This is a genomic window from Vibrio sp. G-C-1 (genome assembly GCF_021728015.1).
In the GTDB taxonomy this organism is placed as follows: Bacteria; Pseudomonadota; Gammaproteobacteria; order Enterobacterales; family Vibrionaceae; genus Vibrio; species Vibrio splendidus.
This window is the reverse complement of sequence record NZ_JAKKCR010000012.1, coordinates 1-57,671: the sequence shown is the minus strand read 5'-3', so window position 1 is coordinate 57,671 and position 57,671 is coordinate 1. Positions and strand designations below refer to the sequence as shown.

General features: G+C 43.2%; 49 protein-coding genes and 1 pseudogene (1 of these 50 running past the window's edge). 29 read left to right on the top strand and 21 right to left on the bottom strand.

All coding sequences use genetic code 11. From position 1 onward, the window contains the following. Positions 1-494 carry the 3' end of a VCBS domain-containing protein gene (locus L3V36_RS17360; protein ID WP_346656345.1) on the top strand. The gene continues 4,579 nt to the left of window position 1, outside the view, so 494 of the gene's 5,073 nt are visible here — the last part of the coding sequence; its start codon lies beyond the left edge, outside the window; its stop codon occupies positions 492-494. Between the two features lie 72 nt (positions 495-566). Here the strand turns inward: L3V36_RS17360 and L3V36_RS17350 are convergent, their stop codons facing one another. Beyond that, positions 567-1,760 carry a class I SAM-dependent methyltransferase gene (locus L3V36_RS17350; protein ID WP_017077195.1) on the bottom strand — a complete coding sequence of 398 codons (1,194 nt, stop codon included), beginning with the start codon at positions 1,758-1,760 and terminating at the stop codon, positions 567-569. Between the two features lie 129 nt (positions 1,761-1,889). Further along, positions 1,890-3,293, bottom strand: coding sequence for a methyl-accepting chemotaxis protein (locus L3V36_RS17345; RefSeq protein WP_054547704.1), 1,404 nt, complete (start codon positions 3,291-3,293; stop codon positions 1,890-1,892). 88 nt (positions 3,294-3,381) lie between these two features. Between L3V36_RS17345 and yccX the strand changes: the two genes are divergently transcribed. Next, on the top strand, positions 3,382-3,669 hold the full coding sequence (gene yccX, locus L3V36_RS17340; protein ID WP_102448283.1) for an acylphosphatase: 288 nt from the start codon (positions 3,382-3,384) through the stop codon (positions 3,667-3,669). 58 nt (positions 3,670-3,727) lie between these two features. Here yccX and L3V36_RS17335 read toward each other — a convergent pair whose 3' ends face one another. The 6 genes from L3V36_RS17335 to L3V36_RS17310 all read right to left on the bottom strand — a co-directional run bounded on the left by L3V36_RS17335 (position 3,728) and on the right by L3V36_RS17310 (position 9,366). Beyond that, positions 3,728-4,057 (bottom strand): TusE/DsrC/DsvC family sulfur relay protein, encoded by a 330-nt coding sequence (locus L3V36_RS17335; RefSeq protein WP_004733621.1) that lies wholly within the window; start codon positions 4,055-4,057, stop codon positions 3,728-3,730. Between the two features lie 156 nt (positions 4,058-4,213). Further along, positions 4,214-4,879 carry a Bax inhibitor-1/YccA family protein gene (locus L3V36_RS17330; RefSeq protein WP_017077199.1) on the bottom strand — a complete coding sequence of 222 codons (666 nt, stop codon included), beginning with the start codon at positions 4,877-4,879 and terminating at the stop codon, positions 4,214-4,216. A 295-nt stretch (positions 4,880-5,174) separates the two neighbouring features. Then, a complete protein-coding gene (locus L3V36_RS17325; protein ID WP_004733637.1) occupies positions 5,175-5,939 on the bottom strand; it encodes an amino acid ABC transporter ATP-binding protein in 765 nt (254 codons plus the stop codon). Between the two features lie 22 nt (positions 5,940-5,961). Beyond that, the gene (locus tag L3V36_RS17320; protein WP_017077200.1) at positions 5,962-7,059 is read right to left on the bottom strand and encodes an amino acid ABC transporter permease; all 1,098 of its coding nucleotides are present in this window, start codon (positions 7,057-7,059) and stop codon (positions 5,962-5,964) included. Position 7,060: 1 nt separating this feature from the next. Then, positions 7,061-8,266: an amino acid ABC transporter permease gene (locus L3V36_RS17315; RefSeq protein WP_004733635.1), complete on the bottom strand. Its 1,206-nt coding sequence runs from the start codon at positions 8,264-8,266 to the stop codon at positions 7,061-7,063. A 71-nt stretch (positions 8,267-8,337) separates the two neighbouring features. Continuing rightward, positions 8,338-9,366 (bottom strand): amino acid ABC transporter substrate-binding protein, encoded by a 1,029-nt coding sequence (locus L3V36_RS17310; protein ID WP_004733634.1) that lies wholly within the window; start codon positions 9,364-9,366, stop codon positions 8,338-8,340. A gap of 481 nt (positions 9,367-9,847) precedes the next feature. Between L3V36_RS17310 and L3V36_RS17305 the strand changes: the two genes are divergently transcribed. Continuing rightward, positions 9,848-10,789: a bifunctional precorrin-2 dehydrogenase/sirohydrochlorin ferrochelatase gene (locus L3V36_RS17305; RefSeq protein WP_017082223.1), complete on the top strand. Its 942-nt coding sequence runs from the start codon at positions 9,848-9,850 to the stop codon at positions 10,787-10,789. A gap of 186 nt (positions 10,790-10,975) precedes the next feature. Here L3V36_RS17305 and L3V36_RS17300 read toward each other — a convergent pair whose 3' ends face one another. Continuing rightward, positions 10,976-11,458 (bottom strand): YajQ family cyclic di-GMP-binding protein, encoded by a 483-nt coding sequence (locus L3V36_RS17300; protein WP_004733632.1) that lies wholly within the window; start codon positions 11,456-11,458, stop codon positions 10,976-10,978. Positions 11,459-11,470: 12 nt separating this feature from the next. After that, a complete protein-coding gene (locus tag L3V36_RS17295) occupies positions 11,471-12,529 on the bottom strand; it encodes a 3-deoxy-7-phosphoheptulonate synthase (RefSeq protein WP_017077204.1) in 1,059 nt (352 codons plus the stop codon). A 207-nt stretch (positions 12,530-12,736) separates the two neighbouring features. Between L3V36_RS17295 and L3V36_RS17290 the strand changes: the two genes are divergently transcribed. Both L3V36_RS17290 and L3V36_RS17285 read left to right on the top strand, forming a co-directional pair. Next, complete coding sequence (locus L3V36_RS17290) at positions 12,737-13,624, top strand: putative PEP-binding protein (RefSeq protein WP_004733630.1); 888 nt, start codon at positions 12,737-12,739, stop codon at positions 13,622-13,624. A 176-nt stretch (positions 13,625-13,800) separates the two neighbouring features. After that, positions 13,801-14,286: a DUF4442 domain-containing protein gene (locus tag L3V36_RS17285; RefSeq protein ID WP_017082222.1), complete on the top strand. Its 486-nt coding sequence runs from the start codon at positions 13,801-13,803 to the stop codon at positions 14,284-14,286. A gap of 117 nt (positions 14,287-14,403) precedes the next feature. Here L3V36_RS17285 and L3V36_RS17280 read toward each other — a convergent pair whose 3' ends face one another. Further along, positions 14,404-15,759: a hypothetical protein gene (locus L3V36_RS17280; protein ID WP_004733628.1), complete on the bottom strand. Its 1,356-nt coding sequence runs from the start codon at positions 15,757-15,759 to the stop codon at positions 14,404-14,406. A gap of 28 nt (positions 15,760-15,787) precedes the next feature. Between L3V36_RS17280 and L3V36_RS17275 the strand changes: the two genes are divergently transcribed. Continuing rightward, positions 15,788-16,696, top strand: a complete 909-nt coding sequence (locus L3V36_RS17275; RefSeq protein ID WP_004733627.1) for a S1-like domain-containing RNA-binding protein — start codon at positions 15,788-15,790, stop codon at positions 16,694-16,696. Positions 16,697-17,000: 304 nt separating this feature from the next. Here the strand turns inward: L3V36_RS17275 and rsmF are convergent, their stop codons facing one another. From rsmF to L3V36_RS17255, 4 genes are all read right to left on the bottom strand, one after another. Further along, complete coding sequence (gene rsmF, locus L3V36_RS17270; protein WP_102448281.1) at positions 17,001-18,422, bottom strand: 16S rRNA (cytosine(1407)-C(5))-methyltransferase RsmF; 1,422 nt, start codon at positions 18,420-18,422, stop codon at positions 17,001-17,003. A gap of 169 nt (positions 18,423-18,591) precedes the next feature. Beyond that, the gene (locus tag L3V36_RS17265; protein WP_004733625.1) at positions 18,592-21,249 is read right to left on the bottom strand and encodes an MlaD family protein; all 2,658 of its coding nucleotides are present in this window, start codon (positions 21,247-21,249) and stop codon (positions 18,592-18,594) included. Continuing rightward, on the bottom strand, positions 21,236-22,609 hold the full coding sequence (locus L3V36_RS17260; RefSeq protein WP_102448280.1) for a paraquat-inducible protein A: 1,374 nt from the start codon (positions 22,607-22,609) through the stop codon (positions 21,236-21,238). The genes L3V36_RS17265 and L3V36_RS17260 overlap by 14 nt, the downstream gene beginning before the upstream one ends. A 78-nt stretch (positions 22,610-22,687) precedes the next feature. Then, on the bottom strand, positions 22,688-24,484 hold the full coding sequence (locus L3V36_RS17255; RefSeq protein ID WP_208775669.1) for an ABC transporter ATP-binding protein: 1,797 nt from the start codon (positions 24,482-24,484) through the stop codon (positions 22,688-22,690). Between the two features lie 89 nt (positions 24,485-24,573). Here L3V36_RS17255 and L3V36_RS17250 point away from each other — a divergent pair, with 89 nt between their 5' ends. The 14 genes from L3V36_RS17250 to rmf all read left to right on the top strand — a co-directional run bounded on the left by L3V36_RS17250 (position 24,574) and on the right by rmf (position 46,164). Further along, positions 24,574-25,065 carry a GAF domain-containing protein gene (locus L3V36_RS17250; protein ID WP_017077212.1) on the top strand — a complete coding sequence of 164 codons (492 nt, stop codon included), beginning with the start codon at positions 24,574-24,576 and terminating at the stop codon, positions 25,063-25,065. A 97-nt stretch (positions 25,066-25,162) separates the two neighbouring features. After that, on the top strand, positions 25,163-25,786 hold the full coding sequence (gene proQ / locus L3V36_RS17245) for an RNA chaperone ProQ (RefSeq protein ID WP_004733641.1): 624 nt from the start codon (positions 25,163-25,165) through the stop codon (positions 25,784-25,786). A gap of 17 nt (positions 25,787-25,803) precedes the next feature. Further along, positions 25,804-27,798 (top strand): carboxy terminal-processing peptidase, encoded by a 1,995-nt coding sequence (prc, locus tag L3V36_RS17240; protein ID WP_004733642.1) that lies wholly within the window; start codon positions 25,804-25,806, stop codon positions 27,796-27,798. A 275-nt stretch (positions 27,799-28,073) separates the two neighbouring features. Beyond that, complete coding sequence (locus L3V36_RS17235) at positions 28,074-28,757, top strand: hypothetical protein (RefSeq protein WP_004733643.1); 684 nt, start codon at positions 28,074-28,076, stop codon at positions 28,755-28,757. Positions 28,758-28,975: 218 nt separating this feature from the next. After that, on the top strand, positions 28,976-31,582 hold the full coding sequence (gene pepN / locus L3V36_RS17230; protein WP_102448278.1) for an aminopeptidase N: 2,607 nt from the start codon (positions 28,976-28,978) through the stop codon (positions 31,580-31,582). A 219-nt stretch (positions 31,583-31,801) separates the two neighbouring features. After that, complete coding sequence (locus L3V36_RS17225; protein WP_004733645.1) at positions 31,802-32,020, top strand: DUF2835 domain-containing protein; 219 nt, start codon at positions 31,802-31,804, stop codon at positions 32,018-32,020. Positions 32,021-32,248: 228 nt separating this feature from the next. Next, positions 32,249-37,090 carry an NAD-glutamate dehydrogenase gene (locus L3V36_RS17220; protein WP_102448277.1) on the top strand — a complete coding sequence of 1,614 codons (4,842 nt, stop codon included), beginning with the start codon at positions 32,249-32,251 and terminating at the stop codon, positions 37,088-37,090. A gap of 394 nt (positions 37,091-37,484) precedes the next feature. Continuing rightward, entirely contained in the window at positions 37,485-38,495 is a 1,011-nt protein-coding gene (gene pyrD / locus L3V36_RS17215) for a quinone-dependent dihydroorotate dehydrogenase (RefSeq protein WP_017077215.1), read from the top strand. A 205-nt stretch (positions 38,496-38,700) separates the two neighbouring features. Continuing rightward, positions 38,701-39,249, top strand: a complete 549-nt coding sequence (locus L3V36_RS17210) for a cell division protein ZapC (RefSeq protein WP_102448276.1) — start codon at positions 38,701-38,703, stop codon at positions 39,247-39,249. Positions 39,250-39,789: 540 nt separating this feature from the next. Further along, the gene (gene rlmKL / locus L3V36_RS17205) at positions 39,790-41,910 is read left to right on the top strand and encodes a bifunctional 23S rRNA (guanine(2069)-N(7))-methyltransferase RlmK/23S rRNA (guanine(2445)-N(2))-methyltransferase RlmL (protein WP_102448275.1); all 2,121 of its coding nucleotides are present in this window, start codon (positions 39,790-39,792) and stop codon (positions 41,908-41,910) included. A gap of 25 nt (positions 41,911-41,935) precedes the next feature. Next, positions 41,936-42,196 (top strand): glutaredoxin family protein, encoded by a 261-nt coding sequence (locus tag L3V36_RS17200; RefSeq protein WP_017077217.1) that lies wholly within the window; start codon positions 41,936-41,938, stop codon positions 42,194-42,196. Then, positions 42,174-44,090 (top strand): ABC transporter ATP-binding protein, encoded by a 1,917-nt coding sequence (locus L3V36_RS17195; protein ID WP_017088511.1) that lies wholly within the window; start codon positions 42,174-42,176, stop codon positions 44,088-44,090. Before L3V36_RS17200 ends, L3V36_RS17195 begins: the two co-directional genes overlap by 23 nt. A 9-nt stretch (positions 44,091-44,099) precedes the next feature. Beyond that, on the top strand, positions 44,100-45,830 hold the full coding sequence (locus L3V36_RS17190; protein ID WP_102448274.1) for a DUF3466 family protein: 1,731 nt from the start codon (positions 44,100-44,102) through the stop codon (positions 45,828-45,830). A 160-nt stretch (positions 45,831-45,990) separates the two neighbouring features. Next, positions 45,991-46,164, top strand: coding sequence for a ribosome modulation factor (rmf, locus tag L3V36_RS17185; RefSeq protein ID WP_017074275.1), 174 nt, complete (start codon positions 45,991-45,993; stop codon positions 46,162-46,164). Positions 46,165-46,413: 249 nt separating this feature from the next. Here rmf and fabA read toward each other — a convergent pair whose 3' ends face one another. Both fabA and L3V36_RS17175 read right to left on the bottom strand, forming a co-directional pair. Then, the gene (gene fabA, locus L3V36_RS17180) at positions 46,414-46,929 is read right to left on the bottom strand and encodes a bifunctional 3-hydroxydecanoyl-ACP dehydratase/trans-2-decenoyl-ACP isomerase (RefSeq protein WP_010440782.1); all 516 of its coding nucleotides are present in this window, start codon (positions 46,927-46,929) and stop codon (positions 46,414-46,416) included. A gap of 70 nt (positions 46,930-46,999) precedes the next feature. Beyond that, positions 47,000-48,652 carry a Lon protease family protein gene (locus tag L3V36_RS17175; RefSeq protein WP_102448273.1) on the bottom strand — a complete coding sequence of 551 codons (1,653 nt, stop codon included), beginning with the start codon at positions 48,650-48,652 and terminating at the stop codon, positions 47,000-47,002. 188 nt (positions 48,653-48,840) lie between these two features. Here L3V36_RS17175 and matP point away from each other — a divergent pair, with 188 nt between their 5' ends. From matP to L3V36_RS17155, 4 genes are all read left to right on the top strand, one after another. Continuing rightward, a complete protein-coding gene (matP, locus tag L3V36_RS17170; protein WP_004733655.1) occupies positions 48,841-49,296 on the top strand; it encodes a macrodomain Ter protein MatP in 456 nt (151 codons plus the stop codon). Positions 49,297-49,319: 23 nt separating this feature from the next. Then, positions 49,320-49,628: a DUF3634 family protein gene (locus L3V36_RS17165; protein WP_017082208.1), complete on the top strand. Its 309-nt coding sequence runs from the start codon at positions 49,320-49,322 to the stop codon at positions 49,626-49,628. A 105-nt stretch (positions 49,629-49,733) separates the two neighbouring features. Then, positions 49,734-50,045 carry a hypothetical protein gene (locus tag L3V36_RS17160; RefSeq protein ID WP_017094068.1) on the top strand — a complete coding sequence of 104 codons (312 nt, stop codon included), beginning with the start codon at positions 49,734-49,736 and terminating at the stop codon, positions 50,043-50,045. A gap of 144 nt (positions 50,046-50,189) precedes the next feature. Then, positions 50,190-51,410 carry a hypothetical protein gene (locus L3V36_RS17155; protein ID WP_017094067.1) on the top strand — a complete coding sequence of 407 codons (1,221 nt, stop codon included), beginning with the start codon at positions 50,190-50,192 and terminating at the stop codon, positions 51,408-51,410. Between the two features lie 100 nt (positions 51,411-51,510). On the opposite strand, the gene L3V36_RS17150 is transcribed toward L3V36_RS17155, so the two are convergent. The 4 genes and pseudogenes from L3V36_RS17150 to L3V36_RS17135 all read right to left on the bottom strand — a co-directional run bounded on the left by L3V36_RS17150 (position 51,511) and on the right by L3V36_RS17135 (position 54,342). Then, positions 51,511-52,113: a DUF2971 domain-containing protein gene (locus L3V36_RS17150; protein WP_029406169.1), complete on the bottom strand. Its 603-nt coding sequence runs from the start codon at positions 52,111-52,113 to the stop codon at positions 51,511-51,513. 344 nt (positions 52,114-52,457) lie between these two features. Next, entirely contained in the window at positions 52,458-53,057 is a 600-nt protein-coding gene (locus L3V36_RS17145; RefSeq protein WP_102448272.1) for a porin family protein, read from the bottom strand. Positions 53,058-53,402: 345 nt separating this feature from the next. Continuing rightward, positions 53,403-53,921: pseudogene (locus L3V36_RS17140) on the bottom strand (helix-turn-helix domain-containing protein); the annotation flags it as partial. A 151-nt stretch (positions 53,922-54,072) separates the two neighbouring features. After that, positions 54,073-54,342: a helix-turn-helix transcriptional regulator gene (locus L3V36_RS17135; RefSeq protein ID WP_016787092.1), complete on the bottom strand. Its 270-nt coding sequence runs from the start codon at positions 54,340-54,342 to the stop codon at positions 54,073-54,075. 151 nt (positions 54,343-54,493) lie between these two features. Between L3V36_RS17135 and L3V36_RS17130 the strand changes: the two genes are divergently transcribed. The 5 genes from L3V36_RS17130 (at position 54,494) to L3V36_RS17110 (ending at position 57,483) form a co-directional block, all read left to right on the top strand. Beyond that, complete coding sequence (locus tag L3V36_RS17130) at positions 54,494-55,090, top strand: hypothetical protein (protein WP_208775668.1); 597 nt, start codon at positions 54,494-54,496, stop codon at positions 55,088-55,090. A gap of 530 nt (positions 55,091-55,620) precedes the next feature. Next, entirely contained in the window at positions 55,621-55,860 is a 240-nt protein-coding gene (locus tag L3V36_RS17125; RefSeq protein ID WP_017100571.1) for a hypothetical protein, read from the top strand. Continuing rightward, complete coding sequence (locus L3V36_RS17120) at positions 55,850-56,317, top strand: hypothetical protein (protein WP_237296698.1); 468 nt, start codon at positions 55,850-55,852, stop codon at positions 56,315-56,317. The genes L3V36_RS17125 and L3V36_RS17120 overlap by 11 nt, the downstream gene beginning before the upstream one ends. Continuing rightward, positions 56,307-56,795, top strand: coding sequence for a hypothetical protein (locus L3V36_RS17115; protein ID WP_237296697.1), 489 nt, complete (start codon positions 56,307-56,309; stop codon positions 56,793-56,795). The genes L3V36_RS17120 and L3V36_RS17115 overlap by 11 nt, the downstream gene beginning before the upstream one ends. Beyond that, a complete protein-coding gene (locus L3V36_RS17110; RefSeq protein WP_237296695.1) occupies positions 56,764-57,483 on the top strand; it encodes a type IV secretory system conjugative DNA transfer family protein in 720 nt (239 codons plus the stop codon). The genes L3V36_RS17115 and L3V36_RS17110 overlap by 32 nt, the downstream gene beginning before the upstream one ends. Positions 57,484-57,671: the final 188 nt, after the last annotated feature.

Below are 57,671 nucleotides of genomic sequence, written 5' to 3'. Positions count from 1 at the left end.
TGTTTAACGCAGACAGTGATACGCGTGGTGGCGATGATACCATTACCGGTGGATTAGGTGATGACATTCTCTATGGTCAAGGTGGTGAAGATACGCTTATCGGTGGATTAGGTGACGATATCTTAGTTGGAGGTGACGGCGATGACCTGTTCCTGTGGGTTGACCAGCCATTCCAAGGTGATGTTGATACTATTAGCGACTTCGCTCTAGGTGAAGATCACTTAGATATCTCTCAATTGTTACCAACTGAGAATAATATGTCGGATCTTCTAGAACACATTGCGATTGAAAAAGTTGATAACGGCGGTGGTGATAAAGATTTGGTTATCACTATCTCGGAAGACGCAAGTAATAGCGGTCAGACACAAACGATTGTACTCGACAATACGGGGAATCAGTTTGACTCTGTGAACGCTCAAGGTGATGGCAGTGTGATAAGCAGTGATTTGAGTAACTTGGTTAATCAACTCTTTGTGAACTTACCAGACCAATAACAAAAAAGGGCCGAAAGGCCCTTTTTTAATACATCTGTTTTGCTATAGAAGCTAGCTTCTAAAGCACTAGAATTAAAGCACCTTACAAGCGAAGCCTTTTAGGTAGAAACCTTCTGGGTAAGCTGTATCGATCAAGTGATCGGCAGCTTGCTCGAAGCGTTCAACAAATTTCACTGTTCTGCCCGCATCTAGAGCGGCGTCAGCGATGATTTTTTGGAATAGGTCAGCACCCATCAAACCTGAGCAAGAGTAGGTGAGTAGTGTTCCACCTGGCTTCAGGATTTGCATCGCTAGCATGTTAACGTCTTTGTAGCCGTTAGCGCCTGAAGTTAGGTTGTTTTTGCTTGAAACGAACTTTGGTGGATCCATGATCACTACGTCAAACTTAGTGCCCTGGTCACGGTATTCGCGAAGCAGTTTGAATACGTCAGCGTTTAGGAATACAGCACGCTTTTTCGAGATGTCGAACTCATTCAGTTCAGCGTTGAACTTAGCCGTATCAAGAGCAAGTTGAGATACATCTGCGTTGATCACACGCTTCGCGTCGCCTTTAAGTGCGTAAAGGCCAAAGCCACCGGTGTATGAGAAACAGTTAAGGACATCTTTGCCTTTAACGTATTTCATAGATTCTTTACGGCTATCACGTTGATCCATGTAGAAGCCCGTTTTGTGGCCTTCCATAATGTTCACGCTGATTTTCACGCCGTTTTCTTCAATGACTACTGACTTAGGTGGCTCTTCGCCATGCAGTACGCCGACGGTTTGCTCTAAACCTTCTTTTTTACGAACCGCTACGTCAGAGCGTTCGTAAATATTACATTCAGGGAAGCATTCAACTAAAGCTTCAACGATAACGCTTTTGTTGAATTCCGCGCCAGCACTCAGTAGTTGGCAAACTAAGAAGTCTTGGTACTTGTCGATAGTAATACCTGGCAGGCCGTCAGATTCAGCCGCCGTTAATCGGTATCCCGTTAGGCCGTCACGTTCGATGATATCTTCACGTAGTGATTGTGCGTCTTTAAATCTTTTGATGAAAAACGCTTTATTGATTTCTTCCTTTTCAAATGTCCAAACACGAGCGCGAATTTGAGATTCTGGTGAGTAAGCTGCTTTTGCGAGCCACTGACCATTTTGAGCATATACGTCTACAGTTTCACCTTGTTGTGGTTCGCCTTCGACCTTATCGATACCGCGTGAAAATACCCAAGGGTGTTTACGGCGTAGTGATTTATCTCGGCCTTTAGCTAGATGAATTGAAGGAGTCATAATTTACTCTGTTTGTTGAATTTGAAGGAGGGGTATTGTCGGGGAAGTACAAGGGAAAAGCAAATAAGAAAGGGCTGCAGAAGCAGCCCTAGTAATGATTAATTAACACATAGTGGTTAGATATCAGTATTAAGCTTTGAGACCTGTCAGCAAACCTTCCATTGTATCGCTTTGCTTACGAAGTTGGTCAACATTTACATTACTCTTACTGATCATTTCACAGATGCTGTCTGATTGATGACGAATCTCTTCAACACTTTGTGCAATGTTGTCAGCAACAACACCTTGCTCTTCAGCAGCAGTAGCAATTTGAGTGCTGCTATCAGAAATAGATTGGTTCTTTTCAGCTAACGATCCAATCTCAACGTTTACTTCCGACATCAGTGTTTGACCTTCGTTAGCATTGCTAACAGTCACTTCCATCAATTTTGTCAGTGATTGGCTGTTACGTTGTAATGATTCAATCATACTTTGGATTTCAACCGTTGCTTGCTGTGTTCTTCCGGCAAGGGCACGGACTTCATCGGCAACAACAGCGAATCCACGACCTTGCTCGCCAGCACGTGCAGCCTCAATGGCAGCATTCAGGGCTAATAGGTTAGTTTGTTCGGAGATGCCATTGATGGTTGCGACCACTTCATCAATTTGCGCTGCATTAGCATCAAGCTCTTCTACCGCTTGCGAAGCTGATTGAATTTCTTGAGATAGGCTTGAGATAGATTTTAATGTATTCGAAACTTTTACTTGGCCACTCTGTGCAACACCGCGAGCGTCCATAGTCTGAGAGCTAGACTCATGAGCAAGTGTTGCGACTTCACGAATCGTAGCTGCCATTTGTTCCGTTGCACTTGCTAAACTATTCAGATGTTCTTGTTGGTTACCCGAGATGTCTGAGCTCTGTTGTGTCGACTGGTTTAAGTCAGAACTGATCTGTTGCATGAGTGCGACAGACTCTTGGATTGATAGAACCATGTTTTGTTCGCGCTCTGCTACTTTATCAATAGTAATTGCGATTTCACTAAACTCATCACGAACGAGGAAGTAGTTCATACGACAGGTGAGATCACCACTCGCTAGCGTGCTTAACGCTTTGTTCATAGAGAACATTGCGCCGCCGATGAAAGTCATGATGTAGTAAACACCTAGCGCGATCAGCGTTAGGGTTACTGCGATAATTGAAACCTGAGTCGTAGATAGAGCTGACCATAAGTTTTGGTCATGGTTCGCAACCAAGCTGAATGCACCGTTCATAACTGAGACGGAACCAACACCATAGCCTAAAGAGATGGTTTCAGAATTACTGACAAGTTGAGCAACTTGATCTTTCGTCAGTTGACCCGCTTCGATAAGTCCTTTCATCAAGAGCATTTCTTCTTGATAAAGATGAGCAAGTAAAGAGTCTGCGGCGCTATCTAAAACAAGAGTTAATATAACCAAGGCGAGAAGAGGTAATAAGAAGAGTAGATAGAACTTTTCTTGGATTTTTAGGTGAATGAGATATTTGTCAATCCAACGAAATGGGATTTCTTTCATAATCGTTATACTCGAAGTAAGTCCACCAATAAGCGGTGAATGAATAGAGTCGCAACTATATCATTCATACAATTTATGAGGCAACGTTATGGAAAGTTCACAATATATTTTTGTCGTATCAGGCGTAGTTCAGTGTGTTGGTTTTCGCTATCATACCAGTAGGCAGGCACAAGTTCTGGGCATTTCAGGCTATGCAAAGAACCTAAATGATGGCCGGGTTGAAGTGTTAGCTGTCGGAAAGGGTAAGGAAATAGAGAAGTTCCACGCTTGGCTCAATATTGGCCCTTCGAGTGCGACGGTAGACCAAGTAGTGATGCATCGAGTTAAAGAAAGTGAGCGGCAGGATGTGCGTATAGGGGAATTTAAAATACTGTAGCTAGCGCACTACAGTATTTACCTTTTTACCTTGAGAGCAACCTAAAGCTGTTTAAGCTTTACAAGCATTTTGCTGGTTTAGGTAAACCCGCGAGCTTGGTTGCTTGTTTAGCAGGGCCTTTCTTGAACAATTTGAATAGGTACTTGCTGTTACCTTTCTCTGGGCCGTGCGCTTTTTCCATCGCTTTAACGAGCATACGAACAGCCGGAGAGGTTTTGAATTCTTCGTAAAAGCTTCTTACAAAATGTACCACTTCTAAGTGCGCATCAGTCAGTTCAATCGCCTCGTCTTGAGCAAGAATCTCAATCATACCTTCTTCCCATTGTGTGTAGTCCAATAGGTAGCCTTGAGCGTCGGTTTCGATTTGCTTGCCATTATATTCAAACATGTTTAATCCAGAATCCAATTAACTATGCAGATAGGGTACATGACCAAGTTTGCATTTCTCAATAGATATTGTAGCTATCTAAAGAATTATTACATTGATAGATACAAAAAAGCCCAAGAGACAGGCTCTTGGGCTATATTTTCAGCGACAGGTAGATTAGTCGTTGCTGTTCATAATACCTAAGATGCTTAGTAGGCTGATGAAGATGTTGTAGATCGAAACATACAAGCTGATAGTTGCTGAGATGTAGTTTGTTTCACCGCCGCGGATGATGCTTTGCGTTGTTAGCAAAATAACACCAGTCGAGAATAGGATGAACATACCGCTCATTGCTAAAGACAGTAGAGGCATTTGTAGGAAGATGTTTGCAACCATCCCTACTAGCAGAACAACAAAACCAGCCATTAGCATACCGTTAAGGAATGAAAGGTCACGTTTAGTCGTCAGTGCGTAAGCTGATGCACCCATAAATGCTAATGCTGTACCACCAAGTGCAGTAAGGATGACATCACCCATGCCTGCGCCAACGTACATGTTTAAGATTGGACCAATGGTGTAGCCTAAGAAACCTGTAAATAGGAATGTGAAGACTAGACCCATGCTGTTGTCACGGTTCTTTTCTGTTAGGAACAGTAGGCCGTAGAAACCAACTAGCATAATGATAAGACCAGGGCGAGGAAGGTTCATCGCCATAGATACGCCTGCTACTACAGCAGACCAAAGTAGTGTCATAGACAGTAGTGCGTACGTGTTACGCAACACTTTATTGGTTTGCAGAGCATTCTCTTGAGTTGCTGTGCGTGAAAACATAGGGCTGTTCATAATCTTCCTCGTAAGGTGACTTCAATAGTTATTAGTACATTTATGGGGCTGAAAGTTCGAAAAATCAAGTCTTTCATTCCTTTTGTATACCTAAAATAATAATCAAAATAGTCGGTTAAGTGTTTCTTAAGGTGTAACAAAGTGTTTCTAATGACGTATAACGTGTCGCTAATACTCGATGTTCAGACTTTTATAGTTACTGGCTAATGATTTATAACCTTTGAAAAACTATCTATAACCTTGAAAAATAAAGAGGCGACCTAAGCCGCCTCTATAGTTTATGCATCATAACACATTAATGGTGCAAGATTTGGCTCAAGAAGTTCTGCGTTCTGTCCGATTGTGGGTTTTCAAAGAAGTCGACAGGGTTGTTCTCTTCTATGATTTCACCTGCATCCATAAAGATAACGCGGTCGGCAACTTCTTTAGCAAAACCCATCTCGTGCGTTACGCACAACATCGTCATGCCTTCTTCTGCAAGCTCGACCATTACATCGAGCACCTCACGTACCATCTCTGGGTCGAGTGCCGATGTTGGTTCATCAAACAACATGACTTGAGGGTTCATACATAAAGAACGAGCGATTGCCACACGTTGTTGTTGACCACCAGACAGTTGGCCTGGGAATTTATCCGCTTGCTCAGGGATTTTTACACGCTCGAGGAATTTCATCGCGATGGCTTCAGCTTCCTCTTTCGGCATTTTCTTCACCCAAATAGGGGCCAGAGTACAGTTTTCTAAAACCGTTAGGTGAGGGAATAGGTTGAAGTGTTGAAAACACATACCTACATCTCTGCGCACTGCTTCAATGTTCTTCAGGTCTTCTGTAAGTTCATTACCTGAAACGAAGATATGACCTTTTTGGTGCTCTTCTAATCGGTTGATACAGCGAATCATCGTGGATTTACCTGAACCAGAAGGGCCACAAATTACAATTTTTTCGCCTTTTCTAACTTCTAAATTGATGTTTTTAAGAACGTGGAACTCACCGTACCACTTGTTCATGTCTTTTAACTCGATCATAAGACCTTGAGAGTTGTTTTCTGTTTGCTGCGTCATAATACGTCCTTGATCTTGTTAATTATCGTTTGTGACCGGTGTGAAGTTTGTTTTCTAGCCAAATCGAGTATCTCGACATGCCAAAACAAAACACCCAGAACACTAACGCGACAAATACATAACTTTCTGTTGAAAACCCAAGCCATTCAGGATCGGTATTCGCGGCTTGGCCAATTCCCAATACATCAAACATACCGATAATTAAAACCAGACTGGTATCTTTGAACAAACCAATAAAGGTATTCACAATTGAAGGAATCGTGATTTTAAGAGCTTGAGGTAGAATGATAAGCCCTGTTTTTTTCCAGTAGCTCAACCCTAAAGCATCAGCGGCTTCGTATTGACCTTTTGGTATTGCTTGTAAACCACCGCGGATTACCTCTGCCATATAAGCAGCACTAAATAGTACTACCCCAACCAACGCTCTGATCAGTTTATCGGTTTCCATCCCTTCAGATAAAAAGAGTGGAAGCATTACCGAGGCCATAAACAGAACCGTAATCAGCGGTACACCACGCCAAATTTCGATGTAAACGGTACACATACTGCGGATGATCGGCATCTCTGAACGACGCCCAAGTGCCAATGCAACGCCAATAGGAAGTGACACTACAATACCAACAAGTGCTATGATCAGCGTAACCAGTAGACCGCCCCATTTATGGGTATCAACAACCTCTAGTCCAAATACACCACCGTATAGTAAGCCAGCAATGATAAACGGGTAGATGTTTACGAAGAACAACCAAATCCACGTGCGCTTAGGTGTTTTTTCGTAAGCTAACAAAACGACAAAAATAGCTAACGTTGCGTAGAAAAGGCGAGGGCGCCACAGTTCAGCTTCTGGATAAAAGCCGTACATGAATTGGTCCCAACGAACACTAATGAAAACCCAACAAGCACCGTCACTAGTACAGGCATCGCGTGTTGTTCCAATCCAATCAGCATTAATGAATGCCCAATCTGCTATTGCCCACAATAAAGTGAAAGCAAAATAACCAAGGACCACAGTGACGACACTGTTAATTGGTCCATTAAATAGATTTTTTCTTAACCAACCGACAGGTCCAACAGTATTCGCTGGAGGCGGAAGATCAGGTTGAAATTGATGTGTACTCATCTTATCTCTCCACCAACGCTACTTTGCGGTTGTATATGTTCATTAGAGCGGACGTTAATAGGCTTAGAGTCAGGTAGACGCCCATTGTCATCGCGATTACTTCGATAGCTTGTCCAGTTTGGTTCAATGTTGTCCCTGCAAATACAGACACAAGATCAGGATAACCAATGGCCATCGCAAGTGATGAGTTTTTGGTCAGATTCAAATACTGACTGGTTAATGGTGGAATGATAATTCTTAATGCTTGTGGAATAATCACCAACTTGAGGGTTCGTGTTCTAGGGAGACCTAGAGACATCGCAGCCTCTGTTTGCCCATGGTTTACCGCGTTAATACCTGAACGCACAATCTCGGCGATGAACGCTGCTGTGTAGATACTTAAAGCAAGCATCAACGCTGCTAGTTCAGGGATGATGCTTATACCGCCTTTGAAGTTAAACCCTTTCAAAACTGGGTACTCCGCAGAGATAGGCATGCCCATAACAAAGTAAGTTACCAACGGTAAGCCCACAATCAGTGCCGCAGCAATTCGCAACATTGGTGTTTGTTGGCCGGTTAGCTTTTGCTTGTTATTAGCCCAGATGTTGATAACAAAAGTAGCGATGACACCAGTAATCAATGATGCGATCACAATGCTACTGCCTTGCTCTAACACTGGTGCAGGGAAGTACAAACCACGTACGTTCAAGAAAATGGCTTCACCAAGGCTCATACTTTGACGAGCAGAAGGTAAGGCTTGTAGAACGGCGAAATACCAGAAAAAGATTTGCAACAGAAGAGGGATGTTTCGGAATATCTCAATATAGATAGCTGCAAATCGGCTAACTAACCAATTTGAAGAGAGCCTTGCAATACCCATACTAAAGCCCAGTACCGTGGCTAACATGATGCCGAGTACAGAAACCAAAGCGGTATTGAGAAGACCGATAAAGAAGGTACGACCGTATGAGAATGTTTCGTCGTATTCAATCAGTGTTAAGCCGATACCAAAACCAGCTTCTTGGGATAAAAAATCAAAACCAGTGGCGATACCACGGGAATCTAAGTTAGTGAGTGCATTATTTACAATCGTGTAAAAAAAAGCACAAAGCGCCCCGACGGCGAGAATTTGGAAAACAATTGAGCGAAAAGTGGGGTTGTAAAAAAGGTTGGCACTTTTGGGCTGTGGCTTTGCCTGAGCTGGAGAAATAGTTTCATTAGGTTTCATACTGCTATAACCTCAAATCCATTTAATAAATAGGGCGGAAAAGTCCGCCCTAATTGATGCTTGTAAATTTATTAACGGATTGGTGGAGCGTACATAAAGCCGCCCGCATTCCATAGTGCGTTTACGCCACGAGAGATCTGTAGTGGTGAACCTGTACCAACAGTACGTTCGAAGCTCTCACCGTAGTTACCAACTTGTTTAATGACTTGGTAACCCCAATCGTCACGAATACCAAGGCCTTTACCTTTAGGACCGTCTACACCAAGAATACGTTTGATGTTTGGATCTTTTGACTTAAGCATTTCGTCAGCATTCTTAGAAGAGATACCGTACTCTTCCGCGTTAATCATTGCTGAAAGTGTCCACTTAGCAACGTTGAACCACTTGTCATCATCTTGACGAACAACAGGGCCTAGTGGCTCTTTAGAGATGATTTCAGGAAGTACTTGTGCAGATTTAGGATCAGCTAAGTTTAGGCGAAGTGCGTATAGACCAGATTGGTCAGTCGTTAGCACATCACAACGACCCGCGTCGAAGCCTTTAGATGTTTGTGCTGCCGTATCGAATACCACTGGCTTGTAAGACATGCCACTGTTACGGAAGTAATCGGCTAGGTTAAGTTCAGTTGTTGTACCTGATTGAACACATACAGAAGCGCCATCAAGCTCTTGAGCACTTGTTAGACCGAGTTCTTTCTTAACCATGAAGCCTTGACCATCGTAGTAGTTAACGCCTACGAAGTTCAGACCTAGAGCAGTGTCACGATGTAGTGTCCATGTTGTGTTACGAGATAGTACGTCGATTTCGCCTGATTGAAGCGCGGTAAAACGTTCTTTAGCAGTAAGAGGTACATACTTAACTTTAGTTTTGTCACCGAGTACAGCCGCTGCAAGAGCTTGACAATACTCAACATCAATTCCTTCCCATTCACCTTTTGAGTTAGGGTTAGAGAACCCTGGAAGACCGGTACTTACACCACAAGTTAGAAAACCTTGAGATGTGACTTTGTCCAGAGTGCTTTCTGCCGCTGATGCTGATGTTGCCATCATCGCAGTTGATGCAGCTACTACTGAAGCAAGAAGTGTTAGTTTATTTGTCATTTGTATCCTTCCTTGTTAACCAGGTGACACCTGATACTCGTGCTCATTTGAGTTTTTCTATATGTGTTGCGTTTTCTATGACCTTGTTACTCAAATCAAACTGGTTGCATTTTGCAAATGAAACTGTGTGCGATTTAAACAACTATTTATAAGGTTAGGAAAGGATCCGTACTTTCACAAATGTATAATTTAAAAAGAATTTTGAATGAAATCACAAATCCGAACACAATTAGAATGACCAAATGTTAACTTAATGTAAATAGTGCAGCGCTTCACACTGTTGGTGCAACGAGATTTAGATTTTTATATTGACAATTGACTAGGTTAATATTCTGAATCAATGTCACAATGATGAAACATTAAACTTCAGAAAGATTGAAATTTGGTGAATAAATATTTTTATTGCACTTGGATAGTTATTAATATGCTCCAAATTTGGTAGCATGGCTGAATAGTTATTGAAGTCACCTCAAGGAAGAACATGCGTTATTTCCCAATGTTTTTAGATGTAGAAAATAAGCCAATCTTAGTGGTGGGTGGGGGTGAGGTTGCTTGCCGAAAAGTCGATAGCTTGTTAAGAGCTGGGGCGGATGTCACGTTAGTGTCCCCAAAGGTAGAGCCTTACTTAAAGCAGCTTGTCGATGATAATAAATTACATTGGATTCAAAATTTTTACTCTTCACAACTTATCTCGAAAAACTACTTACAAGTGTGGGCAACAACAGACAACCCAAACCTAAATCATCAAGTACATAATGATGCAAAAAAAATGGGTATTCTTGTCAATGTGGTCGATGACTTACCCTATTGTGACTTCATCACTCCCTCAATGATAAATCGCGGAAGAATCCAAATTGCGATCTCAAGTGGGGGCGCATCACCTGTTTTGGTGAGAAATATTAGAGAAAAACTCGAAACGGTATTGCCACAAAACATAGGTTTGATTGCGGACTTTGGTGCATCAAAACGCAATTCGATTAAGGAGTCTTTTCCTACTGTTGATGAACGCCGCAAATTCTGGGAACGCTTTTTGTCATCCAGTTTTATCAATCAAGTGACGGATAGGGAGCAACTTGAATCGTATTATCAACAGTCGCTGACTGAGCAAGTTGATAGTGAAGGTCAGGTAACTTGGATCGAATTTGAGCAAGACGTTGAGTTATTGCCTATGAAGGCCCTACGTTTGATGCAAGAAGCAGAGTTAGTGCTTTCACCGAGCGATTGTCCATTTGAATTTGTTGACCTGTGCCGCCGAGACGCAGAAAGAGAAGGTTATGCTGACAGTGGAGAGCTGTCGACCAAGCTTGAGCAAGCGAGGGCCGAGAAATTGCGAGTGTGTGTCTTTATTCCACCAGCGAGTGTTGAGTTCAATTTACTGGCCGGCAAAGACCTTAAACTGTCTGTTGCCAAAGTGCTCAGTTGAGTTGAGTTGATAGATTTTAGTTGAAGTGAGCGCTTTCTAGTTGTTTGAAATCGACTAGAGACGCTGAATAACATTGACCCGATAAATAAAAAGCCACTTCCCAAAGAAGTGGCTTTTTGCTATTTCGAACACGACATTGTGCTGATGAATGAGCAACCCAAATAAGCGGTCGCTCAAACTCAAAAATTAGTCGCGGAAGTTGTCAAACTGGAAAGGTTGACCAAGTTCACCGCTGCGAACTAGAGCCATAACAGCTTGTAGATCATCACGCTTCTTACCGGTTACACGAACTTTGTCGCCTTGGATAGAAGCTTGAACCTTAACTTTGTTGTCTTTGATTAGCTTAACGATTTTCTTAGCGACATCCGTTTCGATGCCTTGCTTAAAGATAACCGTTTGGTGCCAAGTGCGACCTGTTTGGTCTGCCGCTTTCGCTTCCATCGCGTTAGGATCAACATTACGCTTTGTTAGGTTGCTACGAAGGATATCGCGCATTTGCTTCAGTTGAAAATCGTCTTGAGCAGTCAATTTTACTGATTCATCTTTGTAATCAAAGCTTGCTTCAACGCCGCGAAAATCGAAACGAGTCGATAGTTCACGGTTTGCGTTGTCTACCGCGTTACGCAGTTCTACTGCTTCTACTTCAGAGATAATGTCAAATGATGGCATTGTGTTGTTTCCTTAAGCTAAGTTTCTATCTTTAATTGCTGTTGCAAGCATATCTAGCATTGTTGCAGTATCTTCCCAGCTTAGGCATGGGTCAGTAATCGACTTGCCGTATTCTAGGTTGTTGATATCTGTCATTGGCTGGTTACCTTCTACAATGAAGCTTTCCGCCATGATGCCTGCAATTTGATTCTTGTTAGATTTGATTTGCTCACAAATGTCTTGTGCCACTTCTAACTGTTTACGGTGCTGTTTCTGACAGTTAGCGTGGCTAAAGTCTACAACCAAACGTTGAGGTAGATCGAATTCAGCCAGTTGCTTACATGCGTTATCTACAGATTCAGCATCGAAATTCGGGCCTTTATCACCACCACGTAGAATTACGTGACCGTATGGGTTGCCAGAAGTACGGTAAACCGTCATACGGCCGTTCTTATCTGGCGAGTAGAAGTAATGTGAAGCATGCGCAGCACGAATCGCATCAATAGCAATTTTGATGTTGCCGTTAGTTGCGTTCTTGAAACCAACTGGGCAAGACAGTGCAGAAGCCATTTCACGGTGAATCTGAGATTCAGTCGTACGAGCGCCAATTGCGCCCCAAGTGATAAGGTCTGCAATGTACTGACCGGTGATCATATCAAGGAATTCAGTCGCGGTAGCTAGGCCAAGCTTGTTGATATCTAGTAGAAGCTTACGAGCTTTGTTCAAGCCTGTTTCAAGTGCGTATGACCCATCAAGGTTAGGATCGGTAATCAAACCCTTCCAACCTACAACAGTACGAGGTTTCTCGAAGTAGGTTCTCATTACAACGAACAGTTCATCTTTGTACTGGTCTTGAATCTGACTTAGACGCTCGGCGTAATCAAGTGCCGCTTCTGTATCGTGAACAGAGCAAGGGCCTACGATAACTAATAGGCGGTTATCACGACCCGTTAGAATATCTTCGATTTGGCGGCGAGAATTTTTAATGCGCTCAGCAACGTCGTCAGTAATAGGATGTGCATTGCCTAGTTCGGCAGGAGTTGGCATAGGACCCAGAGCTTGGGTTCTCAACTCATCAGTTTTTAATGGCATGTGATGGCTTTTTTATTCTATTGCGAAGTGGTTAAGATAACGGAATTGAACAGAGGAATAAACTCTCTTAAGTCAAAGTTATCTCTGTTATTGCTAATATTCTTATTTTTATCAGCAGGCCAGCGCCAAATAAGGGATTTTCACTTGTATTAACAGGCAGCTATCGGTATTTTCGTTTGAACACAACATAAAAATGCTGGAGCAGCAATGACTCAAGAAAATCAAAGCACTTTGCACCCAGAACTGGTCTTAGGTGATGTGCTGCCTTCTTACAACGATAATAATAATTCTAACCATTTATACGTTTCATTATCTGAATTGGTTATGGATCGTATCTTCTATCACCCAAGTATTGAAAGTCACTTAGATACACTGACTGATATCGAAAAAACCTCTTTAGATGCGATCCTTGGCGATAAAACAGTCGATGAGCATTTTGTTTCGACCTTAGTGATTGCCATCCAAGCTGCCGTTCAGCCAAATCATACTTCTGTTCGTATCGCGTTAAGTAGTGCTGACAGCTATGGCTTCCGTTCGCTACTTGGTGGTAGCTGTGAAGCCGAAGAGATAAACCCGGCACTAGGTGTTCGTGGGGTTGCTCGTTATGCAACATCAGAGTACAGCAAAGCATTCGCTTTAGAGTGTCAGGTAATTAAAGCGTTGCGAGAGCAGGGTATTAACGTTGAAGTGGTTGTACCGTATGTACGAGCATTAAGCGATGCCGCTAAGATTATTGATTTGCTTGCAGAGCAAGGCTTACCGCGAGGCCTTAATGGTTTGAAAGTACTGTTCTCGTGCGATGTGCCGTCTGCAGTGCTACTGAGCGAAAGATTGCTGCATTACTTTGATGGTGTTGTAGTGAACGTTGATAGCTTAGCGTCTTTCACTTTAGGCGTAGACAAGCACAATGAAGCTCAGCAACATGCTTTTGATCCACAAAACGAGGCGGTTATTACCTTGTTGAGTATGATTGTTAAAGCAACGCTGAACGCGAAGAAACCCGTCCTGCTTGTGACTCAAGGCTTGGTGGACTACCCGCGTCTACAAGGCTTTATCGCTGATCTTGACGGTGTTGAGACAGTCGTTACTGCATAGACCAGCTTATTGTCTAAATAAATCAACTTGCTGTATGAGTTTATTTAAAGCAATAAAGCTTTGAGAATGAAAGAGATATCATTATGCGATGATATCTCTTTTTTGTAACATTTTTTTGACATCTCGAGCGCTAGTCGATTAACTGGTCTGATGACTTATTTGACTAGGTAACTCGAATGTTGACCCCTCTACAAAAAGCAAATTTCTACTTGAGCATGTTTGGCTTTTTCAAAGTGCCTCTGATCTGGCTATGCCGACCAAAACTGCTCGCGCTGGATAATCAACATGTTGAAGTGAAAATTCCTCTCAAAAGACGAACTAAGAACCACCTCAATAGCATGTACTTTGGTGTGTTAGCAGTAGGTGCTGATGTGGCGGGGGGCTTTCTTGCAATGAGTAAATCCCAGCAGCAAGGCGAAAAGATCTCGCTGGCATTTAAAGAGGTGACAGGTAACTTCTTGAAGCGCCCGGAAGGTGACGTACACTTCACTTGTAACGATGGTGAGCTGATCAACACTATGCTGGCTGAAACTATGTCTACTGGCGAGCGTGTGAATCAACCCGTGACCATAATCGCGACTTGTCCGTCTTTGCATGGCGATGAACCAATGGCGGAGTTCACGCTAACGCTTTCGATTAAGAAAGTTCCTTCTAGAAAATAGCTCGGAAGTATAAGGTTGGTCGGAATCTAAATCTGAAGATCATAGTTCAACTGAAGGCATTCGTAGAACAAGTGGAAGAGCGGTATGTGAATCTAGTATCCACATACCGTAACAACGCTATGACTCTTGAGTGATTTGCTCGATATCAACGATCTTTGAACGGTTCATTACGATTTTCCAACGGTAATAGGTCGGTTCAGTATCGTGATTGTTCTCTTTAATAATCAGGTTGAGTAGGTGACGCTTTTCGACAGACTCACGGCTTACTTGCCCTTCATTCAGGCGATATACGTTATTTGACCCCTTGTCCATCAAACGCGTCAGCGCTCTCAGGCTGATCGATAACGTTTCACGAGTCTCTTCGTAACCACTCATGAATGTTGACGTCGACATCTCGGTATGTGAACGATAGTGCAAGACTTGCTCTTCACGCTGAACGACACGTTTCTTGCGTATTGATTGAATACGATCAGCTAACTTGGAAAAGTTCGCATAGTCCAACCATTCAAGCTTGTGGCCGACAGATTTATTGGTTGTTGGGTCAAAGTAGCGACGCTTCCACTTGGGTTTGCCTTTACGAAGCCAACGCCAAAGGATGTCTCTCAAGTCATCTTTAAATATTTCACGCAGTGCGTAGATAAATGACATCGACACGATGAAAGAAGCGGTAATCTCTCCTAGAAAATCACGAGCTAATATGACGGTTGTCGTCACGACCACCATGACTAAGCCTGTCGCAATACCTTTAACGGCACGCTTAACGTTTTTACCCATGGAGGTGGTCTTCTCCTTGAGTACGATAGGGTGCTCTATCAAACGTCGCAGTAATCGCATCTTGTTACTCAGGCGCGTTACGTCCTCACGAACTTTGGCTGAGTTATAGCGATTAAGTTTACGATGGGCAGTCTCTTTGTCACACAGCGTCAAGAGTCGCTCTTTTATCGTCGAGTACTCACTGCCACGCGGCATATGAGAGACCAGAGATAAGAATTTTTGCTCTGTGTACCAAGAAAGGTAGTTATCAATATTTGCGTAGTAGCGTTTGAGGTTTTCTTCATAAGGAATGCTTCGGCGAAGCTTCTTCAAGATGTCTAACGCGAGCTCAATGACTTCATCAACCTCATCCGCTGTTACGTCGTCACTATCAGTCTTATTTAAACTGCTCACGGCTTTATCTAAAGCAATAACATATTGATATGCGAACAAACTCAAACTCACACGATACTGTGTCGTTGATAAGCGTCCACGTTTTGCCAAGCGACTGTGTACTAAAGGTAACAGTGTCTTGTCACTGTAGTAGGCGCGCTTTTGAGTAATTGAGCTGTAGAAAAAGGCACTTTCAGAAAGTACTTCGGGAGTGAGTCCGAGTTCACCGGGAATGAATAGATAAACGTCCATGTCGAGCTTTTTGGTCTTCGCCATTGCATGGTTAATTTTGAGTGTTATCGCATCTTGTTTATCAACGGTGATCAACGATGTCTCCTAGAATGTAAAAATATGAATGAAACTAGCGAAAGCATATCAGAGATCACGTATAATCACCGCCAAATTTAAAGTAGAGAAAATCTTGATGATTAATATTGGTCAAATAAACAACTTAGAAGTAGTAAAGCAAGCCGACTTCGGTGTATTCCTTGACGCTAGCGACTATGGAACCGTGTTGCTGCCAAAACGATTTACTCCTGAAGGTGTTGAAATTGGTCAAAAACTGGATGTTTTCTTATACATTGATTCTGACAACCAGATCGCTGCAACGACTGAAAAACCAATTGCTCAAGTGGGGCAGTTTGGCTTGATGACGGTTGAAGGCGTAAACAGCACCGGTGCATTCATGAGCTGGGGCGTGAAAGGTAAAGACCTTCTTGTTCCTTTCAGCGAGCAACGTGGTCGTTTAAACGAAGGCCAGTCAATCTTAGTATATGTGTATATTGATAAAGCATCTAGCCGCATTGTAGGTACAACAAAGTTCAACAAGTGGTTAGACAACACGCCTGCGACTTATAAGCAAAACGAGCAAGTGGATCTCATTATCGCTGAGCGCAGCCAGTTAGGTTACAAAGCGATCGTGAACGGTGAGCATTGGGGCATGATTTTCCCATCAGACATCATCGGTAAGCTGTTCATAGGTAAAGCGCTAAAAGGCTACATTAAAAACGTTCGTGAAGAAGACGGTAAAATTGACTTGTCTCTTCAGAAAATTGGTGTGGCTAAAATGGATGACCTAAGCACTAAGGTTCTCGATCTGCTTGAGAAGAAAGGTGGTTACTTACCTTTGAATGATAAATCTTCTCCGGAAGTTATTTTCTCTGCATTCAGAACCAGCAAAGGTACGTTCAAGAAGACAATTGGTGGTTTGTACAAGTCTGGCAAGATCACTATCGACAAAGAAGGCATCAGCCTAGTTAAATAAGCGAGCTTGTCGGTCAAAAAAAAGCCCAAACCTTCCTGTTTGGGCTTAGGGGAAAGGGCTCCGAAGAGCCTACGCTAATCGTTTTAATTCTTTGACTGTTAGACTGAAGTCTAGTTTAAATTCCCTAATAAGCGATTTTTGTTATTGGAAATAGCGACTTGAATTGATATTTGTATAATTAAGTGTTGATTTTTCAGTGCTTCCCTTGAAATGAACTAGCCGACAAGAATAGAAAAAGCCCAAACAATGAAGGTTGTTTGGGCTTTTTGTTTTTCTCAGTACAGTGTGAGCTTTAATCGAACGACTAGAAAAGGTTTTTGTCGCGTACTAGCTCTCTTGGTAAGCCATTCTTCACTCGGTTACCTACCCATTTACCAAGGCCGATGATTGCGCCGTTGTATTTTACTAGTACTTCGCCTTTGCCTGACAAGCCTTCTGGGCGAACGTCTCGGCCCATGAACCATTCTCGAGCATCTTCGATGATGAGGTCTACAATGTTAGCTTCATTACCTGTCGCGAGCGTTGTCGCGACTTGGTGTTGCCATCGGTAACCTTTTTTATGGGTTTCAGCGATCTTGATGCCCATACGAGAGAAACGGAATGCACCGATCATAGGCTCAAGCGCCTCAGGGAATAGCCAAACGTCTTTATCTCGGATCCAAACTTGAGTATCACTTGGTAGTTCGATATCGAGAGCACTAAGCAGTTGTTCAGCGACTTCTTGCTGAGCTTTCTTTGACGCTTTTTCAAATGGGAATTTACCCATGCGTTTTTTAACTTCTGGTGGAGTCACAGACGCTAGTTTACGGATACGTGCAACAAAGAAACCTTCAGAGTCATACACCTGAGGGAAGATGTGAAGAAAGCCCTCTTCAGTCGTCGTTGCTTTTGCGTTGTCGAACAGTGATTCAAGAGATTCAAACTCAACCGCATCACCAAAGGTTTCTTTTAGGTGATGGCACACTTGTTGGTTCTCTTCAGTGCTTAACGTACATGTTGAGTAAACCAAAACACCATTAGGTTTAAGAGCATGGAATGCACTTTCAATCAGGTCTTTTTGCGTGTCGGCAATATCGACTACAGATTGATACGTCCAGTTCTTCATCGCATCAGCGTCTTTACGAATGGTACCTTCGCCAGAGCAGGGTGCATCCAGCAAGACAGCATCAAACTGTTCTGGCAACCAACCACCGAAAACTCGACCATCGAAGTTACTGAGTGCGGCATTACGAACGCCACAACGTTCGATGTTGGCGTGAAGCACTTTCACACGGCTAGCAGCGTATTCATTGGCAACCAACACGCCACGATTATTCATTAGAGCAGCGATTTGCGTTGTTTTAGAACCGGGTGCAGCAGCAGTATCTAACACGGCTTGGTAATCAACTTCGCCTTGGAAAAGTGCCGAAGGTGGCATCATAGAACTGGCTTCTTGGATGTAGAAAAGACCAGACATGTGTTCTGCCGTATTACCTAGAGGCGCTTCACTTTCATCGGCTGTAATCCAAAAACCTGTTTCACACCAAGGTACAGGTTCCAGTTCCCAGCCTTTCTCTTTTGCTCGTACTAGGAAGTCTTCCACACTGATTTTCAGTGTGTTGACTCGAATACTTTTACGAAGTGGTTTTTGGCATGAGGCAACAAAAGAAGCCATATCTAGGTGACTAGGCATGATCGCTTCGATGTGCGTTAGGAATTCTTCAGGAATATATACGTTAGCGTGCAAAAGAGTATCTCGAATTATTGCATTAATGCGGGGAGTTTAAAGCAAAATGAGGTCGTCCTAAACCATATTTACGGCAAACAACAAAAATGCAGCCGAATGGCTGCATTTTGATGAAGAATTAATCTTCGTTAAGCTGTATTAATTTGCATGGAGCTTCTGAGGATTCACTCTATGGACGAGGAATCGCGGTTCTCCATGACTTCCACTCATCTTCTGCTTGAGGGTATAGGTAGAAAGACTGATCTTCGCTTGCCACAGGCTGAAGTTCACTCGTCGGTGGCGTTGAGAAGGTAATTCCGCCTCTTAATAAACTGTCTACCGTTCCTGCTTTGATGTTTGCACCAGAGAGGCCGATAGAAACATCGACACCCGACACGTTCCAGAACACAGTGTTTGCGCGGATCAGATACGCGTAGTCAGGTTCTATTTGAATCGTAGAGATGATGCGGTCAGCAAACTCGCCTAGTTGAACATCGATAACACTACCGATTTCTAGCTCACGGAATAGGATAGGCGTGCCTTCAGACACCGAGCCTCTCGTTTCGCTTTGTAGCTGGAATATCTTGCCTTCAGGCTGCACTGGTCCTTTGCTAAGCTTAAATTTCGTACTTCTGTCACCATTGCCCGGATCTACGTTGATGTGCTTAGAGAGAAGCGCAGAGACGTTTTTGATGCCATTAAGGCCGATCTCAGGTTCTGCCAACCAGAAGTGACTGTTCGCCACGGCAATCTTGTCAACGTACTCAGGTAAGATTCGCGCGGTAATTTCAATGCCGCCTTTATTGAAGTTAGGGATCACCAAAGTGACCTCACCTACAGTGACACCTTGGTATTTGATCGCCATACCCTTGCTGACTTCTTGATCGCCAGAAGAGGTAATCGTAATCGCGCGGCCAAATTTTCGCGCGGATTTAGAATCTTTGTACAGCTTCCACACATCACCAAGCTTATTGTCTATACCGGGAAGAGAATCAAAAGCAATACCACCTTGAATTAGCGTTTTAACGGGTGCCGCTTTAATACTAATACCCGATAGCGAAGCATCAATCTCAACGCCTGAGCGGTTCCAGAAAACGGTATGTTTATTGAGTAAGTGCGTGTAACGATTTTCGATCGTGACTTTGATTCTTACACCACCGTCGGCAAGCTGAAAATCCGAAATGCTACCCACTTGTAGGTTACGGTAGAGTAGTGGGCTGCCTTTAGAAATTGAAGGTAACTCACTAGCAAATAACGAAAGCGTCTTTGAGCCTGACTGATTAAACTTAGCGATTTCTGCTAACGACTTGCTTTGGAAAAGCTGGTAGTCAGTTCGAGCTTCAGGTTTACCTTCACTCACAAAGCTGATCGAGCCAGTAAGAAGCTGTTTTGCCGGTGGAACAGTAACACTTAGACCTGATTCGGTCAGCTCTGCGGTCGCACTGCCTGTCACAAAGAAACGGTTGTGGCTTTTGATTAGGTGCGCATATTCGTTATCGATAAGCGCATCCATAAACACTTCGTGCTTGTCAGAGCCAGTGCCAACACCATCAACTAAGCCAACTTGAATGATAGAGCCAACGGCAATGCCTTTGTAGAGCAGTTGTGTACCGACATCCAATCCGAATGAATTGTTCGATGTTAAGCGAATCGCGACTGACTTTTCTTGTTCCTGACTGAACTCGTTTTTACGAATCGCAGTAAATCGACGCGCCTTTTCACCTTCGCCCGGTACCAAGGTTAAAAAGTTACCTGTCACTAAGTTGGCAATGTTTTTCATGCCAGTCAGCGACAGTTCGGCCTCTTCTAGAACGAATTTACTGCCGCTGTTTAAAAAGTCACTGAATGCCGGTTGAATAGCGGCAGATGCGACGACGTTTTCACGCCCTTCACTTAGCGATAAATCAGTGATTTGACCGATTTCGATGCCGCGATACATGATCGGAGCACCCGTTGCACTGATCTTGTTGTCATCTGGTACGGCGATCTTGATAGAGATACCTCGACCGGCGGTTTTCAAATCTGGGTAGAGTTTGAACTTAGTATTCATCTCAACCGGTTGACCTTCTCCCGGAGAGTCAACCGCAATTGAACCGCCAAGCAATGCACTTAGGCTCTCTAAGCGAACATCAACACCAGAAAAACCAATACTGGCACCTAAACCACTGACATTCCAAAAACGGCTTTGGTCTGTGATTATATGGCTGTACTCATCTTTAATTGACGCTTGAATCGTAACGGATTTAGCGTTGTCGTTTAACTGGTAGTTGTAAACCTCACCGATTGGGATTTTACGGTAAACGATTTGAGAACCAACAGACACGCCGCCCAGATCTTTGGTCGTGAGTGAAATATTCAAACCTTCAGAAGCCAGTAAGTCAGAAGGGGAGGATTCTAAGGCTTGGAAAACGGTTTCTGGGTCTTGTTTGGTTTCGCTCGGGTGGATAGCAATATAGTTACCTGAAACAAGTGCGTCTAATCCTGAGATACCCGACAAACTTGCTGTCGGCTTTACAAGCCAGAAACGAGTGCCTTTTGAGAGTAGCTTCTTCGCTTCAGGGTAGATGTCAGCATCGACATAGATGCTCGATAGATCTTTGGATAAAGTGATGTCACGCACCATACCCACCTCTAAGCCTTGGTAACGAATTGTTGTTCGACCTGCGACTAAACCTGCGGCATCTGAGAAGTATATCTGCACACGTTGCCCTGCATCGTGTATCGATTTCATGACCAACCAACCGGCTAAGGCGACGGTTAATATCGGCAGAATCCACAAAGGTGAAATGCCTTTGTTTTTCCTTACTTCTGGTGAATATGACGTTTGTGATTGGTTATCGTTGTTCATTCACTGACTCATCTTTAGAGGTGTAGTTATCCCAAATTAGCCTAGGATCTAAGCTTTCCGCTGCCAGCATCGTGAGAACAACAACGACACCAAAAGCGACTGCACCATAACCTGGTGTAAAGTTTAAAATCTGTCCACGGTCGACCAAGGTCATCATGATCGAAATAACGAACAGATCCATCACCGACCATTTTCCCACCCACTTCACAATGAAATAGATGGTCATGCGCTGCCTGTGGTAAACCGCGCGCTTCATCTTGATACAAATTAGGATGTACGTTAGGCCAAGTATTTTCGCAACAGGCACGACGATACTGGCAATAAAAATGATCGCTGCGATGCCATACATATCGCTATTGATCAGCGAAGCGACACCAGAAATTATCGTGTCTTCTAACCTTTGTCCGTTTGTAATAAGGATAGAAATAGGAATAACGTTGGCTGGTACGATAGCCACTGACGCAGCAAACAACAGAGCCCATGTCTTCTGTATAGAGTAGGGCTTACGGTGATATAAGTCATGGTGACAACGTACGCAAGTATGACCTTCAGGTTGAGAAAGATGGCAGTTGTGACAGTGTACGTTCTTACTTTCTACAAAAGAGTAATCAGACTCTTGAGCCCAAGCTTCCCAATAGCGACGCACACTGATACGGCTTACCAGTAATACACTGAAAAGCTGCAGTAAAATCAATCCAACTAAACCAGGGCCGACAAAAATATCTGAGTAATCCTGCAGTTTGAAGCATGAGACAGCCAAACTTACCAGAAATACATCCAACATCATCCAATGCTTTAATGTCTGGATGATGGATAACGCATACCTAAATGGCGTGAAAATCTTAAAGCGCAGTGCTGCATGAGTGACGAGCACAGAGGTACAAACGAGTAACGGGGCGATCGAACTGCAGAATAGGATGAGTAGGCCCAGTAGAGGGAAGCCTTCACCCATTAAAGTAAAGACACCTGATGGTAACGTCGCAGGTATCATGACGCCAATCAGACGAATACTGATAAATTCAAAAAAGTGTGAGGGGATAAATAGCAATAAGCAGGTAATCGCGATTGCTAGGTTTCCAGACAGGCTAGGTGTACCGCCTCGGTAAAGCTGGGTGCCACACCTTGGACAATATGCGGATTTCCCCAGAGGGATATCCATTTTATCAACGGGGAGTTCACAGCCCTGACAAAGGCGTACAGAGCTGCTATCGCACTGGTGCCCGGTTCTTAACGGAGACTTAGTTGCTAACGGAGACTTAGTTGTCAACGGAGACTCAGTTGTCAACGGAGACTCAGTTGACAACTGGTGCTGAGTCGATAAAGAGTTGGTTTCGGATGGGGAGGTCACGCGACCTCCCAAGTTGAAACACTAATCAGACTTTTAAGCTGATTTAAATGCCTAGAACTACACTGATTTAAGTCCCTAGAACAATAAACATCAGGCGTGCGATTGCACACTGCCATAGAGTGTTTGATATAGTCCTTGTTGTTCAACCAATTCACCATGCGTTCCCGTCTGTGTGACTTGCCCATCTTCTAAAACATAGATTAGATCGGCCTGTTTCACCGCTGATAATCGATGAGCCACTATCAAAGTTGTGCGATCTTTCAAAAACTCGCTTAGTGCTTTATGCAGTGCTGACTCTGTTGCTGTATCCAGTGCAGATGTCGCTTCGTCAAGAATAACAAACTTAGGATTACTCAGCACCATGCGGGCGATCGCTAAGCGTTGTCGTTGACCGCCAGACAGTCGAACGCCATTCCTACCAATTTGCGTATCCAAGCCATTACTCAGCTGTTTGATAACATCTTGCATTTGAGAGACTTCAAGCGCCCGCCACAACGACATTTCATCGTATTCAGCACCAAGGGTCAGATTATGCCTTAATGTATCGTTAAAGAGTATAGGTTGTTGTAAAACAACGGCAATTTGACTGCGTATTATGTCAAAGCTGATGTCGTCCGTTGTTTCACCATTAAAGCGTATACAACCAGAGTCGGCTTGATAAACCCCAATTAACAACTGGATCAACGTTGATTTACCACCACCGCTTGCACCCACTAGGGCGACTTTTTTCCCTGCTGGAATGTGTAGCGATAGCCTGTTTAAAACAGTGTTTTCTAATGTGTAAGAGAATGTAACGTCTTCAATGTCGACTGTCACTTCTTTATGGTCATCAAAAGGGTTTACCTTGCTAACAGGGCGATGTTCTTCTTCTAGTTGCAGTAGGTAGTTAATACGTTGCAGCGCTGCTTTCGCGCTATACCAAGAGAATTGAATCCCTAGCAATTCTTGGACAGGGCCTAACATGAACCATAAATAGCCGAATACCGCAAAAATCTGACCTATCGTCAAGTCACTGAACAACACCATTAGCATGGCTACGGCTCGGAACAGTTCGAAACCTAATAAGAACAGTAGAAACGAAACACGGCCGGCAGCTTCCGATTGCCAAGCGTATTTATCAGCATCGATTCTTACTTGGTTTGCTTGAACTTTAAGTTCATCAAGAAAGATACGCTCCTTATTAGCGGCTCGGAGTTGATAGATGCCATCTAAGGTTTCCACTAAGCGATTCTGAAAACGCTCAAAAGACTGGTTCTCATATTTTTTGAGGTGTTTAACTCGGCTGCCGAGTTTACGAGAAAAATAAATAACAACAGGATTGACCAGTAAGATAAATAGCCCAAGTCGCCACTCTAACCATAGTAGGACGATAGCGGTTCCGAATACCGTTAAGAAACTGATGATAAATTTAGAAAGGGTCGAGCCAATGAACTTATCAATGGTCTCTATGTCTGTAATTAGGTGAGCATTAATACCGCCGCTGCCCTTGGTCTCATATTGTCGGATGCTAATGCGGCCAAGTTTATCGATCATCTTGCTACGCATCTGGTAGGTGATCGTTTTGGAAACCAAAGTAAATTGGCGACCTTGTAGAATATTCAGCGCTTGGCTGGCCGAGCGCATTAAGATAACCAAGAAGAGAGTAAGCGCAATATAACCAGTTGGCGTTTGCAATGAGACTGGAAGTAGATGATTCATCATCTCTAACCCTGAAGCTGGCTTATCAAGCAAAACTTCATCGACCATGAGTGGCATAAGCAGAGGGATAGGGACGCTTATCAGGGTTGCAATAATGGCAACAAAGTTAGCAAACAGTAATTTGGACTTGTGTTTTTTTACTTGAGTTATCAACCAAGAACGGCTAATAGTGTCTTCTGAATTGTTCATTGTAATGAGAATAAGTCCTATTTAGTTTGATGGCCGCATTTTACTGCGTTCTCTTGATAATGGAAGTCTCAATTTAATTGGAAGTTAATATGAAAATAGAACATTACCAACGCTTAACCAAACAAGCCGTTGCATTAATTGAATCTGAAACCGATCTAATTGCAAATCTTGCAAACATTAGTTCATTATTATTCATGGAATTGGATGAACTGAATTGGGCAGGTTTCTATTTAATCAAGCAAGACCTAGCTAAGGAAAAAGACGAACTAGTGCTGGGTCCATTCCAAGGTCAACCTGCTTGCGTTCGAATTCCGGTAGGGCGCGGTGTGTGTGGAACTGCGGTTGCAACAAATACAGTTCAGCGTATTCATGATGTGCATGAGTTCGAAGGTCACATCGCTTGTGACGCTGCAAGTAACTCAGAAATCGTTATTCCATTCTCTATCGATGGCAAAGTTGTGGGCGTTCTTGATATCGATAGTCCAAATATTGGTCGTTTTTCTCAAATTGATGAAGACGGATTGACATTTTTTATGGCTGAAGTGGAAAAGGTGCTTAATTCGCACGCGAACAAGGCATAAATTATTCTCTTACTGTGGTTTTTCCCAAGCATCTCTCTATAATACGTAAAAATATTTTCTTAATGCTCGCGGAAAACCGCAAAAACCAGGAACCCACATGGAAAACACTGAAAAGTTAAAAAACAGCAAAGAAGTTATCGCATATATTGCTGAATGTTTCCCTAAATGCTTTACTCTAGAAGGTGAAGCAAAACCACTTAAAATTGGTATTTTTCAAGATCTTGCTGAACGTCTAAATGAAGACGAAAAAGTAAGTAAGACTCAGCTTCGTGCAGCGTTAAGACAGTACACATCATCATGGCGTTACCTGCACGGCGTAAAAGCTGGCGCAGATCGTGTTGACCTAGACGGCAACACGTGTGGAACGTTAGAAGAAGAGCACGTTGAGCACGCTAAAGCTACACTTGCAGAAAGCAAAGCGAAAGTTCAGGCTCGTCGTAAAGAACAAGCACAGAAAGCTCGTGAAGAAGGCAAAGCGAAAGCTAAGGCGAAGAAAGCTCAACAGCCTCGTCGTCAAGCGCCTAAAGCACCGAAAGTAGAAAAGCCTGTAGAAACACGCGCTTTGAACGCTGACGAATTCATCGCTGGCAAAGAAGTAAATGTGAACATGGGTACAGGAAACATGGCTGCGACCATTGTTGAAATCAATAAGGAAGATGTGCGTGTTCAGTTAGCAAACGGCCTACAAATGGTTGTTAAAGCGGAGCACTTGCGCGCTTAAAGGAGATACTCCTACGCATGAAATGCCGTTCAAAATTGACACTGATTGCTGCTAGCTTTTGTCTAGCAGCTTCAGCTCAGGCTCTTGAAGCCAAATTAGATCAGGACGATTTACCTTTACTCGTTCCTGAGGCCCAACACGAAACTGCTAGTAAACGTGTTACTTCTCGATTTACTCGTTCTCACTATAAACACTTCAATCTCAACGATGATTTCTCTCAAGCTATCTTTAATCGTTATTTAGAGATGCTGGATTATAATCGTAATATCTTCACTCAAGCTGATATTGACTCTTTCTCCTCATCATCTGTTCAAATTGATGATCAGCTGAAAGCGGGTAATAACCAGATTGCTTTCGATGTTTATAATCTTTCTATGCAGAAGCGTTTTGAACGTTTTCAGTATGCGCTGTCTTTGCTAGACACTGAGATTAAGTTTGATACCGATGAAAGTATTGAGCTCAATCGCAATGAAGCGGAATGGCCGAAAGATATCGCCGAAGTGAATGAGCTTTGGAGGAAGCGTGTTAAATACGATGCGTTGAATCTAAAACTTACTGGTAAAGAATGGCCAGAGATTCAAGAAGTTTTGGAAAAGCGTTACAACAATGCGATGAAGCGTATCACGCAATCGCATAATGAAGATGCTTTCCAAATCTACATGAACGCATTTGCGCGTGAAGTTGATCCTCACACCAGCTACCTTTCTCCAAGAAATGCAGAGCAATTCCAATCAGAGATGAATCTATCTCTAGAAGGTATTGGTGCTGTACTTCAGATGACTGACGACTACACCGTTATTCGATCTCTCGTTGCTGGTGGCCCTGCGTCAAACAGTAAACAATTGAGCGACGGTGATCGTATTGTTGGTGTCGGTCAAGATGGCGAAGAGATTGTTGATGTTATTGGCTGGCGTTTAGACGATGTAGTGCAATTAATCAAAGGACCGAAAGGGACCAAAGTTAAGCTACAGATCCTGCCAGATGGTAAAGATGCAAAAAGTCACGTTGTCACAATTGTACGCGATAAGATTCGTTTAGAAGACCGCGCTGTTAAGTCAGAAGTTATCGAGAAAGATGGCAAGAAGATTGGTGTACTCGAAGTACCAAGCTTCTATGTTGGTCTTTCTAAAGATACAGACAAACTGATCACTGAGCTTAAAGGGCAAGGTGTTGAAGGGATTATTGTTGATCTGAGAAACAACGGTGGTGGTGCACTCACTGAAGCAACTGAACTCTCTGGTTTGTTTATCAAAGAGGGACCCGTTGTTCAGGTGCGTGATAGCTACGGTCGTGTCAAAGTGAACAGTGATACTGATGGCGAAATTAGTTACCAAGGTCCACTAACGGTATTGGTCAATCGCTACAGTGCTTCAGCCTCTGAGATCTTTGCGGCAGCGATGCAAGATTACGGTCGTGCAATCATCCTTGGCGAAAACTCTTTCGGTAAAGGAACGGTGCAACAACATCGCTCTTTGAATCATATCTATGATTTATTCGATAAAGAGTTGGGCTACGTTCAATACACAATCCAGAAATTCTATCGAATCAATGGTGGCAGTACGCAAAACAAAGGTGTAGTACCTGATATTGCTTATCCAACGCCAATTGATCCTGCTGATACTGGTGAAAGTGTTGAAGATAATGCTCTGCCTTGGGACAGTATTGATAAAGCAAATTACTCAGTGTTACAGCGTAACGATGAAGAAATAATTGCTTTGACTGCCCAACATCAAGCTCGCATTGCTACTGACATGGAATTCGGCTTTATCGCGCAAGATATTGAAAAATATAAGGCAGATAAAGACGATAACGACCTTTCTTTGAATGAAAAGGTACGTCAGCAAGAGAGCGATGATGCGGATACGCTTCGTCTAGATCGTATCAACCAACGTCAAAAAGCCGCTAAATTAGAGGCATTTAAAACGTTAGATGATATTCCTAAAGACTATGAAGCCCCGGATGCTTATCTTGATGAGTCTGTTGCTATCATGCTGGATATGATCAAGAAATAGAGCAAATACCTGTTAAAAGGTGATTGTTTAAAGATGCACAATTTAAAAAGCGGGCCTAGGCTCGCTTTTTTTGTGTCTATGATTTGACAGGAATACCTGATTGTAACCGTTGAGATTGTCGCAAAGAACACTCAATACTCAGGGTTATTTAGCTCTATTTTGCGTCGAATAATGACATTTAAGTTACTTTGCACTTAAAATTTAGTGACTTGGATCATATTTTTTCGCTTTCTATTCATTACGTGCCTAAGCTTAAAGAAAACGAGGGGGCGCTTATGAAATGGATTCTACTATTTTTATCTTGTTTAAGTTTTGTTGCTTTTGGGAGCGAGGTAGCTTCGAGCGATCAACAATCAAAAAGTGATAGCAATCTATCTCATTTTGACCTTCCTCTGTTACTTGGTGATTGGTATTTGATGAACCCAGATCCTGAACAAGGCACTGAAAATTTTAGAGCAATTAAGCTGACTCTCGACTCAAACTACTCTTTCTCTATTGATATTCAGAAGAAAGACTACAGTGTCGACCATTGGGAAGGTTTGTATAACGCCAATGAAGACACCATTATTTTAGGTTTGAATACTTCTGAGCCTCAGGTTTACGCTTACAGCAGTAATCACAATATGCTGAACCTTAACGGCGTTATGTTCACCAAAGCCTTGCCCAATGCCCTGGCAGGAATATGGTCAAGCGCAGAACTTTCCGGGAGCGATTTGCGTGCCAGTAACATTCAAAAAATGGATTTAGTGCTTCAGCCTGACTTTATCTTCATGTTCCGAGTGTCCGATGAAGAAGGGGGTGAAGTGATTCGTCGCGGAGTGTATTACACCGAAGGCGACCAATTAGTATTGCTGTATGAAAATGGCGAACACGGTACTCGTTACACACTGAACAGTGATGTGTTGACGCTTCAAGGTGAAGAAGGAGACATGTTTGCGGTGCTCAATCGCATTCGTTAAGCACTATATCTCGCCGTAAAGTCAGGCTCGTTGATAATATGGCTCACAGTTCATTTCTTAGCCGTTCCTGTCTGATTTGATTGATAAAATAGCAAAACATGGAGGCATTTTCCTACAATGCCTCCTTTTTTCAATAATCCTCTTGTGTTCTTGGCGCTCAACCTTTAGATATATACAGTTAAAATATAATTACGTATAACGATCAAAAGGAACCCGTCATGGCACATACACCTCAAGCCAAATATCGTAAAGATTATCAATCACCATCTCACACTATTTCTGAAATCGATCTTACTTTCGATTTGTACGATTCGGCATCCATCATTACCGCTGTTTCTAGTGTTAAGCAGGAGAAAGAAAGCTCGACATTAGTACTTGATGGTGAAGGCTTGAAGTTGGTGTCTGTTTTGGTAGAAGGTACGGAGTGGACGCAGTATGAGCAGTCTGAAACTCTACTTACTCTGAATGACCTTCCGAAAGAATTTACGCTAACGATCGTGACTGAAGTCGACCCTGAAGGGAACAGCGCTCTTGAAGGCTTGTATAAATCGGGTGGTGCATTCTGTACTCAATGTGAAGCGGAAGGTTTCCGTCGTATTACTTACTATATGGATCGCCCAGATGTGTTGGCGAAATTCACGACAACGGTCATCGCAGACAAAGCCGAAAACCCATTCTTATTAAGTAATGGTAACCGTGTAGATGAAGGCGAAGCTGAAAATGGTCGTCACTGGGTGAAATGGCAAGACCCACATCCAAAACCAGCGTACTTGTTTGCTTTAGTTGCGGGTGACTTCGATGTACTTCGTGACGCATACACCACACAATCAGGTCGTAATGTTGACCTAGAAATCTTTGTCGACAAAGGCAACCTCGATCGCGCAAACCACGCGATGGTTTCTTTGATTAACTCAATGAAGTGGGACGAAGAGCGTTTCAATCTTGAGTATGACTTAGACATCTACATGATTGTTGCCGTTGATTTCTTCAACATGGGCGCGATGGAAAACAAAGGCCTGAACGTATTCAACTCTAAATTCGTTTTAGCTAATGACCAAACCGCGACAGATACCGACTACCTAGGTATTGAAGCAGTAATCGGTCACGAATATTTCCATAACTGGACAGGTAACCGAGTCACTTGTCGTGATTGGTTCCAGTTGAGCTTGAAAGAAGGTTTAACGGTATTCCGTGACCAAGAATTCTCTTCTGATCTTGGCTCTCGCGCAGTAAACCGTATCAACAATGTTCGTATTATTCGTGGGCCACAATTCGCTGAAGATGCGAGCCCAATGTCTCACCCAATTCGTCCTGAAAAAGTGATAGAAATGAACAACTTCTACACGTTGACAGTATACGAAAAGGGTAGTGAAGTGATCCGAATGATCCACACATTGTTGGGTGAGGAAGGTTTCCAAAAAGGCATGAAGCTGTACTTTGAACGTCACGATGGCACGGCGGCAACATGTGAAGACTTCGTAGCGGCAATGGAAGATGCATCGGGTGTTGATCTGTCTCAGTTCCGTTTATGGTACAGCCAGTCTGGTACGCCGACGCTTTCTGTTGAAAGCCACTACGATGCAGGGAAAAAAGAGTACACGTTAACGACTCGCCAAGTAACAGCGCCAACTCATGAGCAAACCGAAAAGCAGGCTCTGCATATTCCACTAGATATCGAGCTATACACAGCGTCGGGTGATGTGATTGAGTTACAATGTAACGGTCAGCCAGTTCACAATGTATTAGATGTGAAAGAAGCGGAACAAACGTTTGTGTTTGAAAACGTTTCAGATCAACCGATCCCATCGCTACTTCGTGAATTCTCTGCGCCAGTGAAATTGGAATACGATTATTCAGATGAAGAGCTGATCTTCCTGATGGTGAATGCTCGCAATGAGTTCTCTCGTTGGGATGCGGGTCAAATGCTATTGGCTAAGTACATCCGCAGTAACGTTGAGAAGGTTCAACAAGGTCAAGAGTTTGAACTTTCAGCTTCTGTTGTTGATGCATTCCGTGGCGTACTGCTTAGTGATTCTTTAGAGCCTGCGTTTATTGCAGAGATGCTTTCTCTACCAAGTCATAATGAAGTGTCTGGTTGGTATGATCGTGTCGATATCGATGCTGTTGCATCTGTATTGAAAGCGATGAAAGTGACGCTAGCGAAAGAGCTCGAAGATGAACTTGCTGCGGTTTACCACAGTCACGCATTAACAGAATACACGATTGACCATGATTCAATTGGTAAGCGAACTCTGCGTAAAGTTTGTCTAAGTTACTTGGCTCATACTGAAAAGGGTAATGACTTGGTTGTCGCTATGTACCAGCAAGCAAACAACATGACAGACACAATGGCAGCAATGGGCGCGGCGAACAGTGCACAACTCCCATGTCGTGAAACTTTAATGGCGGATTACAGCGACAAGTGGAAACACGATGGTCTTGTCATGGACAAGTGGTTTGCTCTTCAAGGAACTAACCCAAGTTCAAACGCACTTGAAGTGATTAAGGCGTCTATGTCACACCAAGCGTTCAGTTTGAAAAACCCGAACCGTACTCGTAACTTGGTCGGTTCATTCTTAAACATGAACCCGGTTCAATTCCATGACAAGTCAGGACAAGGTTATGCGTTTGCTGGCGAGATCCTACGTGAGCTGAACAGCAGCAACCCGCAAGTGGCTTCGCGCTTGATTGACCCGCTGCTTAAGTTCCGTAAGTACGACGATGCCCGTCAAGCTCTGATCAGAAAAGAACTTGAGACGCTAAAGAACATGGACAACCTAGCAAAAGACTTGTTCGAGAAAGTGACGAAAGCACTAGAGGCTTAAGTTCGCGCTCATTCGGGTAACTGATTGCTAATAAGCGGTTTACTAATAAATTGTTTGCTACAACGAAAGGTCATCAGTGGTAGAGAATATCTACCACTGATTTTTTGTTTCTGGTTTATCGAATTTTCGATAAGCTAGAGCAGTTTCAAGCTCAGTTTCACCGTCAGACATCGAAAAGTGCCAAAAAACACCGGCACTGTATATTTATACAGGTATCGTATGAATCGCTATATTTTCCAACTTAACATCTCATATCAGCAGTTTTTGGCCAGCTATTCTGGTGCGGCAAGTAAAGTCCAAGTGATAACGACCACTGGATTACGCCTACAGTTACCTGCAACTCGGTTCAGACCTTTTCTTACACAAATAGGGGTTAGAGGGCAGTTTAGACTGACAACTGACCAAAAAAATAAGTTTATTAAGTTGGAAGCTCTGTAAACCTTGGCGTGCCTAGTGAGTTAAAAGGAATCTTAATCACATAATCAAACATTTCACCTCTTACCACCTCCAAAACAATTAACTATTTCTCAATAATGCTTTTACAATAAATGAATGCATTACCTTTGCTTAACTCGTTAGTAGAAAAGAGCTCAACGGCTCAATTCAAACACCAGCTTAAGTAAGCCCCCTAATAATAAAATATAATTCTAATTGTGGAGTGTGACTATGACCGCACGTGAAACTGTGGTTCCAGTTTTACTTGAAAAAGTGTACAAACTGATTCAAGACAAACTTGACCTTGCTCATCGACCTCTCGTAACTCAACTTGCTCAACACTTGTTTAGTAACGTTTCTCACGACGACCTGACTCAGAGAAACGAATCCGATTTATACGGTGCTGTAGTTAGCTTATGGCATCACATCAATGAAAAGAAAGCCGACGAAATTTCTGTCCGTGTTTTTAACCCGACAGTAAGTCGCCAAGGCTGGCAATCTACTCACACTATCGTTGAGATAGTGGTACCAGATAGCCCATTCCTCGTTGATTCTGTAAAAATGGCATTAACTCGCCTCGACCTCTCTTCTCACCTTATGCTTCACAACCCAACACAAATCTCACGTTCTGATAAGGGAAGTGTTGTTGGTGTAAGCAACAATGAAGGTGCTTTCCAATCGCTTTTCCATATTGAGGTTGACCGTCTTAGCAGCAAAGCTGAAATGACCGCGCTCAAAACGGAACTACTGGATATCTTTACCGATACTGGTCTTGTGGTTAATGACTGGCTACAAATGGTAGAACGACTTGAAGAAGTAACTAATCAAGTTGAACAGCAAAAAGAGACGATTCCAGTGGATAGCCAGCGTTTTGATGAAACGTTGGCGTTCCTTCGTTGGTTAGGCGAGCACAACTTTACGTTTATGGGCTACAAGGAATATGACCTTGTTTCTGTGAATGGCGACACGGAACTGCAACCTACCAAGGAGCAAGGCCTTGGTTTGTTCGCAAATTCAGATCGTGTACGCAACGTTAAGCTGTCTGAGTTTTCTGACTCGGCACGCTTAGAAGCGAAAAAACCGTATGTATTGATCGTAACCAAGGGCAACACGGCTTCACGCATTCACCGCCCAGCTTACAATGATTACATCGGCATCAAGAAGTTTGATAAAAACGGCAAGGTCATTGGTGAGCACCGCTTTACGGGTCTTTACACTTCTGCCGTTTATAACCAAACCGTTGAAACCATTCCTCTAGTTCGCGAGAAAGTTGAGCGTATCTTAGATGCAAGTGGTTACCGTAAGGGTTCATACTCTTACAAAGCTCTGCACAACATTCTTGAAAACTACCCACGTGATGAACTGCTTCAAGCTCGAGAAGAAGAGCTACTTGAAGTGGGTACGGGCGTTGTACAAATGCAAGATCGCGATCTTCTGCGCTTGTTCGTTCGCAAAGACCCGTTTGGCCGTTTCTTCAGCTGTATGGTTTACGTAACAAAAGATCGTTACAACACCGAGCTTCGTCGTCAAACCCAGCGCATCTTGAAGCAATACTTTGGCTGCGAAGAAGAAGTTGAATTCACGACATACTTCTCTGAAAGCCCACTGGCAAGAACGCACTATATTGTTCGTGTTGATAACAACAACATGGATGTGGACGTGAAAACAATTGAGCAAAATTTAATGGAAGTATCGTCTACGTGGGATGACCGTCTGTCTGAATCAATCGTTGCTAACTTCGGTGAGAGCAAAGGTCTTCCGTTATCGAAAGAGTACATGCGTGCATTCCCACGTTCGTACAAAGAAGACATGATGCCTGGTTCTGCTGTTGCAGACATCGAGCGTCTAGAAGCACTAAGTGAAGACAACAAACTTGGCATGCTTTTCTACCGACCTCAAGAAGAGGCGGCAGACTCTAAAGCTGTTCGTTTGAAATTGTTCTACCACAGTGATGAGCCGATTCACCTGTCTGATGTTATGCCAATGCTTGAAAACTTTGGCCTGCGCGTTATTGGTGAATCACCTTATGAAGTACGCAAGACCAATGGGGTGACTTATTGGATCCTTGATTTCTCGATGCTGCATAAGAGTGACAAGACGATTGATCTTCGTGAAGCTCGCGATCTATTCCAACAAGCTTTTGCTGCGATTTGGGCGGGTGAGTTAGACAGCGATGGTTTCAACCGCTTGGTATTGGGTGCAGGTCTTTCTGGCCGTGAAATCTCAATCTTACGTGCATATGCGCGTTACATGCGCCAAGTTGGTTTCCCATTTAGTCAACAATACATTGAAGACACATTGTCTCATTACCCAGATCTAGCGAAAGGGTTAGTGAGCTTATTCGGCAAGCGTTTTGACCCTAAATTGAAGGGCAGCGTGAAAGGCCAACAAGATCTTATCAAGAAGATCACTGAACAATTGGATCATGTTGAAAGCTTGGATGATGATCGTATCATTCGTCGCTACATGGAAATGATCACAGCAACGCTTCGTACTAACTACTACCAGTTAGACGACAACAAACAGTCTAAACCTTGGTTGGCTCTGAAAATGAGACCAAGCGAGATTCCAGATATCCCAGCGCCGGTTCCTGCGTTTGAGATCTTCGTTTACGCACCTGATATTGAAGGTGTGCATCTACGTGGCGGTAAAGTCGCTCGTGGTGGTTTACGTTGGTCAGATCGTCAAGAGGATTTCCGTACTGAGATTCTAGGCCTAGTTAAAGCACAACAAGTTAAGAACACAGTAATTGTACCGGTTGGTGCAAAAGGTGGTTTCGTTTGTAAGCGTCAGCACATGATGTCTGGCCGTGATGAAATTTTTGCTGAAGGTCAACGTTGTTACAAACGCTTCATCCGTGCGCTACTAGACGTATCAGACAACATTATTGAAGGCGAGGTTATCCCACCGAAGAGTGTTGTTCGTCACGATGAAGATGATCCGTACTTGGTTGTTGCTGCCGATAAAGGTACAGCAACGTTCTCAGATCTAGCAAACTCAGTATCTGATGAATACAACTTCTGGTTAGGCGATGCATTTGCCTCTGGTGGTTCTAACGGTTACGACCATAAAGCGATGGGTATCACTGCTAAAGGTGGTTGGGAATCTGTTAAACGTCACTTCCGTGAAATGGGCATCAACTGTCAAACAACGGATTTCACTGCTATCGGTGTAGGTGATATGGCGGGCGATGTGTTTGGTAACGGCATGCTGTTGTCTAAGCATATTCGTATGCAAGCTGCGTTTAACCACATGCATATCTTCATAGACCCGAATCCAGAATCAGCATCAAGCTGGGTAGAGCGTGAGCGCTTGTTTAATCTACCTCGATCAAGCTGGGAAGATTACAACAAAGACCTTATCTCTCAAGGTGGTGGCATCTTCTCTCGTCGAGCGAAGTCGATTCCTTTGACGCCTGAAATTCAGAAAATGCTGGGTACCAAGAAAGCATCAATGGCACCGAATGACTTGATCAAAGCGATCTTGTCTATGCAGGTTGATCTTCTTTGGAATGGCGGTATCGGTACATACGTTAAGTCTTCAAACGAGACTCATACTGATGTGGGTGACCGTGCAAATGACGTGCTTCGTATTGATGGCCGTGACCTGAAAGCTAAGGTTGTTGGTGAAGGCGGTAACTTGGGTATGACTCAATTGGGTCGTATTGAATACGCGCTTACGGGTGGCCGCGTTAATACTGACTTCGTTGATAACGTTGGCGGTGTTGACTGCTCAGATAATGAAGTAAACATTAAGATCTTCTTGAATGGTTTGGTGTCTAATGGTGATCTAACCGTTAAGCAACGTAACCAAGTGCTTGAATCGATGGAAGATGAAGTGGGCGAAATCGTACTAGACGACGCATATTGCCAAGCTGAATCTATTTCGGTTACTGAGCATCAAGGTGTTGGCTTAGTCAAAGAGCAAATTCGCTTCATCCACACTATGGAAAAAGCAGGGTACTTGGATCGTGGTTTGGAATACATCCCAGATGACGAAACATTGCTTGAGCGTGAAAAACAAGGTCAAGGCCTAACAAGACCAGAGCTTTCTGTACTTGTTGCTTACGGAAAAATGGTGCTTAAAGAAGATCTTGTTAGTGATGATATCGCGAATGATGAATTCCATGCTCAACAGCTTATGCAATACTTCCCAACAGCGTTACGTCGTAACTACTCTCAGCATATGGATAACCATCCACTACGCTCTGAAATCATTGCGACGGCACTGGCTAACCAAATGGTTAACGAGATGGGTTGTAACTTCGTCACTCGTCTGCAAGAAGAGACGGGCGCAAATATCGTTGATATTGCAAATGCTTACGCAGCATCTCGTGAAATCTACGGTCTTGGTAAAGTTCTGAAGAGCATCCGTGAACTGGACAATGTTTCAAGTTCCGAAGCTCAATATGAATTGATCTACCATGTTCGCCGCACACTTCGTCGCTTGGCTCGTTGGTTGCTAAGAAACCGTACCGGTAAACAGTCAGTGAAAGCACTGATTGAACTTTACCAAGGTGATGTTCTAACTATCACAGAGAAACTGGATGAAAACCTAGTGGCTTCTGAAGTAGAAGAGCATAACGCAATGGCACAGCTATGGATTGACCAAGGTGTAAACGCTGAGTTGGCTAATTCAGTCGCGCGTTTGTCTAGCTTGTACTCAGCACTGGATATATCCACAGTAGCTCGTGAAACAGGTAAAACAGTACAACAAGCGTCTAAGCTTTACTTCAATCTTGGTGATCGCTTGTCTTTGCACTGGTTCTTGAAGCAAATCAATGGCCAAGCAGTAGACAACAACTGGCAAGCGCTGGCACGTGCAGCATTCAGAGAAGATCTGGATTGGCAGCAACGTCAGCTAACTGGCCAAGTACTTAACTGCGGTTGTGCTTCAGATATTGATGTGATTAAAGCGCTTGATGATTGGATGGAAAGCAATTCGGTTTCTCTCCATCGTTGGGAAAGCATCTTGAACGAATTCAAAGTAGGTTCGGTTCATGAGTTTGCTAAGTTCTCAGTAGCACTACGTGAATTGATGCTATTGAATCTAAACTGCATGTCAACAGATTAGCGATTAGATAAAAACGAAAAGAAAAGAAACAAGGGCAGGCCATTAGGTCTGCCTTTTTAGTTTGGCCGAACAGTGTTATTTGGCAGAAAAGTGTTATTTGACAGAACAGTGCTATTAGGCTGAATAGTGAATGACGTGTCCGATTATTTCATTGAGTCACTTATGCTTGGTCAAGTTAGCTTATCCCAGGTCGAGTTAATCTATGCTCGTTACACGAATGATAGTCAAATGGGCTATTCGCCGGAGGATACGGTAACGTTTGCTTAATAATAAACCTCATTCGTTAGAAAACTCGATTATCTTACCCTTACAGACAGTAATAGATTGAATAGTTGGGTAAATAAGTAAATAATATCGCCCCGTTTACACGGCGCTTTTTTCTATCGGAGGCACAATGCTTTACCGTCTAGCCAGAACTGGCTTTTTTCAACTTGATGCCGAAAAGGCTCATGATCTTGCAATTCAAAATTTCAAACGCTTCACTGGCACACCTATTGATCTTTTGTATCGCCAACAATTACCTCACCGACCTGTAGAGTGCATGGGTCTTACTTTTAAAAACCCAGTTGGCCTTGCTGCCGGCCTAGACAAAAACGGCGAATGTATTGATGCATTTGGCGCAATGGGTTTTGGTTTTGTAGAAGTAGGGACTGTTACTCCTCGTCCACAAGCAGGTAATGATAAACCACGTTTGTTCCGTCTTGTTGAAGCCGAAGGTATTATCAATCGTATGGGTTTTAACAACCTAGGCGTAGATAACCTAATTGAGAATGTTAAGAAGTCGAACTATGACGGCATCTTAGGTATCAATATTGGTAAGAACAAAGACACGCCAATTGAAAAGGGCGCAGAAGATTACATTATCTGTATGGAGAAGGTTTACCAATACGCGGGTTACATTGCGGTAAATATCTCTTCACCAAATACTCCAGGACTTCGTTCGCTACAATATGGTGAAGCACTTGATGATCTGTTGTCTGAACTAAAAACCAAGCAATCTGAATTAGAAGCGAAGCATGGCAAATATGTCCCGCTTGCTCTTAAGATCGCTCCGGATCTAAGTGATGACGAAATCAGCCAGATTTGCGAATCATTGATCAAAAATAAGATCGATGGTGTGATCGCAACCAACACGACATTGGATCGCAGTATCGTTGAAGGCATGAAGCATTGCGATGAAGCGGGTGGCCTAAGCGGACGTCCAGTTCAATCTCGCAGTACTGAAGTTGTTCGCAAACTTCACGAAGAGCTGGGTGACCAACTACCGATCATCGGGGTAGGTGGCGTTGACTCTTACGTTGCTGCAAAAGAGAAAATGATGGCAGGCGCGAAGCTTGTACAAGTTTACTCTGGTTTCATCTACAAAGGTCCAGGACTTGTAGGCGACATCGTCAAAAATCTATAGTCCGCAAATACGATCTTAGTCCAAAGACTACAATCCGGCATCGTCTTACTAAAAGAGACACTGTAACTCACTGAGTTGTAGAGAAAAGCGATAAAAAAGAGGAATTCATTTCCTCTTTTTTTTTGCCTATCGCACAGTAAAATTACTGTAATTGAAGGTAATTTTGCGTTTTACCTAATTGAATGGTTCAACAGTGTGAGACGAAATGATGCTTAAACCTAGCGATACATGGAGTTGGTATTACGATGAGCAGCAATGTTCATTGATGCTAAACCTCGGAGAGGATATGATTTTTAAAACGAATCTGGTCCGCAATAAGCTGGTGGACTGCGCTTTTAAAGATAATGAATTCACTGTTGATGATGCATCTTCCTACCAAACCTTCAAAGAACAAATTTCTGGCTTAGAACTGTCTGAGCCACGACAAGCAGAGCTTGCACTTTATTGTGTGGCTGCAAAGCGTTTCCATAAGCCTGTACAGCCTAAAAGCTGGTTCTTCGACTCACAAGGCGCTGGCCATGAATATCCTCAAGAAGGGGATATTGTACAAATGAATAACGAGCATAGCCTTGGTTACTTCATTGTATTAGAAGTAGGAGAGTGTGCGAGCCTATGTGCATTTGTAGACTTAGAAGAGTTCCTTCTAACGCCTTCAAAAGGGTTATGCTTTGGAGACTCGATTAAAGTCATGCACGATAGAATGACTGATGCAAATGCCATCCTTCATCAAACGCATATTGCGATGGTGGGTTAACCTCTAACCTAGAGCGTCACTAGAGCATTATTTCGACCAACCATCGCTACGAATAAACCTGTAATACCTTCCCCATAATCGGCTTAATAGCCGATTTTTTTGTGCCTAAAAAAGCCTATCTCAATAAATACGACGTAGTTCATTCATTTGAATGACGTTGTTCACTTATTTAATTTGTAAAAAACGTATCTTTTTTAACCTCAATTTCGACCGATTCTCTCATTATCGATAGCGGGTTTCCTCTGTTTGTTCCCTGTTTGGACTCTTTTGTTGTTAAGTTTCAGCTCAAATTTCAAGTTGGTATATACCAATTTGGAGGTGAATATAAATGCACTTAATGATTTAAGCTTAACGATGAGTGTTATTTCTGTGAGATTGAGAGTTGTTGTGTTGTAAGGGGGGGCGAGTAAGCGATCGCTTCATGACTGAGCATTTGCTAAGCAGTTAGTAGAAAGATTCAATGAAAAGACGAGTTTAGTGTGATGCTCTAATAGCAAATTCAGGTATAATCGAGCTCATTTTTATCAATAAAAGAACACTATGAATCAATATCTAGCGGTTACCTCAAATGGCCTTGAGAATTTATTAGTTGAAGAACTAACCCAACTAGGGATTACAAACGCAAAACCTGTTCAAGCAGGTGTTAAATTCAAAGCCACCAATGAGCAAATTTATCGTTGTTGTTTGTGGAGCCGTTTGGCTTCTCGATTTGTACGTGTCCTTTCCGAATTCACTTGTATGGACGACATGGATCTTTACCTATCAACCACAGCGGTTAACTGGGTAAATCAATTCCATAGCACTAAGCGTTTCGTTGTTGATTTCAATGGTACGAACAACGAAATCCGTAATAGCCAATACGGTGCAATGAAAGTAAAAGATGCCGTTGTAGATTGCTTCGAGAAGAAGTCTTTACCGCGCCCATCTATTAGCAAAGAAAATCCAGATATTCGTATTCACGTTCGTCTACATCGCGACAAAGCGATTCTTGGTGTGGATATGGTAGGCAGTGGCCTTCATCAACGTGGCTACCGTCCAGAATCAGGTCGCGCACCACTGCGTGAAACTCTTGCTGCAGCGATTCTTCTTCGTAGTGGTTGGGATGCAACGAAACCTTTCCTTGACCCTATGTGTGGTTCAGGCACGTTAGTGATTGAAGCGGCGATGATGGCTGCAAACATAGCACCTGGTGTGAAACGTCAGAAATGGTGTTTTGAATCACTAGAAGATTTCGAACCTGAGCTTTGGGCTGAAGTTAAAGCTGAAGCTAACGTTCAAGGCCGTCGTGGCGTTAAGAAAGTAGAATGTAAGTTCTTCGGTTACGACAATGACGAACGCATGATCAAAACGGCGCGTGACAATGCACGTCGTGCTGGCGTTGAAGAGTTGATTGAATTCGAAGTAGGTGACGCAGCAAAGCTTAAACGTCCTGCAGAGTTTACTGATGGTGTGATTGTGTCTAACCCGCCTTATGGTGAGCGTTTAGGTACAGAGCCGGGCTTGATTGCACTGTACACAGCATTTGGTGCTCAACTGAAGGCTGAGTTTGGCGGTTGCAACGCGTCTATCTTCTCAAGTTCTGATGAATTACTTAGCTGCCTGCGTATGCGTGCAGACAAACAGTTCAAACTGAATAACGGTGCGTTACCGTGTCACCAGAAGAACTACTCAATTTCAGACCGCCCTATGTCTGAGCGTCCAACTGGCGAGCAAGAGCAGCTAATTGCACCTGATTTCGCGAACCGTCTTAAAAAGAACATCGGCAAGATCGGTAAGTGGGCTAAGAAAGAGCAACTAGATTGCTACCGTATCTACGATGCTGACTTACCAGAATACAATGTAGCGATTGACGTATACCCCGGTCACCTTGTGATTCAAGAATACGCAGCACCTAAAGATGTGCCGGAAGATAAAGCTAAGCGTCGTTTAACCGATATCATCCGCGCTTCTATTCAAGTGACTGGCGTTGAAGCAAACAACGTAGTGCTTAAGGTTCGTCAGAAGCAGAAGGGTCGTTCTCAATACCAGAAGATGGCTCAAGACTCTTCTAACCTAGAAGTAAACGAATACGGCGTTAAGTTGATTGTTAACCTTCATGACTATCTAGATACAGGCTTGTTCTTAGATCATAAGATCACTCGTCGCCGTATTGGTGAGATGGCTGGTGGTAAAGACTTCTTGAACCTGTTTGCTTACACAGGCAGCGCTTCTGTTCATGCTGCAGTAGGTGGCGCTCGCTCTACAACGACTGTTGATATGTCGAACACGTATCTTGAGTGGGCAAAAGAGAACATGGAACTGAACGGCCGTGTTGGTCGTCAACATCAATTTGTTCAAGCTGACTGCTTACAATGGTTGGCGAAAGAGCAAGGATCTTACGACTTGATCTTTATTGATCCGCCAACATTCTCAAACTCTAAGCGTATGGATCAATCTTTTGATGTTCAACGTGACCACATCCAGTTGATGGAAGATTTAAAGCGTCTTCTAAGAGAAGAAGGCACGATTGTGTTCTCTAACAACAAGCGTCATTTCAAGATGGATATGGAAGGTCTGGAAGAGCTGGGTCTTAAAGCTCAGAATATCTCGTCTAAGACGTTGCCTCTGGATTTCTCTCGCAACAAGCACATTCATAACTGCTGGTTGATTACTCATAAGTAATTAAGAGATTGTATAAGGATATATAGTGCTGACTCTCTACAGTACAGAAGGGTGCCATCTATGTGAGATGGCATTCAAACTCACGGAACAGCTGAATATAAGTCATCAGATCAATGTGGTGGATATCGCATTGGATGATGAGCTCTTCTCCCGTTACGGGGTCACTATTCCGGTACTCAAATTTGAAAGCTCTGACTTGTCTAAACACTCAGAGCTTAACTGGCCTTTTGGCTTGTTAGAACTTAACGATTGGTTAAAGAAGAATGGCATTACTTACAATTCATAATGGGCAATTAGCGTTTGGCGATCACCCATTATTAGATGGTGCGGATTTCGCACTGCAAGAAAACGAACGTGTGTGTTTGGTTGGCCGTAATGGTGCAGGCAAATCAACGTTGATGAAGATTTTGTCTGGCAACATCATCATGGATGACGGCAAGATGCAGATTACACAAGATGTGGTTGTATCTCGTCTAGAGCAAGATCCACCGCGTAATGAACAAGGTTCTGTTTACGAATACGTCTCGGGTGGTTTAGCTGAGGTAGGTGAGCTGCTTAAGGAATACCACAACTTACTTGATGTGATTGCAGAAGATCCTAGCGAAAAGAATTTAAATCGCCTTACTCGCGTTCAAGAAAAATTGGATCATGCAAATGCTTGGCGTTTTGAAGATCGCGTAAGTAATGTTCTTGCTGCACTTAAACTAACAGCAAATACTAAACTGACGGAACTGTCAGGTGGTTGGCAACGTAAAGCCGCACTTGCACGTGCGCTTGTATGTGACCCAGATGTATTACTGCTTGATGAGCCTACCAACCACTTAGACGTAGCAACGATCGAATGGTTAGAAGCTTTCTTAAAAGACTTCCGTGGTTCAATCATCTTTATCTCGCATGACCGTGCTTTTATTAAATCAATGGCAACACGCATTGTCGACCTTGACCGTGGCAAGCTAAGTTCTTTCCCTGGTGACTACGACAACTACTTGCTAGAGAAAGAAGAAGCGCTACGTGTTGAAGAGATGCAAAACGCAGAATTTGACAAAAAGCTAGCGCAAGAAGAAGTTTGGATTCGTCAAGGCATCAAAGCGCGTCGTACGCGTAATGAAGGCCGTGTTCGTGCTCTTAAAAAGCTTCGTGAAGAGCGTCAAGATCGTCGTGAAGTACAAGGTAAAGCGAATATCCAAATCGATACGTCTGCACGTTCAGGTAAAATCGTATTTGAAGCAGAGAACCTTAACTTTGCATTTGAAGGCAAAGAGATCGTTACAGACTTTAGCTTCAACATCATGCGCGGTGATCGCATCGCACTTATCGGGCCAAATGGCTGTGGTAAGAGTACGGTGCTTAAACTGCTTCTTGATCAACTTAAACCCGATTCAGGTCGCTTGCATTGCGGTACTAAGCTGGAAGTGGCTTACTTCGACCAATACCGTGAAATTCTAGACCCTGAGAAGTCGGTGATTGATAACCTAGCGGATGGTAAGCAAGAAGTGACTGTAGGCGGGCGTGAGCGTCACGCATTGAGCTACTTACAAGATTTCTTGTTCTCTCCTAAACGTGCTCGTACCCCTGTTAAAGCACTGTCTGGTGGCGAGAAAAACCGATTGTTATTGGCTCGTATTTTCCTTAAATCGAATAACTTGTTGATTCTCGATGAGCCTACCAATGATTTAGATATCGAAACATTGGAACTTTTAGAAGATTTGCTTGCCAACTATGAGGGTACGTTGCTTCTCGTGAGCCACGATCGTCAGTTCGTTGATAATACGGTAATGACGAGTTGGATATTTGAAGGTAACGGTGTAGTTGAAGAGTTTGTTGGTGGTTACCATGATGCTCAGAAGCAAAGAGCACAAGCACTTGAGTATCGTCAGGTTGAAAAGCCAGCAAAGACTGAAAAAGTTGTTGAGGAAACTCCCAAAACTGCGCCAGTTAAAACTAAACCTAAGAAGTTATCGTATAAGCTACAACGAGAACTAGAAGCGCTACCAATGCGTTTAGAAGAATTGGAAACTCAAATTGAAACTCTTCAGGAAGAAGTCAACGATCCAAGCTTCTTTTCAAAATCTGTAGAGCAGACACAACCAGTATTAGATAAGCTATCTGCAGTAGAGCAGGAGCTTGAAGTTGCTTTTGAGCGCTGGGAAGAGCTCGAGGCACTACAACAGGAAAGTTAAGAAGTAATAATGACTTGTACTAAATTTAAATTAACAACAGTTGCAGCCCTAGTTTTGGCTGCAACTAATGCGAATGCTGCGCTTTACAAGGTAGTTGAAGTGACGACTTCTATTACAGGTGCATCTGAAATTTTTGGTGTCGCAATTCAGCCTGGCGTTGCAAAAGATGCTGGTAATGTAGAGCTTGCAAAAGGGTGTTTTGATTCAAACGCGGCTAACTGCGCGGATAGTACATTTAAACTTGCTGGAGAGACACGTAACACCGTTGAAGCTGTTAGTTACCGTGAAGAAGTTCCATTCGCAATGGATGCTCCATTTCAATATATTCAAGAATTCGATGATTTTGAAAACTATTGTTTTAGAGAGCTAAGATATTCTACATGTGAGAGTTGGGCTCAAAATCGTTGGAACGATACTTGGAATAAGGAAAGAAATGATCTTACTCACGTTAATGCCAAAGCTTTTGTTGAGGGAGGCGCCACATTTGAGAGCCGTAATACGGTTATTAACTCTCTAGACGATAATGCTCAACCACTAGGTGTTAAATCTGAAGGTGATATCCGCAATAACGCGCTGTTTACGACGACAGCTGCACCTGCCGGAAGTTCAGAAACTCGTGCATGGAGAGCTATCACAGCAAGTAACGGTAATGTTTATAACGTAGGTAGTGTATCTACGAAAGGCCCTAAAACAGACACTTCAGATACAACGTTTAGCTCAAAAGCAGCAATCTGGGATGGAACTAATACAGAAGAAATTGATTGGGTCAGAGGTGGCAACGCCCAACAAGGTGATTACTTTGCCCAAGGCAGCATGCGCTCAATTACCGAGTCAAACTCTCTTTTTTACGGTGTAGGCTATAACACTGTAGATGGTAATGGCGATTTACAAGACATGAATGCCAGTGTTTTTGTGAGTGACTCATTAGATCTTACCAGTGCCAAATGGACTACTACACAGGTTAGTGGTGTACAGGTGAATTCTGGCTCATCCAATGATGATGCTAGATATAGTAATTCTGTAGTTACAGATATAAACAAGAACCTGTTGGCTATAGGTTACGCGAAGCGAAATGGATATGTTCCTGAAAGTGGAAGTGCAGCCAACAAAGCTTTCTTTGTTAAAGATGCTTCTAATCCTAGTGCAACATTCTTATCCGGTGGTATTTTCTTTACTGGATCTGGTGGTGAAGCAAAAGCGGTAAACAATTTTAATGAATTTGTCGGGCAGATTGATGCTGAGACGATTCGAGAAGTAGATGGCAGTGAGCGTCGACACCGCGGTTTTATTTATCCCTATAAATCTGATGATGTTTCAGGTACGTTAACGGAACGTTACGCTGGGGTTTTTCGCAGCAAATCATGGTGGTTAGATGACTTAACTAATGGTGCTAATACTGATGGTCAGGACTATTCTAACGCTAATAATTTTTTCCGTGTGATCGATGCAACAGACATTAATGATGCTGGTGTTATATCGGGAACTGCCATTAAGTGTACTGTAAATGGCGCAGCGCAACCTTATGACACAACTGCACATAACTCCTACTGTGGCGGAGCTGCTTCCAACGCAGTTGAAGAGGTTGTCGCGGTTAAGTTGGTTCCTATTAGCGGTGCTACTGAAGAAGATATCCAGACTCGTAGTACAGACACAGAAAAAGTTGACCGCCAAGGTGCTGGGTTAGGTTGGTTAGGTTTGACTGTGCTTGGCCTGTTAGGGTTCCGTAGAAAATTTAAATAATTTTATCTCTTGAGCCCGAGTTCACAATTCTGAACTCGGGCTTTTTTTCGCCTTGAGAAAAGTACAAATATGGTCGATTCTTAAAGTTGGAGTCAACAAGGCTCCACGAAGTTGTAATCATTGTATGTTAGTAAACGAACACCCGTATGAGGACTGCACTATGAAGAGACAAAAGCGTGATCGCCTAGAACGAGCACAATCTCAAGGTTACAAAGCTGGTTTAAATGGCAGGTCACAAGAAGCTTGCCCATACAGCCAAATGGATTCTAAATCGTATTGGTTAGGTGGTTGGCGTGATGCCAAAGATGATAAGCATTCAGGTCTCTATAAGTAGATAGGGCGAACATATTCAAAGGTCAAGGCTCCATGTTGTATAACAGCTGGAGCCTTGTTAGTTTTTGATAACCATACAAGGCCTTATAAACCGAGAACAGGCTGCTTAGAAAGTGATTTAAGATTGTTTCGCTGGTGGACATATAATTGATGAGAGTTACTTAGTTACACTTTAACGCACTATAACTAAAAATATTGGAATGAAAATAAAGCAACCATTGGCTGCTTTATTAAAAATCTAACTATTAGACTAGAATGCTGATGTGTCTTGGAAAAGACCAACTTTCAAATCTTTAGCAACATAGATCTCTTTACCATCAACAAGAACGCGACCGTCTGCAAGCCCCATTACTAGGCGACGGTTAACAACACGCTTCATGTGAATTTCGTAAGTTACTTTTTTAGCCGTAGGTAAGATTTGGCCAGTGAATTTAACTTCACCAACACCTAGAGCACGGCCTTTACCTTTGCCGCCAACCCAACCAAGGTAGAAGCCAACAAGCTGCCACATTGCATCAAGGCCTAGACAACCAGGCATTACTGGGTCGCCAGGGAAGTGACAGTCGAAGAACCATAGGTCAGGAGTAATATCCAGTTCAGCAAGAATCAAACCTTTACCGAAATCACCTTCAGTCTCAGACATTTTAGTGATGCGATCCATCATCAACATGTTCGGTGCTGGTAGTTGAGGACCTTCTGGCCATAGTTCGCCTTGGCTTGATGCTAGAAGATCTTCGCGAGTGTAAGAATCACGTTTGTTTTGCATTATCAATTACTCCGATTTTTGATAGGTGCATATTAGTGAACAGGTGTACGCTAAACAAGTCCGATCAGTACTAGACAAACCAGTTTTTAATGCGTCCAACGATTCCAATAGGGTGCTCATGTCTTTCAAAGTTTTCAATACGTTCCGCGATTTTACTCAGAACGCTTTCTTGTTCTTCGTCCCTAAATGGTGCGTTCATAATAAGAGGAATCGCTTCATCTACATTAGACACAGACCAGATATGGAACTCTTTGTTTTTGATGCTTTCAATTAGGTCTGGCTTCAGAGCAAGGTGTCTTAAGTTAGATCTTGGAAGGATCACACCTTGTTCGCCAGTTAGCCCATTGTGTTTACACACATGGTAGAAGCCTTCGATTTTCTCGTTTAGCCCACCAACGGCTTGTACACGGCCGAATTGGTCGACAGCACCGGTTACCGCTATTTGTTGATTGATAGGATATTCCGACAAAGCACTTACCAGAGAGCAAAGCTCAGCAAGGGAAGCGCTATCGCCATCAACCTCGCAGTATGATTGCTCAAACACAACAGAAGCAGCATATGGCAACGGATCTTCAAGGTTTAGCGCGCTGCTTACGAACGCTTGCATGATCATCATGCCTTTAGCGTGAAGGTTGCCACCAAGCTCTGCTTTTCTTTCTACATCGGTAATGTCACCATCGCCAAAGTGAATAACACAGGAAATACGAGCTGGTTCACCATACGATATTGGGTGTCCCGGTACATCGATAACAGTCAGACCATTAACTTGACCTACTTGTTCACCCTCAGTTTCGATGATGACTTGGCCATCTCGAATATCATCGAGAGCACGTTCAGGAAGGTAAGACTCGCGGTTGTATTTGTGTTGTTGAGCTTGCTGAATATGGTGAATATCAATGTCACCATTGTCCGCTTCAACTAAAGCTTCGCTCAATAGCGCATTGTGCCAAATAGGGCATAAAGGGATATAGCTCTGATCTTCAGTCTCACGCGCACCAGCGGTAAGAATCCCAATTAGTGCCTGTTGCGTAATGTATGGGAGGTTATAACGTTGCTGAAGCCATCTTAGATACCCAAGATATTGGGTCAAAGTATCGCGTGAAAGCTTAATATCTTGTTCTATTTCACTGAATAGACAAAACCCTGTTTGAATATCGCCATCTAGATAATCCAGATCACCAAGTTGAGCGCGGTCTCCGACAACAATCAACTTAATGTTGTATGTCAGTGCAGCGATAGGCGTTTGATTTAGATGCTCTGGAAAACTGCTAATTGGTTCGACTGCTTCACCGAGAAGTGCGGATTTCAATAACAACCAACTTCCTGGATTTGCAAGGATCAGATTCGCTGAGACAATGAGGTAACCATTGTTCGCTCTAGAAAGTAGACCTGGCTTTGTCGCTACAATTTCACCATTTTTAGACTGAACTTGGTCAAATAAAGCGGCTGCATTTAAAGATTCGGTTTTTATAACAGGCTGAGCATCGTCTTTTAATTCTGTCGTCAAAGATTCAACGATAAGTTGACGATAGATTGAGTTGTCAGGCGCATTAACAAGTAGAACTCGTGAAAGATTGGATAGGCGTACAAAACGGGTTAGCGCATCTCTAAATCTATGTTGAATATCTGAGAATGTGAAAGGAGAGATGTCAGGGAATTGCTCTAGTTGAGCGCTATATTCATCGTACTGAGGCGTTACATGTCGCCAATCTACTTGAGTCATTTAAATGTCTGATTATGATAATAAGGTAGGGAGTATATAGAAAAACCGAGGACTCATATAGGTCTATGTTGTAGTTACTAAACACTAAGCTAATATAAGTATGATCTTGGTCTATTCTTTCAAGACAACAATTGTTAAGTGACCTATTCTGGGTTACGCTGTCACTAGGTTAACTCTCGAGATTAGACATGAAATATCAGCAGCTTGAAAATTTAGAATGTGGTTGGAAATGGAACTACTTGGTAAAAAAATGGAAAGAAGGTGATTCGATCACTTGCCATATAGATTCAAGTGAAGCTGATGTTGCCGTGAAAGCTTTGTTGGAGCTAGAACACCAACCTACAGGGGTTCTTGAGTGGATCTCAAATAACATGTCGCCTGAGCTTGATAACAAACTCAAGCAAGCGATCAGAGCCAAACGTAAGCGCCATTTCAACGCTGAGCAAGTTCATACTAAAAAGAAGTCTATCGATCTTGATTATCGAGTCTGGGAGAAGTTATCTCAACGAGCAAACGAACTTGGTTGTACGTTATCTGATGCGATAGAGTATTTGGTTAGCGAAGCGTCTCGAAGTGAGCAGGCCAGCAAGACAGTTACTAGCCTTAAAGAAGATTTGAGTAAGCTCCTTTCTGACGATAAATAACCGTCAACAGTAGTGGTGACATTATGATGTATGTAATCTTAATTGGTGCAGCGTTGGTTTTTTGGTTAGTCGCAGTTGATCGGCCGGTATTGAAAATCAAATTTAGTGACGGGGCGATCGAACAAGTTAAAGGTCATCTTCCACCGAGCTTTAAGCACAACCTTCAAGAAATTGGCCACAATAATTCCTTCAAGGGTGAGTTGAAAGTGTATGCGAAGCGCTCTGGTTACAATCTCAAATTTACTAAAGATGTACCTAAAAGCGTTCAACAACGTATTCGTAACGTATTTCCGCATAATGGATTTAAATCCAAAGGTTCAAAGAAAGCGTAATTATCGAGAATTACGAGTTATCTGGTAAAACGTCATACTTAGTTAATTCTTAATCCCCCTAAACTGTAAGCATACTGTTCTCCCCCCCAATAAAGAGAGAGCAGTATGAGATATCTAATATTTCTGTCGTGTTTTTTATCCCCATTAGTTTTTGCCGACGATGCATTGGTTAACCCCGTAGCCAAAAAAATCAAAGCCACAGTGCTGGAAGGGCTCAACAAGAGTAATATTGATTTTGATGGTTATTGCGACCTGATGATAGAAATGAAGCACTCTAAAGGTTTTGCCAGAATTAAAAAGGTTAGGGCATCTGGCGATAGCAAAGTATGCAAACAAGCTAAAAAGCACTTACCGAGGAAGAAAAAGTTCAAATACAGCTTTCCTGAAAAGTACATCCGCCTCCATATCTCAGAATAATCCGACATCATGCACTATAACTAAATGATCTTAATTTTATTGAAACAATTACGTGAACCAATCTCTAATTTCTATTAATATTAGTTTTATTATAAAGGCAGAGTATGCCGATAAAAGAGCATTTAGGGCAAAGGAAAATCACGGTTGTTGTTAGCACATAAAAATTACACCCCTGAAGTGATTGAGATATCTAGAAAAGTCTCAATCAATGTTGAGGCTCGCTTTAATCGGTGGCTGATCTCACCGGAATATAAACTCGAGCAATCTACGGTAGATACATTACTGAGTTTGGAAAATAAATACTGTGATAGCGTTATATTTGATGAATCTGACCGCATATCTCGCAATCAACGTATTCTATTGCGTTGTGAACAAGATAGAGTTAACGCTCATCGTGAGAAAGTCGTCGCGAAGCAACAAACATTGCGCTACGTGGTCGATGATGTCAGTAATGCCGCCACTGCGCTTATGCTTGAGAAGCTTCAAGGGACCTTAATAAGCACATTGTTTTCAGAGCTACCAGACTACAACCAGTTTGCTAGTGTTGCGTATACGCCATCCTTAAACTTTTCTAAGATCCATCAGGTTTTAGATACGAGCAAATTGTTGAGTTCAAATTTAATAGAGTTTGTTTCCAATCCGGAGTTTTCTGAGAAATACGGTAGAAAGTCTAAGGTGATTCTCGACCCTAAGGTTGCAGCACAGCAGGTAGGTATAGACAACTGTCGTTTATTGTTTCCATTACTAATGAGCCAGAAACTAATTAAATGGAACGATGCTAACATCAAACACATTACTCCTAAGGTTTGGCAACATTTAGTCGTAACTTCTAATGCGACTCGAATTCGACTTCAAGACACGTCGATAAAGGATCCTAACGTCGGTATTCTACTGGGTGTTTTGAGGGTTCTGCCTTTGTTTTTGATTTGTAACCATTTTTCTTCAATATTTGAAGATGCATTGGTAAAAACGATGCTTGGCTATCGTGAAGCAAGTGACAAGCATGATGAGTATTATGCTTGTACTGAAATCCTCCCAAACACACAGTTTCTCGAGACCATGGTAGATCAATTGGATCTTAAGCTACTCAAAAATTTTGTTGAGTTTATAGATTGGAGCCCGGGTAACCAATTTATAAAGGAGGCGCTTCTAGAGGAAGTGAATGATATTCCCGTGCTAGAGCGAACAGTTTATGGTGCAGCTCTCGCTCAGGGAAGAAAGTTTTCTATTTTTGAAGCGTTAGATAACAGCGAATTGTTTAACGTTAAGCATCGCCCTTATTGGTTTTCCACAGTTCAAATGTCTATAACGACAATTGAACAAATGCAGAGTAGAGTGCCTGGAAAACTGACAACGAATATGTAAATAAGAGAAGGGAGCCACATTAAATACGGCCCCCTTCTCTTACACTGTAACTTTTGATGGGTACTGTTATTTTTAATAAGAATCAGTTGGTTATATTATTTTAACTGACCACTTCGAATGTAAACGACTCTTGTTTGGCTGTTGCGTGTTTAACGGGAATACCAAGGCGTTGGCAAGTCATCAGAACTTTAAGCTTCCTGTCGGCAGGAGCGTGTTCAGAGAGGATTACAGAACTTAGGCATTCTCTATTAAGGTACAGCTTATTGCCGAGCATCTCCTCATCAGGCAACACCCAGCGATATTCCTTTTCGTAACGCCAATTAGAATGCTTTATCTTGAATATTTTTGCTTCCAATTCAGATGTTTGGAATTCCCCCAACGATTCTAAGCGGAACATACTTAGGTCGTCTTCATACTGGACTTCAAAGCAATCGAGCTTGGCCTCACCATTATAACAATTGAGATCATACTCGATGCACATGCCTTTAAAGTTGTCGCCATACTGAGACCATAGTATTGGGTGGTCACTTGACTGAGAAAAACACATAACCTTGAAATCGTTTTGAAGTTCTTTATCGAGCAGATGGTTAGACTCAAATGGGTTATTAAAGGTCTTAGCGTAATCAAACCATAACGAACATTCGGCAATAGATTGTATGTTTCTGTCGTGGAGAGATCTGAACTTATAAAGTTTAGGCAACATATCAAACACCTAGTTTACAACATTGCTTGATGTTAACACTTTAATTCATAACTCATACCCGAATGCATAGCATTTGATTGCTCAATCACCAAATTTATTGACATAACTGTTTGATAGATCAAAATTTAAACACGAAATAGTGACCGGTTTAAGTGGTTTGTTTTGCATAAAGGCTAAGCTTTCAAGTTGTGGCTTTTTAGGAAGATACAACGTAACTTTATTTATGGTTGAATTGTCTTGTTAAAGTAGAGGTTGGGCAGGGAAAGCGTAAATAGGTGACCAAGATTAAAGCCGAACTTTAAAAGGACGGCTTTAATTGTATTGAGCCTACGAGTGAATCAAGTTTAGAAGTGGTACCTTGCACCTAAGTAAGCGGTTTGGGGTGACACGTCGATGGATTCTATTTCAACGTTTGCATAGCGGTAACCAATATGGATGTCGATGTTATCTGTTACTATCGCACCAAGCTCAGCTCCAACTTGGTAGGCTGCTTCAGACTTAGAGCCTGAGACTCCAAAAGCTTTCGCTTCCATATCCATAGAGCCAACACCGGCTAATAGAGATACATACAGATCTAAGACGTCACCTTGAACAATAAACTTTGGTTTAATGTTTACGAAGAAAGCTTGGCCTTCAATATCCATTAAGTCGCTATAGCTAACTTTTCCGATTTTTCGGTATTCGGCCTCTAGTCCCAGTTTGACGACATCGTGCGTATTGAATTCGTAGCCTCCAACCAAGGTATAGCTAAAGTCTGATAGATCAGATGAATCTTCAATAGCGCTGCCATTATATTCTAATTCAGTTTCATTATAAAAGCCGATATCAACACCAGCATAAAAATGACCATGCTCTCTAGGTGAGTTTTCGTTTTCACTAGCAAGCGCCTGCGAGCTGATGCCAAAAGCGGTGAATAGCGATAGGGCGATTGTACTGATTTTCATGTAAAGCCTTCTAAGATAGTAAGTTATTCAGTTCCAGAATATGTTAACAAACAACAGGTACTCTAACTAATCGAGAACTAGTCTAAATATCTGATTTTAAAGACTTGTTGGTAATAGAAGTGTCATTATCGCAGTTGTGAGACAAAGTACTACAGTCCAGACAGTGGCGAGTAGTATTTGTGTTGCACTGTAACTTATTATTAACCCAAGCTGTTTATAGAAGTACGTTTTGAATGGAAACGTCTGGCAATAATGACTGTTGAGCATCAAGTAAATCAAAGATAGTGGTTCGGATTGGCATAGCTATATCTATGCGAAAAGAGTAACCAAGTCTTTTCAGTCTACAAATGCAGATTCTGTCTCACTAAATCTTTCATCAATGAACACCAGTAGGCAGCATTTGTCGCTGCGGCCTTCAAACCAGTCATGATGGGAGCCGTCAATTTGGATAAGTTCACCCAAGCAATCACGACGGTAACGAGGCTGATAGACTCGAGGTTTGCGTTGTGAATGTGGCAGCCACAGTCCGTCGGCGATCATCCATTGACGGAGTGTTTCTTTAGAGACTGATAGATTGTGCAGTTCAGTCAGTTTTTCCAGAGCGAACGTTGGTGAGAAGTCAGAGTAATGCTCACGGATAAGTTTCAGTATTTCAATTCTGAAATGTTCTGAGTAGCGTCGATTACTTGGGCGTCCACGCGCTGCGTGTGTAAGACTTTGCGCGCCAAGAGAGACAAGTTGGTTTACCAAACGTCGGATATGACGCGCAGACAGGTTCAAAATGATAGCAGCGTCAACTTGGCGTAGTCGTTTTTCACGTACGTCAGTCAGAACCTTGAATCGATGAATATCTTTTTCACTCATAGTAATAAGCATCCGGATAACTTCTAATCAGACCAATATAGGTAAGCTTAGGAGGACATTTTAAAATGGCTTAAACCGGACATTACTAAATTGCTCTAACAAGCTCAGTGCGTATTATGTATATGCGGGTAAATACATAATACGTTAATTTTCAAGGTCTTGAATCCTCTAAGACCTTAATAACTCTCTCGTTTTTTATCTTGTGGGCGATGAGACCCCAGACCAAATTTTGATCACTTTCATGGAGCAAGCCTGCGATATGGAAAGCTATCTTCCAGTCTATAGAATTCCGACCATTCCGCCAGTTTCTTACGGTTGATTGGTCGACATTCAGCTTTTTTGCTAGTTGGTACTCTGAGGTGAGACCGAACTTAGCTTTAGTACGATTCAAAAGCGCATTTTCGTATGTAAAGCGTTCCATTATGATCCCTCATATTTCGTTCATTGTAGGGGTGGATTTAGCTTCAAAGCCATACGGGGCATGCTTGCCAGTAGCAAATAAATTCCAGTAGAGTGATTTATGTCAAAGGTTTAATACTCTAGGAAGGCAACGATAGTTTGCTACCACTTTAATGAATGTCAGTCATCGATCACCTATCAAAAGTTTCAAACGAAGTGCGCGTCCATTGGCCGCACTTAATCGTGATCGTTGGAGAAAGCTGTTGGAGAACCCGTCCCAATATGACTATCTGCTGTCTCGTTCGGGCAAGTCGACGCAACGCCAATACTTAACCGATATTGGCCGAGTGATGGACTACTTGGTGAGTGAGTTGGAGTTTCGTACTTGTAAGGTAGGAGTAGCGACCGCGAACGGGTTCTTGCTTCGTACTTGGGCGAATGCAGCCAAAGGTACCGGCTTACCAGAATGGCGGGTGAAACAGTGCGTGAGTTACGCAAAAGATCGAGGCTGGATCACCTCAAAGCAACCTCGAGAGAACATCAATGGCGACTGGTATGGATTGGCATCCATTAAGCGCATCACTGACAAGTATTTCCGCGATCTCGGTTTGGACCTAGCTTACGCGAACGCCAAACAAGCTGCGACTAAGAACCTCAAGAAAATGGCCGCCTCAACTGGCGTACACATCCGTTACCTCCTCACACCGATCACGTTACTGCGTAAGTTTGCACGTCGTAGTACTCAACGTCATGACAGCACTGTGCCTTAAGATCAAAGCTCAAACTGCACCTCGATCCGTCTGAACCTCGATTTTTCGAGGTTTTTCGTCTTTATTCCCATCAAATTTCATCGATTGAACGCGGTGGTTGTTCCGTTGTGGATAACCATTTCACAAAGCGGTGTTTTACGGCGATAACTACTCCATGAAGTCAGTCTTTGAGATCACAACGCATAGTCTAAAGACTAATGATCTATCTAAAGATAGATGTAAGGGACAGTTACTGTTACCCCGTGAAAAACGGGGATAACTTAATAAAGGAAGCGGCTCATCGAGCTCGCCAGCGAGCTGGAGCCTTGTGTCGCGAGACGTTCGATAGCATAGCGATAAGCACGGTATGCGCGTGTGCTGCAACGGCCATGGAGTCGCTGCGCGACGGTCTATTAGGAAAGCAAAGGCGAAATCGAAGTGCACAGTTTGATTACTTAAACCTATTAAGTTTTCTATTTTAATTGTTATAATCTATTGGTTAACGTCGAGAGACAGGGACACACCAACGTCGTGAGACAGAGGACAACACAATGACTACGCATCAACAGAGCTACCAACAATTGGTCAGAGAGCTTGAGCTCGTTGAACAAAGGCTGACCCAAGCGGCGCCAGACTGGAGCACAGTTCCCACGTTCAAGAAACCCCTTGTCGCGATCCAAGCGGCCGAAGAAGCCAGCCAACAGGTGGCGACGACCATCCACTTGCTGAAATCCCTCATGAACAATTTCCATCTTCGCTTGTGCGAACTGGAGGCGACGCATGGCCAGTAAGAATCCCGTCAAAGGTTACATCGCGTGCCCAACGCATGGCTGTGATGAGATCTGCACCGTGCACGCCGTCGGCGAGCACAAGCTCATCGAAGGGGGCGAGCCGCCTAAGAATAAGCGCCGTCTCGGTCAGCTCTATACGATTTGCCCCAGTTGCAAAACCAATCAAAGTGCGGGTAAACCGTTTCAAGACTGGTTGCACAACCACATGGTGTCGAGTCCAGACAAAGCCACTACTGGCTATAAAGACAGTGCCAATAAGAAACCCGACCCAAACACCCCTTTAAAACCGAACGAAACCAAGCCCGATAAGGGCTCAAGCAATCCCGACAAACCCAACGATAACCAACCCGCGCCGGTTACTACCCGATTAGGCTGGTCATTTTTGTTGCTGTTAAGCACCTGTGCGTTGTTGTGGTTTGGTTTAACGAAGAAAAAAGGAGTCACGCATGAGCAATGAAGCCCCATTCACGCCCGTGGAGAACGAACTGGATGAACGCGACCAACAAGCCGTTGAAGCGGTAGAAACCTTACGTGAAGCCCGAGAGCAAGACGAGGCCGAGCCGTCAGAGACGCAAGAAGCCTCGCCGGAGCCGTTGGGTTTCGGTGAAGAAGATGCGCGCATGATGCTCTCTTATGGTTTAGGTGTGGTGGAGATGACCATCGGCAGTGTGTTTGATGTGCCGTTTGAAATCGACACCCGAGCCGGTAACCAGTGGTTAGACGCTGCATCACCCATGCTGCAGAAGTACGGTCCCGCCGGATTGAAATGGTTCGGCCAATACCAAGGCGAGTTTGTGTTTGCCATGGCGTCGATGACCTTGATTGGAGGCTGTGCCAAACAAGTGCGCCAACTCAAACAAGCTCAAGAGACGGCAGAGCCAGAAATACCACAGGAGGTGGACAGTGAAGCTCCCCAATCCAGTGAACAAGAATAACGCCCACAATGCGGAGCATGTTTGTTACATGGGCACCACGGGCAGCTGCAAAACCACCGCCATTCGTCAGCTCAATTTCATTGAGCGTTCGTCTCAAGTGGTGATGTTCGATCCGTACAGTGAGCACATCGAGGCGCCGCTCAAAGGCGGCCGCGTGCACGCGTGCCACAGCTTTGATGAGTTCTACCAGAAAGCGTGGTTTGCCCGTAAGAAAAAGACCGCGTTTCGATTGGCCCTGGTCGAGCAAGATCGAACCCGTGAGAACCTCGAGCTGTTTGCCAACATGGTCTGGTCATTAGGCGATGGCCAGCATCCGAAAAAGCTGCATTGCGTGATTGAAGAGTTGGCCAAATTCACCAACACGCCCTCAAAGCTCGATGGGTTAGCCGGTGAGCTCTGGACGGGCGGCCGCGGCTTTGGATTGGTGATGCACGCGACGTTTCAGCGCGGACAAGAAGTGCCTAAGACGGTGCTCGATGAATCCAAATATGTGTACGTCGGCGCGGTCAGCTCACGGCGCAATGCCAAGTACATTGCAGACTATTTTGATATCCCTCTGGAGGCCATTTTGGGGTTGCAAAGCTGCGTTGATAGGGAGCATTTAGGGCGTAAAAAGTTCGCCGATTACATCCTTAAATCACCGGGATTAGGCAAGTGGGAGCAAGGGAAAATCTACCCCAAGCGATGACGGTAACCTAATAGGTTTAACTTTTAACCTAACAGGTTAAAGGCACTGGTCATTTTCATCGCTATACACCACGTTATCAGCATCAATCACTCTAAAGGAACTCCCATGAGATTGAACGTGAAAAATGTGGCGATTGTCGCCGGAATTGCCGCGGTAACGACGGGTGCGATCGTCTTTGCCGTGAATAA

Excerpts from the sequence above, each read along its gene's own strand:
- L3V36_RS17150 (WP_029406169.1), bottom strand. The coding sequence starts at position 52,113 with ATGTTGCCTAAACTTTATAAGTTCAGATCTCTCCACGACAGAAACATA.
- L3V36_RS17160 (WP_017094068.1), top strand. The coding sequence starts at position 49,734 with ATGAGATATCTAATATTTCTGTCGTGTTTTTTATCCCCATTAGTTTTT.
- L3V36_RS17210 (WP_102448276.1), top strand. The coding sequence starts at position 38,701 with ATGATGCTTAAACCTAGCGATACATGGAGTTGGTATTACGATGAGCAG.
- L3V36_RS17225 (WP_004733645.1), top strand. The coding sequence starts at position 31,802 with ATGAATCGCTATATTTTCCAACTTAACATCTCATATCAGCAGTTTTTG.
- matP (WP_004733655.1), top strand. The coding sequence starts at position 48,841 with ATGAAATATCAGCAGCTTGAAAATTTAGAATGTGGTTGGAAATGGAAC.
- L3V36_RS17235 (WP_004733643.1), top strand. The coding sequence starts at position 28,074 with ATGAAATGGATTCTACTATTTTTATCTTGTTTAAGTTTTGTTGCTTTT.
- L3V36_RS17325 (WP_004733637.1), bottom strand. The coding sequence starts at position 5,939 with ATGACGCAGCAAACAGAAAACAACTCTCAAGGTCTTATGATCGAGTTA.
- L3V36_RS17145 (WP_102448272.1), bottom strand. The coding sequence starts at position 53,057 with ATGAAAATCAGTACAATCGCCCTATCGCTATTCACCGCTTTTGGCATC.
- L3V36_RS17165 (WP_017082208.1), top strand. The coding sequence starts at position 49,320 with ATGATGTATGTAATCTTAATTGGTGCAGCGTTGGTTTTTTGGTTAGTC.
- rmf (WP_017074275.1), top strand. The coding sequence starts at position 45,991 with ATGAAGAGACAAAAGCGTGATCGCCTAGAACGAGCACAATCTCAAGGT.
- L3V36_RS17190 (WP_102448274.1), top strand. The coding sequence starts at position 44,100 with ATGACTTGTACTAAATTTAAATTAACAACAGTTGCAGCCCTAGTTTTG.
- L3V36_RS17335 (WP_004733621.1), bottom strand. The coding sequence starts at position 4,057 with ATGTTTGAATATAATGGCAAGCAAATCGAAACCGACGCTCAAGGCTAC.
- L3V36_RS17290 (WP_004733630.1), top strand. The coding sequence starts at position 12,737 with ATGACTCAAGAAAATCAAAGCACTTTGCACCCAGAACTGGTCTTAGGT.
- L3V36_RS17195 (WP_017088511.1), top strand. The coding sequence starts at position 42,174 with ATGGCATTACTTACAATTCATAATGGGCAATTAGCGTTTGGCGATCAC.
- L3V36_RS17295 (WP_017077204.1), bottom strand. The coding sequence starts at position 12,529 with ATGCCATTAAAAACTGATGAGTTGAGAACCCAAGCTCTGGGTCCTATG.
- L3V36_RS17315 (WP_004733635.1), bottom strand. The coding sequence starts at position 8,266 with ATGAAACCTAATGAAACTATTTCTCCAGCTCAGGCAAAGCCACAGCCC.
- L3V36_RS17300 (WP_004733632.1), bottom strand. The coding sequence starts at position 11,458 with ATGCCATCATTTGACATTATCTCTGAAGTAGAAGCAGTAGAACTGCGT.
- fabA (WP_010440782.1), bottom strand. The coding sequence starts at position 46,929 with ATGCAAAACAAACGTGATTCTTACACTCGCGAAGATCTTCTAGCATCA.
- L3V36_RS17310 (WP_004733634.1), bottom strand. The coding sequence starts at position 9,366 with ATGACAAATAAACTAACACTTCTTGCTTCAGTAGTAGCTGCATCAACT.
- L3V36_RS17265 (WP_004733625.1), bottom strand. The coding sequence starts at position 21,249 with ATGAACAACGATAACCAATCACAAACGTCATATTCACCAGAAGTAAGG.
- L3V36_RS17345 (WP_054547704.1), bottom strand. The coding sequence starts at position 3,293 with ATGAAAGAAATCCCATTTCGTTGGATTGACAAATATCTCATTCACCTA.
- L3V36_RS17305 (WP_017082223.1), top strand. The coding sequence starts at position 9,848 with ATGCGTTATTTCCCAATGTTTTTAGATGTAGAAAATAAGCCAATCTTA.
- yccX (WP_102448283.1), top strand. The coding sequence starts at position 3,382 with ATGGAAAGTTCACAATATATTTTTGTCGTATCAGGCGTAGTTCAGTGT.
- rlmKL (WP_102448275.1), top strand. The coding sequence starts at position 39,790 with ATGAATCAATATCTAGCGGTTACCTCAAATGGCCTTGAGAATTTATTA.
- L3V36_RS17115 (WP_237296697.1), top strand. The coding sequence starts at position 56,307 with ATGAGCAATGAAGCCCCATTCACGCCCGTGGAGAACGAACTGGATGAA.
- L3V36_RS17135 (WP_016787092.1), bottom strand. The coding sequence starts at position 54,342 with ATGGAACGCTTTACATACGAAAATGCGCTTTTGAATCGTACTAAAGCT.
- L3V36_RS17255 (WP_208775669.1), bottom strand. The coding sequence starts at position 24,484 with ATGAACAATTCAGAAGACACTATTAGCCGTTCTTGGTTGATAACTCAA.
- proQ (WP_004733641.1), top strand. The coding sequence starts at position 25,163 with ATGGAAAACACTGAAAAGTTAAAAAACAGCAAAGAAGTTATCGCATAT.
- L3V36_RS17250 (WP_017077212.1), top strand. The coding sequence starts at position 24,574 with ATGAAAATAGAACATTACCAACGCTTAACCAAACAAGCCGTTGCATTA.
- L3V36_RS17120 (WP_237296698.1), top strand. The coding sequence starts at position 55,850 with ATGGCCAGTAAGAATCCCGTCAAAGGTTACATCGCGTGCCCAACGCAT.
- L3V36_RS17330 (WP_017077199.1), bottom strand. The coding sequence starts at position 4,879 with ATGAACAGCCCTATGTTTTCACGCACAGCAACTCAAGAGAATGCTCTG.
- L3V36_RS17130 (WP_208775668.1), top strand. The coding sequence starts at position 54,494 with ATGAATGTCAGTCATCGATCACCTATCAAAAGTTTCAAACGAAGTGCG.
- L3V36_RS17220 (WP_102448277.1), top strand. The coding sequence starts at position 32,249 with ATGACCGCACGTGAAACTGTGGTTCCAGTTTTACTTGAAAAAGTGTAC.
- prc (WP_004733642.1), top strand. The coding sequence starts at position 25,804 with ATGAAATGCCGTTCAAAATTGACACTGATTGCTGCTAGCTTTTGTCTA.
- L3V36_RS17285 (WP_017082222.1), top strand. The coding sequence starts at position 13,801 with ATGTTGACCCCTCTACAAAAAGCAAATTTCTACTTGAGCATGTTTGGC.
- pyrD (WP_017077215.1), top strand. The coding sequence starts at position 37,485 with ATGCTTTACCGTCTAGCCAGAACTGGCTTTTTTCAACTTGATGCCGAA.
- L3V36_RS17125 (WP_017100571.1), top strand. The coding sequence starts at position 55,621 with ATGACTACGCATCAACAGAGCTACCAACAATTGGTCAGAGAGCTTGAG.
- L3V36_RS17350 (WP_017077195.1), bottom strand. The coding sequence starts at position 1,760 with ATGACTCCTTCAATTCATCTAGCTAAAGGCCGAGATAAATCACTACGC.
- L3V36_RS17275 (WP_004733627.1), top strand. The coding sequence starts at position 15,788 with ATGAAACTAGCGAAAGCATATCAGAGATCACGTATAATCACCGCCAAA.
- L3V36_RS17175 (WP_102448273.1), bottom strand. The coding sequence starts at position 48,652 with ATGACTCAAGTAGATTGGCGACATGTAACGCCTCAGTACGATGAATAT.
- pepN (WP_102448278.1), top strand. The coding sequence starts at position 28,976 with ATGGCACATACACCTCAAGCCAAATATCGTAAAGATTATCAATCACCA.
- L3V36_RS17320 (WP_017077200.1), bottom strand. The coding sequence starts at position 7,059 with ATGAGTACACATCAATTTCAACCTGATCTTCCGCCTCCAGCGAATACT.